The organism is Brevibacillus sp. JNUCC-41, assembly GCF_014844095.1.
In the GTDB taxonomy this organism is placed as follows: Bacteria; Bacillota; Bacilli; order Bacillales; family DSM-1321; genus Peribacillus; species Peribacillus aracenensis.
Genome location: NZ_CP062163.1, coordinates 2,312,672 through 2,370,342 on the forward strand (window position 1 = coordinate 2,312,672; position 57,671 = coordinate 2,370,342).

Below are 57,671 nucleotides of genomic sequence, written 5' to 3' on the forward strand. Positions count from 1 at the left end.
CGTTCAATTTGCGGCTGAGGGTAAAGTCAGAACGAATATAGAGACGAGGAAACTTGATGAAATAAATGATGTGTTTTCAATGATGGAAAAGGGGGAAATCAACGGACGCATCGTATTGACGCTAGAATAGGAACAGAGGAGGATGTCCCCGGAACGGGGCATCCTCCTTTTTATTATGTCTGGTTCTTCTCATTTAATATATAACGTAATTTCCGTATGGATATCTGCAAGCGTTTGGCTGCCTCATTCCGGTTGCCGTAAGTTTTTTGCAGTGCCTGCATGACGAGCTCCTTTCCAATTGTGGATTGAAGCTGTTTGATTTCCGTAAGTATTTCTTCAAGCATCAGTTCATCCTTTTCATTAAAGTCGGCCACTAGCCTTTTTCGCCATTCTTCAAGAAGGTTTTCAGTTGACTGAGTCCCATTAGTGGACACGTTTTTGTCAGGCGTGATCTGGCTGTTAGTGAGAGAGATATCATTGGCGGATATTACCGACTTATGGTCTGCGAGAGTTAATGTTCGCATGACGGCATTAGATAGTTCGCGTATGTTGCCTGGCCAGTTGTATTGCTGTAATTTTTCAATGGCCTCATTGGAAAAAGAGATATCTCCATGACCATTCCTCTCAATCAAGTGACGGACAAGCAAGGGAATATCCTCTTTTCGGTTCCTTAAAGGCGGGATATCGAGAGTCACGACGTTCAGCCGGTAAAATAGGTCTTCCCGGAATTTATTTTTGTCCACTGCCTGCTGTAAGTTTTCGTTGGAGGCTGCCACTAACCGGGCGTTCGTCCGTAATGTCCCGCTGCTGCCAACCCGCATGAATTCCCTCGTTTCCAAAACTCGAAGCAATTTGACCTGGATGGCGGGACTCGCATCCGCAATTTCATCAAGAAAAAGCGTCCCGTTCCCGGCAATTTCGAAAAAACCCTTTCGCAGCTGGGTCGCTCCGGTGAAAGCGCCCTTTTCATGACCAAATAATTCGCTCTCAAGCAGGGATTCAGAGATCGCTCCACAATTGATGCCGATAAAAGGTTCATGGTTTCGGGGGCTGGCAATGTGAATGAAGCGTGAAAGCACTTCTTTACCGCTTCCGGTTTCTCCTTCGATTAATACATTGACGGATTTTTGGGCGACCTTGAAAGCCGTTTCAATCAAATTCTTCATTAAAGGACTTTCGCCGACAATGAGTCCTGAATCCTCAGCCAGTTTATGGATGAAATGCTGATTCAAATCTTCATTTTCATTTAAAAGGTTGTCAATCTGCCTTTCCAGTACTTCAATATCCACAAAGGGTTTTTCCATATAATCACTCGCGCCAAGTTTCATTGCATCAACAGCGGTCTTGACGGTGCTGTATCCGGTCATGATCAGTACCTTGCAACGCGGCTGCAGCTGTTTTAGATGCTGCAGGAGGGAAAGTCCATCACAATCCGGAAGTTTCAGGTCTATCATTGCGACATCAAAACGCTGCTGATTCCAATCTATTTCATGAAAATCCTTTCCACTATTCACAACTTGTACGAGATAACCTTTCATCGTAAAAAGGCGGGAAAGAAAAGTCCCAACCTCTTTCTCATCGTCTACCACAAGTAAATGGACCACATTATCATCCCCTTTCCTGTTCTGCTTGTAAGGGAAGCCTCAGGAAAAAAGTGCTTCCTTGTCCTGGTGTGCTCAAAACGTCGATATAACCACCATGGTCTTTGGCGATGCCAAGGCTTACAGACAGCCCCAAACCGGTACCTTTTTCACGGTCTTTAGTCGTATGGAAGGGATGGAATATGAAGGGCAGGCGTTCTTTTTCAATCCCGGTTCCGTTATCAGTCACCCGAACCACCATGAACTTGTTATCTGTATAGGTAGTGATCGCAATCGATTTTTCCGTTTGGGTGGACTCATCCAATGCGTCCTTGGCATTCAATAGCAAGTTGATGATGATCTGTTCTATCTGCGGCTGGCTGCCCTTTATGTAAGGAAGGTCTTCCTGAAGGGTAAGATGGAGGGATATCTGCTTCTTCCCAAGTTGGAACTTCAAAAGGTTCAAAACCTGGTTAATGGCTTCGTTAATAGAGTAATAGTGGAATCTATACTCATCTTGCCTTGAAAAGGTAAGCAGGCTTTTCACTATTTGCCTGCATCGATCTCCGCAAACCTTAATATCGTTTAACAGCATATGATCCAGATTATCCTGTGGGGTTTTACGTAATAAAAGTTGCGAGTTACCAAGAATGGCCGTTAATGGGCTATTCAATTCATGGGCAATCCCAGCTGCCATTTCACCGATCGCCCCAAGTTTACCGGCGTGTAATAGCTGGACTTCCATCTGTCTTCTTTCGGTGACATTTTTATAATAAGCAATGACCCCATATACTTGATGTTCCTTATTCTGAATCGGGTAGGCATGCATTTCCAGGATGGTATCATGCTGAAGGAGAATTTCCTGAAACCCTGGCTTATTACATGAAAAGGTATCTTGAATCAGATTTTGGGATTTTTCAATTAAAGGAATCTGGTCAGAAAAGTCCCTGGCTGAATCATTGGATTGATAGACCGCTCCTTTTTGATCAAAGACGATGATCATGTCTTCGACTGCCTTGAATGTATCCTCCCACTCCTGTTTGGAATGAAGAACTTCCTTATAAAGCTGGGCATTCTCCAAAGTTAACGCAAGCTGATTGGATAGTTGTTCAAGAAATTCGAGTTCATCTTTATGCCATGTTTTCTTTTTCTTCCTGCCAAAAGTCCAAATTCCGATTTTTTTACTTTTTCCGTATAAAGGGACCAATAGAAGTGATTCGATCTCAAGGGATAATAGACGTTCCTTTTCTCGGAAGTCCGGTAACTGTTTAACTTCCACCACAATGGGCAGTTTTTCTTTCAAGGCAGACGAGAAATCCTGAAAAGGGTGTAACAAATTTTTGGCATCCATTTCAAGTTCACAGTGACCATTAGGGCAGATATGAAGAAGGGCAGGTTCTTCCTCATACAATATGACAAAATGACTGTCATCGAAGGTAATGAGCTGCTTAAGTTTTGTGATAACATTTCGGAGAATCTCTTGGATGTCGATGTCCATATTCATATTTTTAGTGATGTCATTCATGATTTCAAGCTGCAAATTCTTCTTCTTCAGTTGATCCACGGTTTTCTTAAGTTCCGTGTAATACGTTTTCTTTGAAGATTTAACACCTGTCATTAAGTCTATCAACTCAATTTTGTTCATGCTTTTCACCTCTTAAAGGGCTGTAAGAAGCAGCTGATTAATCTGTTCTAATGACATATCACGAGGATTGGTGATCATGCAGGCATCCTCAAGAGCGGTCATCCCTATGGGGTCTATCATTTCTTTCGTAATGCCGACATCACTTAAACTCTTGGGAGCCCCTATATCCTGGGATAATTCCCTTACGAAGTGTATGGCTGCCATTCCTGCTTGCTGCTCGGTCAATGTCCGTGTATCGATGCCCATGATTTCTGCAATTTCGCTGAATCGCCTTGGTGAGGCAATTCGATTGAAATCCATGACATGGGGAAGGAGTATCGCATTGATTTCACCATGCGGAAGGAGGTATTTGCCGCCTAAGGCATGTGAAATGGCATGGGCAGCTCCCAAAATGGCATTTGAAAAAGCCAGTCCAGCCTGAAGGCTTGCCATCGCCATCGCTTTTTTTGCTTCCTCATTATGCCTGGATGCAACAGAGGGGCGTAAGTGGCGGGAAACGATGGAAAGCGCGTTTTTGGCTTGTACATCTGTCAAAGGCGTCGCTGCGATTGATACATAGGATTCAATGGCGTGGGTTAAAACATCCATTCCTGTAGCTGCGGTCAAATCCGGTCCCAAGGTGGTTAAGGTACCAGGGTCGACTATTGCAATATCGGGGACGAGTGATTTTGAAATGATCGTCATTTTTTTCTCGCGGAATGAATCGACGATCACTGAAAACTGAGATACTTCCGAACCCGATCCTGCAGTGGTCATGATCATCACCATGGGCGGGAGGGGTGAGTGGACTTTATCAACACCTTCATAATCACTGATGATGCCGCCATTCGTTACTAAAAGTGCAACCCCTTTGGCGACATCCAAAGCACTGCCTCCTCCCAAACCAATGATGGCATCACATTCTTGTTCTTTAAATGCCAAACAGCCGGCTTCGATCTCCCTATCCTTCGGATTGGTCGTCATTTCTATGAAGGTAGCAAAAGCAAGGCCTGCATCTTGGCAGGATGTTATGACTATATCTAACCAGCCAGCATTGGCCACCCCTGAGTCGCTGACTATCAAGGCCTTTTTGGCACCCAAACGCAAGCAGGCCTCGCCAGCTTGTTCAATCGAACCTTTTCCAAAAATCACTTCCGGCATCACGAATTTAGTTATCGACATCTTTGCGCCTTCTCCCTGTGAAAATTCTATTCCTTCTGTATTATTTTCCCGAAAAAGAGCGAAAATCCTGTTTGGATTCCAGGTATTTTTATATAATCTGACAAAATATCGAATGATAAGGAACTTTTGGCACGAGTCAAACCTCCTGTTAATTTCTTAAATTTGTAAATTCATTACTTTAGACATGTATGAATAGGGATAAACCTACCTAGTTGGTATTTTCTATATATTGTAAAATGGAGGTGAAATCTATTAAACTGGGAGGCAATCTATGAAAAAACAATTCCTATCGGTAACCTTAATCGCAGCATTGACACTCGGGACAGCCGGGACAACTACCGCTTTAGCAACGCCACATCCATCGCCGGTGCTATCTGCTCCATCCACGGACAAGCAAGTCATTAAAAAAATCGATGCCGATCGAATCTACAAGAATATTGAATACCTCTCACAAACACCTCGGGTCGCCGGTACCGATTCTGAGTATAAAGCCGTCCAATTCATCAAAAAGCAATTCAAATCTTATGGCTATAATGCCGATATCGAAGAGTTCAATTTTTTATCTTATACAGACCCAAATCTGGTCGAACTGTCCGTTGCCGGATTTGATGGGGAAATCCAAGCGAACCATTTAACCTATTCTGTTAATGGGGACCTATCCGGTGAATTGGTATATGCCGGTTTAGGAACGAAAGAAGAGCTGGAGGAAACCGACGTTTCAGGGAAGATTGCCCTTATACAAAGAGGGAGCCTCACTTTTGCAGAGAAAGTATTGAATGCAGCAGAAAAAGGGGCAGCGGGAGTCATCCTATTTAATAATGCAGATGGGGAATTAAACGGGACACTCGGAGAGGATAATGACAAGTATATTCCATCTGTCACGATAACCAAAAAGGATGGAGAAGCCCTGCTGGAAAAATTGAATGCCGGGGTTAAATTGACAGCATCATTAAAAATCGAAGGAGCGTATTCCGGAGAAAAGACCTCTTATAATGTAGTGGCAACGAAAAAAGCAACAAAGAACAATAAAGCAAAAAAGAGCGATATCATTTATATTACTGGACATCATGATTCCGTAGCAGGGGCACCCGGAGCGAATGATGATGCATCAGGAACATCCGTCACCCTTGAACTTGCACGTGTTCTGAAGAATCTTCCTACAGATACGGAAATTCGCTTCGTCACCTTTGGGGCCGAGGAAAATGGATTGCTAGGTTCACGGCATTATGTGAACAATCTCTCTGATGATGATATCAAGCGAACCATTGCCAACTTCAATCTGGATATGGTGGGAAGCAGGGATGCCGGGGATTTGGTCATTTTGACTAATGATGGAGAAATGAACCTTGTAACCGATCTGGCCCAGGCATCAAGTACAAGACTGAATGGAGAGCCGACTCCATATGGACAAGGCGGGCGAAGTGACCATGTATCGTTTGCTGAAGCCGGGATTCCAGCTGCTTTATTCATCCACAGTCCATCAGAACCTTGGTATCATACTCCTGATGATACCATTGATAAAATCTCAAAAGAAAAGCTTCAAGATGTTGCCGAAATTGTCGGCACCGCTGTCTATGACCAAGCTAAAATCGAAGCTAAAAAACCTGATCCAAATCATAAAAAAGGAAAAAAGGTGAAAGTACCGCAATTATTTGACGAAAAGGAATTCAAATAATGCAGTAAATATTTAGAGGGTGCAGCCTGCACTCTCTTTTTATATTTAAAAATGGAAAACAGGGGTAAAAGGTCTAATCTGGAAATGGTGTCCATGGGGAAGATTCCCTAAACACCTAGCATAAATAGCTTATTTATCCCTATTTAACTCTAAGACTATAATCCTTATAATGAAAAATATGAAAAATATGACAGTCTACATAATGAGAATAGTATGTTTGAGGTGATTTTTTTAGTGTATGCAAATTCATTGAGTGAAATTCACTCTGCCCTCTCCAGTAAAATGTCCGATGTGAATGAAAAAATCAATCGTTTGGAGCAGGCAAAAAGACAAATCAAAGACGAACAGAATGCTTCTCTGGGGGAAATTGCTAAAATTAAAAATCCGGACTTGGGTAAAAGCTGGACGGGAAACCGTGCAGAAGACTTTCAAGATGCCCGCAGTGATGCATACAAGGCAATGACAACGATCATTCATGATGATTATGACGACTATCAAGAGAAAATCGACGGTAAAATCATGATGCTTAATATAGAAAAAAAGGCTCTGAGTGCTGCAGGCACCATAGCCCATGAAGCCGATGTACTTTTAGGTAAAGGGGAAGCCGTCATAGATAAATTGGAAAGTAAAATATCATATTTAAAAGGGTGGTTGTTTTAATGACGACAATCAAACTGAATCATCCTGCCGTAACGAAGCAAGTCGATCAGGTGAAGACGGCACTTGGTACAGTCACGCTTGGAAATTTGCCGGCCGGCGAGCTTGGCAGCAATAAATTGGAATTCACCTCGAAATGGATCGACCGGGAAACGAACCTGGAAAAGGTCTTCGAGCAATATATTAAAATCGTCCAGAAAAATGTGGAAGATACCCGTGCAAACATTGACTTATTAAAAGAACAGGATGAAGCCATCGCCCATGTGTCTTCACATGGGTATCCTACGCGATGAAAATATATGAAGCCAAGACATTGACGGCCGCAACCAAGTCGCGCGCCAAGCAATATGAAGAACTAAAGAAGGAAGTCGCAGCCCTGAAAAAGGAATTTCAGGGCATCGTCGGCTTGGACAACGAGTTTCAAGGGGCCGGTGCCACTGCCATCAAAAGCTTCTATGAAGCGCAAATCGAGGTGGCGGACGCCTGGATGGAACTATTCACGACACAGATCAGTTTTTTGGAAGGCATTCCGGCCAGCCTGGAAGAGGCGGACCTCTCCGGAAATACGGTGGTCGAGGTTCCCTTTTTAGATGGTGAAGTCTCGAACGGCATCAACCAAGCGAAGTCGCTTGTCGATGAACAAGCGAACGATCTCCAAAGGATCCTCGCCAGCATTGACGATATCCTGCCTCTTGATAGGTTCGACCAAAAGGACTTTAATGAAAAAATCACGCTGGCCGGACAAAGGCTGGAAGATACCGTGACAAAGGTCGAGAATGTCGACAGGCAATTGGTCGAGGAATACGAAGTGTCCGTCGGGCAGGAAAACGTGGCCGTTGGCCTCTTCCGCGCCTTGCTTGATGCCACCAAACAGGACGGCAACGTTTCGCCGATGACGTTCAACCAATCGGCATTCAAGAATAGTGACGTCTATCAAGTGAAGGATGAGGTCGCCGGTCAGATGAAAGACTATCAGACCTTCAAAAAGCAGCAAGCCGAAGCCCGGAAAATCGAACAAGAAATGGAAGAACTCGAAAACCGCCCATGGTACGAAAAAGCCTGGGATACGACAAAAACCTTTACAGGGGAATTCACGGGATATTATGATTCAATCAGGGCCTCAACCGGAGTCGATCCAGTAACGGGACGCAAGCTGTCCGATGCCGAACGAATCGCAGCCGGCGCCATGGCAGCCGCTGGATTCATCCCCGTCGTCGGCTGGGCCGGCCGGGCCATCAAGGGCGGCAGCGCCATCTACAAAACCGCCAAAGGACTCAACGCAGCGAACCACGCGCTCGATGCCTATAAAACGACAAAAGGCTTTAGCCTCCTCCAGAAAACCGAATACGGGATATACGGACTCCTCGCCGCCAACGGCCTCTTTGAGGCCGTCGCCGGCAAAGACATGTTCGGCAACCAGCTAACCGAGGAACAGCGCCAGAACGGGCTGTTGATGGCACTTGGAATCGGTGGCGTGGCAGGTGCGGCTAAAATCGCTGATAAAGTAGCGAGTGGTACAAAGCTCGTCCCTTACAGCAAGGAATTTGCGCAAAAGCAGGTTCAGAAGGTTCAAGCCATCATCAACGGTATCGGCAAAGCCACATATGAAAATGTGATAAAGGTGGGTAAAGCCACTGGGAATGTTGCGAAAACAACCGGCCGTTTTATTACCAATGAAACAAAAAACTTTAAGGAAATTGCTGTATCTCATGGGAAAGTGGCTGGACGGACAATTGGTGAAATCAAAATGCCTGTTCTCAGACCATCCCTTCAACCTGCTGGGCATAATATGGTTGGACTTGAAACTGATTCAGTAAAAGTGAAGGAGCTCGTACAGAAATTTAGTGTTAGAGGTGGGGCCAGTGAAGCAACCCCTACAATTAGTAATATAGCCGAAGCTCATGAATGGGGAGAAGCGTACTACGCTAAGTGGTTAGATTCTTTGACCGAAAGCGAAAAGGCAGCAATTAAACAATACACTGGAAATGATTATCAATATATTAATAAATATTTGAGAGGAATTGAAAATTCTTTATATGGAATAGATAAGCAGGTTATTGATGATATTAAAAGTGGCCTGAATAAAGCAGCAGTTCCACATGATATGCAGATCTTTAGAGGAACTGACCTCACGCCATTAGAAAGTATTTTAAAAATAGACGACCATGGTAATATAGATTTGGGTTCGTTAATAGGAAAGACTTTTAAGGATGAAGCATTTGTGAGTACTGCGATTGTAAAAGAGTCATCATTTGATTATAAACAGGTTTCTTGGACTATAAATGTTCCAAAAGGAGCGAACGCTGCTTACGTTGGGAAAATTAGTGAATTTCCTGATGAGGCCGAGTTACTTCTAAATGCTGGTCAAGAATTACTTATCAAAGATGCCAATGAGGATGCGTATGGTAAGCTGCATCTTGTATTAGACTTAAACAAAAAGTAGGTGTAAAGAATGGCAGGCAGAAGAATGGTAGACAGATGGGAAGAAGATAACAAGATTTTTATGAGTTTAGCTATTAAGAAAAGAGTATTACCGAGTATGTATGGCGGTATTATCGGAGACATGCTTGGTGTTCCAGTTGAATTTAAAAAAAGAGGGACATTCACTATTAATGATATAACGGGATATGGAACCTATAATCAGCCGCCAGGTACCTGGTCGGATGATACTTCGTTAACTTTATGTTTAATTGAAAACTTAATTGAAAAAAGCGATTCAGCGGAGCTAATGCAAAAATTCGTTCAGTATATGGAATCTGGTTATTGGACACCACATCATGAAATGTTCGATATTGGCAGAACGACCAGTGAAGCCATAACCAAGTTTAAAAATGGAACGCCAGCGCAAGAATGTGGCGGAAATGCAATGTTTGATAATGGGAATGGGGCGTTGATGAGGATTGCTCCAGTAGCATTTATCCTTATTAATAACTTTAATTTCATTGAAAAAATCCAAACCATTAAAAAGTATACGGAAGTAACCCATGCACATCCGCGTTCTGTGGTAGGTTCCATTATTTATGTCGAGTTTTTACTTAGACTTTATTATAATAATTCTCCTGAAGATGCAATAAGACAAACAAAAAAACTTTTTGATGAGAATTTTGATAAAGATCATATATACCAAAAAGAGCTGCAATCTTATTCAAGAATTTTTGAGGAAGATTTCTTTTCATTACCACAAGAAGAAATTCAGTCAGATGGTTATGTCGTTCATACGTTAGAAGCAGCCATTTGGTGTTTAGGAAATTCAGATTCATTTAGCGAAGCCGTTTTAAAAGCAGTGAATCTAGGGGATGATACGGATACAGTAGGTGCCATTACAGGTACAATGGCAGGTATGTACTATAAAATGAACGACATTCCTAAAGAATGGCTTGAGAAAATCAAAAGAAAAGAAGATATCGATGAATTAATTAATCAATTCCATAGTTTTTGTGCAGATAAAGCAATTAAAGAAGAGTATGGAGATTGATGTAAATCACCCATATAAAAGCCCCCTATAAAAGTCCTTTATAGGGGGTTTTTATGTCTAGAGTCCAGTTTATGCTATGTTAAACGGGTAGCGAAGCAGTTTGAATTTGGGTGATGGAGAATGGAGTGAGTGGAAAAAATGATAAGAAAAGGTGAGTATACGATCTATAATGGGAAAGAGTATAGATTCATAGAATCGAATACAGTGGGAGCTATTGAATTAATAACCAATGATAAAAAAGATATGGGCAATGGCTTTACTTATTATAAAAATAATATTTACACGAAAATAGTAGGTTTAAATGAAGTTAAAGAATTATATTCTAATAATCCCTATGCTGTATACAAGGGAAAGCTGTTTCCAGCATCAGAAGAAAGAACAACTGGTAAAGTATTGTTAGTTACAACAAACACTGAACTCGCTAAAAGGATGGGTTTTGAACGTACAGATAAATATATGTACTCCAAATCTGTTGAATGGGATAAAGTGGAGATAATCGAGGAGAGGAAGCCCTATTCAATAGATTAAATATTTTCGTTTCAAATGCGATTTATATTTATTGCACTATATAGGAGAATAAAATGGATAATAAGAAAAAGCAGTTAATCAATCAAATAAAAGTTGTAATAAATAATCTTGAAAATGATTATTATAATGAAATTACTAGCGGCGTTTTACAACTTATATATATAAGATATAAGAATGCATTGAAATCATTGGAGGATAATGAAGATATAAGAGAATTAAATATAAAAGGTGGCATAAGGGCGTATATGGATAGTTATAGTGACTATCAAAATCCATTATTAGAAGAATTACATAAAGCTGAAAAATTATATAATGAATTATTGAATACTTGATAAAGTTTGAAAGTGGAGGAACCTATGATAAGAAAAGGAAAGTATGCAATGCATATTGGTAGCGAGTATAGTTTTAATCTACTGGAAGATAAGTCTATAAGGTTAATAAGTCATAAACAAGCTGATTTATCTCAAGGTTTCAAACATTTAGATGAAAATATCTATATAAAAAATGTTTCTGTAGAAGAGGTAGAAAATTTATTTAAGATAAATTCAAAGGCAATATATAAGGGAAGGGTGTTTCCAGCATCTGAAGATAGAAAAACCGGAAAAGTATTGTTGGATACAACAAACACTGAACTTGCCAAAAAGATGGGGTTTGAACGTACAGATAAATATATGTACTCCAAATCTGTGGAATGGGATGAGGTGGAGATAATCGAGGAGAGGAAACCCTATTCATTAGATTAATTTCCTCATTTAAACGCCTTTAAGGTCCGTTAGTTCTTTACATAAAGTAAAAGTGATTATTCGTTCAAAAAGTGGGTATAAAGTATTGAGCGGTCTTTCATTTAATATCTAGCACTAAGTTTTCTTTATGTTGAATAAGGAGAATTTGGTGGGAGGTGATTAAATGAGGAAAGCCTATGGTATAAAAAGTTTAATAATTTACCTTGAGTCGGTAAATTATCCAATTACCGAAGAGGAAATCAATGATCTAATATTAAATAAAAAGATACCCCATCTCAGACCCATCAATAATTTGCTGATTTTTAATTTAGATCATATTGATGGCTGGCTTAGTGATCAGCAATTCAAGCCTTAGTTAATTGAAGCCCTGCTTTAAGTGGGGCTTTGATGAATATGTTGTACAAAAGGAAAAGCTAGCCAAGGGGTTTCTTGAAAACCTTGGCTAGCTTTTTGTTTATCTCTTCATTTTCGAAAAAAAGAGGATCCTGCATATTGGTTGCTAATTGTATAAGGAATTTAAAGTCAACGAATCAGCCCCAGTTGAGTTAGTAATGACAGTATTCTCCCGTTACAATATCGGCCGAAGGTGCCAGGATTTATAACAGCTTAAGTAGCGCCTGTGCACCTGTTAGGATAACTCCTATTATAAAACCACAGACCGCTCCGTTCACACGAATCCATTGTAAGTCTTTTCCTACACCATTTTCCATCATATCAATAAGTGTTTCATTGTCTAGCTTATCTAAATTTTCCTGTACAAGATTACCGATCTGCGTATGATTTTTTTCAATGAGGACAGTAATTTGTTTCTGTATCCATTGATCGATGTGCGTACTATTCTCTTTTATGTTGTCCAGTACGTGCTGAATCATTGGAGTCAGGTAAGTATCCATGAAATGTTCACCTTCTACAAAGTCTAACGCATCTTGTTGAATTTGCTGTAGACTTCCCGTTATTGTCGCTTCAGGTTCCCATTTTGTCAGAAGTTGTTTTTTCCATTTTTCAACTCCTTCTAACAGTTCCCGGTTATGGTTAATGCCTTGTATCTCATTTCGGATATATAAGATTAAAGCCTCTCTATTTGGTTCTTTCTCGTTTTGTAAATTATTTACGACACTTAACAAAAGGTTTTGTATGATATTCCCAAGTTTCTCTTCGTTAAGCAGACTTTGAATGGATTTGACGGCAAACTGAAGCATGCCATCCAGTTCAATCTTGCTTAGTACATCCATGGAAACAGTGCCAAGTCGACGGCTGGTTTGTTTTTTCCTTAACCAATCTTCCGCTTTTTTCAAAACATGATCCAGAGCCTTCTTATCGAATTGTTCATTAAGTAACTCTGAACTTACTAGATGAAGAATCTTGCCCATGTCTATGTTAGAAAGTGATGCTTCAATTTTTTTTGCAACGAAAGGTGTAATCTTTTCTATATCTATATAACAAATCAATTGCTTGATAAGTTTAATTAGTACTTTTCTAAAAGTATCACTTTGTACCTCTTTTACTAAAATGGGAATCAATTTTTCTGTAAAAGGAACATGTTTTACTTTGTCTTGAATACTTTCCTTAGAAAGCCAGTTATTTTTTAGCATCGAAACAAGTGCATTTGTCATTCTTTTACGATTGTTGGGCAAAAGCGCTGTATGGGGGATCGGTAATCCAAGTGGATGGCGGAATAATGCAGTGACTGCAAACCAATCTGCCAATCCGCCGACTAAACCAGCCTCAAACCCTCCATGTAATAAATCTAACGGCAATGAACCTTGAAATGGAGTGGTTGCAATATAACCCGCTCCCATGATCATTAGTGAATATCTAGCTATTTTTCTTGAAGATTTTATTTTTGGTGACATTATATTCCCTCATCCTTAAAATGATAGTCAATTACTATAACCCGAATCATTAGCAAATTTTATAACTTACTTTTATCTAGTAGTATAGCAGGTAGTTCAAAAAAATACTCCCAACAAGGGCAGTCAGTTCATCTATCGGGGAATGGGGAATCGCCCTTTAAGTATGAAAGCTTAAAATATGCCACATGAATCGAACTCACAATCATTGATATTTTCCTTTGAATTTCAAAGGTGGGGATGGTTGATTCACATAAAAAAAAGCCGATTATTCAATCGGCTTTTTTTATTCATCCAACAATATTATGATACGTCTGTTTTTATCGTATAATTTGTCCCTGCATTTTTTTTATCTTTCATGCGACTGAAAATAAAGGCTAGAACGGAACGTGATATATTATGCCAAATACTGAAAATGGCACTAGGTACAGCGGCCAAAGGCGAGAAATGGGCCGTTGCTATAGCTACACCTAAACCTGAACCTAAACCGGAATTCTGCATACCAACCTCCAACAGCTTTCTGTTTAGCTAAATCCATCCTGCATAATCGAGCAAAGAAAAAGCCGAGAAGAAAACCAAGAACATTATGAAGAACGACAACTGCAAAAATAAGCAAACCTGTTTTAGCCAGCTGAGTTTGGCTGCCAGCCACTACGGCAGATACGATCAGAACGATAGAAATGACAGATACTAGAGGAAGAGCCTATGCCCTAGCTTCTGCCTGTTTACTGAAAAACTTTTTAACGATGAATCCAAGCAACGATGGGATGATTACCACTTGAATGATGGAAATGAATAATGATCCAATACTGATATCGACCCATTTACTTGCTAAGAGCAAAATAAGCAGGGGCGTTACGATAGGCGCTAGAATAGTGGAAACAGAAGCAATGGCAACTGCAAGCGGAACATTTCCTCTCGCAAGAAACACCATGACATTTGATGCTGTGCCACTAGGGGCAGCATCCAACCAAAATAACCCCAACAGCCACTTCTTTCGGTAAGTCGAACCCTATTGCTAATGCAAATGCCAGTAATGGCATAATGATAAAATGTCCTGCTACCCCTAGTGCCACTTCTTTTGGACGCCGGAAAACTTCTTTAAAATCCGATGCTGATAGTGTAAGTCCCATGCCAAACATGACAATTCCTAATAATGGAACAATATAGGCTCCAATCCATATATAATGATCAGGCAAGATATAAGCGATAATGGGGAATTCAGGATATTTTAAACCCCTTTAAAAAAATCCCATATGGTTATTTTCATTATGGACAGTCATATTTAAAGCGATGATTTTTGGAACTATAATTCTCTTCCGCTAAAAATAGTGTGAATATGACATTTACTATAGAAATAGGGACGGGGTTTTTAGAGAATCTGTTCGATTTTTCACTTTATCTTTTAATAAAAAATAAGAGGGTGCTGTATATTGGTGGCAAACTAGTTAATAAGGAACTGGAGATTGAATTAGTATTTGTTGTTTTACAGGATCAATTATTGCTATTGTAAGTTTAGCTAGGGCTATAAAAGAAGTGGAGATGTGGTTTCTTTGATACATATATTAATTGCGGATGATGATCGGCATATTCGGGAGTTGCTTAAATTTCACTTGGAAAAGGAAGGATACATGGTATCGGAAGCAAAGGACGGGAATGAAGCTTCCTTGATATTGGAGAGGGAACGGATCCATCTGGCGGTTGTCGATATTATGATGCCATTTAAAAACGGACTGGATCTTTGTAAGGAAATCCGGGATCAATATGATCTGCCGGTCATTTTATTGACAGCTAAAGATCAACTTATCGATAAGGAAAAGGGGTATTTTGCGGGTACGGATGATTACCTCGTGAAGCCATTCGAGCCACGGGAACTTCTATTCCGGATAAAAGCGCTATTGCGAAGGTACCGTATGGTGAATTCTGAATCCATCTCATTGAATCAAACGGTCATTGACCGTAAAAGTTATGAAGTTCGAATAATGGGGAATTCGCTGCTCCTGCCACTTAAGGAATTCGAGCTGCTGGCACAGCTTGGGAGTTTTCCAGATCAGGTCTTTACGCGTGAACAGCTTATTGAATTGGTATGGGGTGCTGATTTTGAAGGGGATGATCGGACGGTCGATGTCCATATTAAACGGTTAAGGGAACGTTTTGCCGGGCGGACCGATGATTTTGTTATAACGACTGTCCGTGGCTTAGGTTATAAACTGGAGGTCAACAAGAAGTGAAAACACTTTATTTCAGAATAGTTATTCAAACCATTTTAATCATGGTGCTTGCCAGTGTCATCGCTTTTTTAATTTCCAATGTTTATTATCATCAGGTTCAAAAACCCAACAATGGTGAGAAGATAAAGAAAGTCGCAAATGATATCGTCTCCTTATATGAGGAAAATCCTGATCAGGATATTGATGCGTATTTAACTCATATTGCAGGATTGCACTATCAAATGTATCTATTTAATGAGCAGGGTGAAGGAACTTTATACGGTGAGCCTTTTCGGGAAACGGCATTGGACACAGATACGATTTCTGCAGTTTTGAACGGGATGACCTATCAAGGGATCGCCCATTATAATAATGGTTTATTTATTACCGGATTTTTTGAAGATGTATTGATTAATAGCATTGGGGTACCGATGGACGTCAATGGTGAAAAACATGCATTGTTTGTAAGGCCGAATATAGAGCTGCAGTTTGGTGAATTCCGCTTTTTCCTTGCAGTTTTGCTTGTACTCACGCTCTTTCTCAGCTTTTTATTTGTAATCATCAACACGCGTTTCATCGTTAAGCCGATTACGAAATTAACGGAAGCTACAAAAAGAATCGCCGATGGGGATTATAGTAATGAATTGAATGTCACCCGGAGCGATGAGATAGGGGATTTGGCACAGCATTTCTCGAAAATGACTCATAGTATCCAACGGTTGGATGATATGAGGCAGGAGTTCGTATCGAATGTATCCCATGAAATTCAATCTCCACTTGCATCCATTCAAGGTTTTTCCCAAACACTTCAATCGGAGGAATTAACAAAAGAACAAAGAAATCAGTACTTGTCCATTATTGAAAAAGAAAGCAGGCGCATGTCGTTGTTAAGCAAACAGCTGCTCATGCTTGCTTCGTTGGATAAAGCGGATGATCCGCTGCAACGGTCCCAATTCGATTTAGCGCAACAAATACGGCAAGTGTTGTTCATGCTGGAATGGAATTGGCGGGAAAAAGAGATGGTGATCGAAATGGATTTGCCTTCAACCTCCATTTCTGCAGATGAGAAACTTTTAAATCAAGTATGGACGAATTTGATAACCAATAGCATTAAATACTCGGAAAACGGCAGTTCGATCAATATTCGGATAAAAAAAGTAGGCAGTGCTGTTGAAGTGATGATTGCGGATACGGGTATGGGAATTCCGGAAGAAGACCTCCCTTATATCTTTGATCGGTTTTATAAAGTCGACAAAGTGAGGAACAGGAGTGAAACAGGAAGCGGATTAGGACTTTCGATTACGAAGAAGACGGTTGAACTTCATGGGGGAACGATTGAAGTTCAAAGCGAACTCGGTAAAAGGACCACTTTTTATATACGGTTGCCCCTTATGTAATCAGTTGTTCATCTTCCATTCATATTGATTGTTTACAATCAGGTCATACCGAATCAATTAGGACTTGATCGGTAAACAGAAGGAATGGGAGATGAAATAATGTTTTTGGCAATACGTGAACTAAAGCATTCAAAGTTACGTTATCTGCTGATTGGACTGATCATGGTATTGGTCGCTTTGCTTGTCTTTATCATTTCAGGATTAGCTAATGGACTTTCTTCGGATAATGCTTCATCCATACAAAACATGAAGGCCGACTATTTCGTAATGGAGCATGACTCCAAAAATAAATTGAACCGATCGATCATATCCATGGAGAAGCTGGATGAAATCCGGGCTTCGGCGGATGTTAAAGCAGCCGAAGGTCTGGGGCAAATGATGGTCACATTGAATAAAATCGGCTCATCGGAGAAAACGGATGTCACCATTTTTGCGACCGAAGCCAGTGGTATTTTAGCACCGAAGGTCATTGAAGGAACGAACTATGACAATGAGAAACAAGGTGAAGTGTTAGCAGATCGTTCTTTAAAAGAAGTGGGGTATAAATTGGGTGATTCACTTAAAGATGACCTATCAGGTAAGGTTTTCACCATTGTTGGATTTACTGAAAAGCAGTCTTACAGCCACTCACCGGTAGTTTACATGAATGTTAAGGGGTGGCAGGAGATTAATCCTGCATTGAAAAATCAAGAGAAAGATTCAATCAGCACAATAGCCGTGCAAATGGATTCGAAGGCAGAAGAAATTGTACGTGAATCATTGCCTGAAGGACTAACGCTCATTTCAAAAGAAGAATCACTTCAGAGTATACCAGGCTACAAAGAGGAACAGGGCACGTTGACGATGATGATTGCCTTCTTGTTTGTCATCGCAGCTTTTGTTTTGGCTGTATTCTTTTATGTGATTACCTTGCAGAAGACGAATCAATTTGGAGTCCTTAAAGCACTTGGGGCCAATACGGGCTACCTGGCAAAAAGTATCGTTGGTCAAGTAATGCTGCTTGCCGTGACATGCATAGCCATCAGTGTTGCCCTGACATATGGCGTAACGTTAATCATGCCAGAAGGAATGCCATTTGAATTGAGTACCGATTTGGTCGTTAAATATTCCGTGTTACTTTTGGTTGTATCCGTATTGGGTTCACTGCTATCCCTATACCGAGTAGCGAAGATAGATGCGATTGAAGCGATAGGGAGGGTATCATGATGGGGGATAAACTATTATTCGAAAACGTCAGTAAGATTTATGGGGAAGGCGACAATAAGGTGACAGCCCTTGATAATATTTCCCTGAATGTGAGGGCGGGGGAGTTCGTCGCCATCGTGGGTCCTTCAGGTTCAGGAAAAAGTACTTTTCTTTCGATAGCAGGTGCCTTACTATCTCCGAGCAAAGGCCGCTTACAGCTGAATGATGAGGATATTACAACTCTATCCCCAAAGGAATTGACTAGAGTGCGCCTTGAAAAGATCGGGTTTGTATTCCAATCATCGAATCTTGTGCCATATCTCACCGTACGGGATCAGCTTCTGCTACTTTCTGAACTGATTGGCAAGCGGGATAAAAAAACCATGAAAAAAGCGGACGAATTGCTTGGCCACCTTGGACTTGGACATCGGGCAGATCACCTGCCGGAAGCACTGTCGGGCGGTGAGCGGCAGCGTGTAGCCATCGCCCGTTCGCTGATGAATGATCCAGAAATCATTTTAGCGGATGAACCAACCGCAAGTCTTGATTCCAAAAGAGGCAGGGATGTTGTTGAAATGCTTGCACATGAGGTGAAGTCAAGAAATAAAGCGGCCATCATGGTAACGCATGATGAAAGAATGTTGGATTTATGTGATCGAGTGGTCAATATTACGGATGGCAAGGTTTTTGGATGAAGTTAAAAAACACACTCTCATGAGCTGATCATTAAATAATCGCCGCCTCTCCAAAGGAGAGGCGGCAGAAATCGCTTGGATTGGAACCTGGTCAATCGGGCCTGCAATCATGTATAATATTTTGCTTGTATCCTATAGTTATCTTCGGATTGATCATATTTTTTTATCTTAAAGAACAAACAGTGATAGGTTGCTTTCACACCTGATTCATTTCGATATTCTTTATCATATATGCTGATTAACTCTCGGAAAAAGGAAGGGCGCTGGCAGTAATTTTCTTTGTTGCTGTTAGCTGCACCAATCTTTTTAATTGAAGTGAAAAATTCACGTACTGTCTGAAAGTACTCCAGTTCAAACTCTTCCATTTTTGTTATCTCGATTGGAACTGCTGTTGAAAAAGGGATTGCTTCTTCACAAACTTGGGATAATTCTTCTAGAGAATAAAACATTTGACCTGGTGAACTATCAATGGCAAGCTCAAGCTTGTCCTTCGCCTGTTCATATGACATATGAAGCTCTTGAAAGGTATCAATTCCGAACGTTGAAAATATGAGGCTTCCATCAGCGGTTAATCGTGTAAACAGTTTTTCAAGTGTTGCAGGAAGTTCATTCAGCCATTGAAACGTTGCATTGGAAATAATCAAGTCGTAATGTTCATTAAGCGCCATTTCTTCGATATCCGTACATAAAAATGTAACACGTTCTTCATCTGTCATTCCTTTCGCCACTTCGACCATTCCTTGTGCCAAATCAACAGCCGTAATAGCGGCATTAGGGAATGTTTTGACGAGTAACCTGGTTAAGTAACCAGTGCCGCAGCCAATTTCAAGAATATTGGTTACCTGGTTGGTGTTTATTTCAGGAAGCAAATCCACTAATTGTATTGCCATGTTTTTTTGAACATTGGCATACGCGTCATATGTTTTCGCATGTTCACTGAACCGCTTACTTAACAATCGCTTATCAATCATGAGTGTACTCCTTTTGAATAAATGTTTTTATCTGCTGCATACATTCCTGTGGTCTTGTGAAAAACGGAGTATGGCCAGCGCCTTCGATAATATGAAACTCGGCTTTCCCACCGAGGTTTTCTTTAATGAAAGATGAGGCTTCGAGTGGACAAATGTTGTCTTCCCTCCCATGAAGCAATAAAAAGGGGGCTTCAATCCTGTTGAGGCTTGCTCTAGCATCTTTCTGAAGTAAATAATTCAAGCCAATAAGAAGTGAAGACACATCATCTCCATGAAACTCGCTTTGAATGGTCTTGATGAATTGATGATATAAACCTTCTTCTTTTTCAGCTTCGGAAAACATCGCTTCATAGAAAGAAGCCAAAGTCTTCTCTTTATTGCGTTGTAGCTGTTTCTTCATGCGCTCGACCATTCGTGGATCCCAGCCAAATGAATAATTCTCTCCTGTTATAAACCGACTTGTTGCACCAAAAAGGATAAAACCTTTTATTTTTTCTTTATACGAACTTGCAAGTTCAAGTGATACTAGTGATCCTAATGACCAGCTCAGTATATAAACTGGACCGTCGATGGAAGCGATTGTGTCTATGACTCTTTCTTCAAAGTCATTTAGTGTTTTCATATCTCTCCATTCTATAAATGAAAGGTGGAATACATCTGACAGCGGTTTGATTAACGGTTCAAACGCGCCTTTTTCCATTCCCCACCCAGGAAGCATGACTAAATTCGGCTGTTTCATTCAATAACACCCATTTCCTTTCCAATGACTGAAATCTTTTCAACTGCCCAATCAAGCTCTTTTTTATCGTGGAGAGCTGTTACGGTAAACCGGATCCTCGCCTCATTTTCAGGAACGGTCGGCGGCCTGACAGCAATAGCTGCAATTGCTTCTTTCTGTAAACGTGCGGCAAATTCCATCGCTTTTTCGTTTTCCCCGATGACGATAGGGACAATTTGCGATCGACTTCCGCAAATATTAAACCCGTTATATGTGAGTTCTTCTCTAAAGTGTCCTGAATGTGTTTGGAGCAGTGAGCGGCGTTCTGGTTCTTGCTGTACAAGTTCAATCGCTGTTTTTATGGCACCGAGAATGGCCGGGGGAAGTGCAGTTGAATAAATGAATCCGCGCATGCGATTTTTTAAATAGTCGATTAGCCATTTTTTTCCGACGACATAGGCACCGAATGAACCGAGCGCTTTACTGAATGTTCCCATTTGGATATCTATTTTATTTTGAAGTTGGAGATGACCGGCATAACCTTCACCGTTTTTACCGTAGATGCCGCTTCCGTGCGCTTCATCTGTCATTAACATTGCGTTATAACGTTCCTTTAACCGAACGAGGTCTTCGAGATAAGCAAAGTCACCGTCCATGCTGAAGACAGTATCCGTCACGATTAATTTACGTGCTTCAATTGGTGCTTTTTTCAAAAATGCTTCTAAATGATCTAAATCATTATGACGATAGCGTATATGCTTTGCACGGCTTAAAAGAGCTCCATCGACAATGCTTGCATGATTCAATTTATCGCTATAAATAATATCGTTTCGGGACAGCAGGGTGGATATTATTCCAAGGTTCGCGTTATATCCACTGTTGATAATGAGTCCCGCCTCGGCTTTCTTCCAATCGGCAAGAGCTTGTTCGGCTTGCTCATAAAGGGGATGATTGCCAATAATTAAACGTGAAGCCGTTGCTCCTGCACCATATGTATGTACTGCATCCACCATCGCCTTTTTCAGCCGCTCATCCCCTGCATATCCTAAATAGTTATTAGAAGCTAGATTCAGCATCCTGCACCCATTGATCGTAAGCCATGTCTGCTCGGCAAATGCCGTCGATACGAGTTCACGCTTTTGAGATATCTCTTCTAAATAAGCCAGTTCCTTCTTGATTTTTTCTTCCCAACAAGGTAATTGTTTTTCACTGTGCATGCCCATTCTCCTTTTTATATGTTAACTAAAATAAATATAGGTTAACATATAAAATATTCTAATCATGACCCAAGGAAACTGTCAAGCCTTGAAAAAGGACTGATAATAAATTGAAAATCCAATCTGGGAGTAATCAAAGTTCAAAAAAAGACACATATCAAAAGCGTGCGGTTGGTTATTTGAACCAATTCGAGAAACATGAAACTAACATAAAAATAAGTTTAGGGAGAAGGAGGCTAATGATATTTGAATGGGCAGCGGCTTTGTTAAGCTAATGTATAAAAGAGCTTAGTGAAAATTAGTCCCATTTGTATGTATTAAGCCCGTACATTGAAGATAATCTAACTTCCAAGGTAGTCTTTTTGTTAAACCTTCAAATCTTTGAAGGATTAAATGGAATTCCATGTTACTATAGAGCAGTGAAATTACCGAATTCACATTAACCATTACATAAAGGAAGGGTAATAAATATGAAAAAGATTTCTTTAGATGTTTTCTTTATATTAATAGGAGCTTTTATTTTCGCTTTGGCAATAAATCTTTTCGTCATTCCCAATGAACTTGGTGAGGGGGGAGTAACGGGGATAACCATCATTTTATTTTATCTTTTTGAATGGTCACCAGGGCTGTTAAGTTTGATCATTAACGCTTTCCTGCTCATCGTCGGTTATAAATATTTATCGAAAATGACAACGGTATATACAATCATAGCCGTTGCATTTAATTCACTTTTCCTTCATTTAACCGAAAGTTGGACGATTTCTTCAGATGAATTGGTTATTAATGCGATATTTGGCGGAGTTTTTGCCGGTGCAGGAATTGGCATGATCATTCGTGTCGGAGGCACTACTGCCGGTACGACGATCCTGGCCCGAATTACAAATAAGTATTTGGGATGGAGCTTAAGCTATGGACTTCTGTTTTTCGATTTGATCGTTGCGTTCTCATCTTATTTCATCATTGGTGCAGAAGGCCTGATGCTCACTATCCTTATGCTTTATATTGGAACAAAAACGATGGAGTTCATCATTGAGGGATTGAACCCGAAAAAAGCGATTACAATCATTTCAAATGAAGCGGACCAGATTGCAAAACAAGTAACCGAATTGATGGACCGGGGGGTCACTGTTTTTAGCGGTCATGGATACTATACAAAGGCATCCAAGGATATTTTATATATCGTTATAAGTAAGCAAGAGGTTCTAAAGTTAAAGAGAATAGTGCAGTCGACAGATAGCAATGCTTTTATAGCCATACATGATGTTAGGGACGTATTTGGTGAAGGATTCCTGGATATCTCGAAGTCCTGATGCGATTTGTGAGGCGGAAATGGTATATGCGAATGAAAAGGCCTAATAGGCTTTTTTATTTTGCAATGCGAAAAATCTGTAAATTCCAAATATTTTGTTATATTATGTAAGTAAGAAACCACACACCCTGAGGAGTGCAGCCATTAAATGTGGAGGTGTCCAAGATGATCCTTTTAAAAGTGGATGACAGAAAGTTCGGGAAAAGCAAGATCAAGTACAGTGTCGTTGATAAGGAAACGAATGAATTGATCATTAGCGGTGTGTTTAAAGAGTTTGGACAAGCAAGCGATAAATATTATGAATTGAAGGATGAATACGGTTCATCCAATGTGAAGATGATATTGAAGTGAAAAGAGGGGGACCGACGGGTTTCCCTTTTTTCGTAGGCAATGCCATGAATGAAAATGCCCGTACAATAAATAACCGGATAAAGGAATAATCATAGATCTCTGAATCATATAATTAGGTTAAGAGAGTTCTTGATATCCTTTTTTTACAATATACTACAATTTTATTGTAAAGTATGGAATTTGGTGGTAATATAAAGCGCATAAATGTAAACGTTTGCAAAGATTTTTGTGAGGAGGTGATGTAAAAGAAGTACGATAGACCATGATTTTTATAGAATGAAAGGCTTTTATTTTACTATTTTATGCAAACGTTTTCTTAAAATTGCATGAATCTTATGAAAAAGGGAGAGTCGGTAGGCATGAAGCGTAAAAAATGGTACGGGGGAATTCTTACTGTTTTATTAGTTTTTAGTGTGATTTTGGCTGGATGCTCCTCTTCAACTGGTGGAAATAGCGACTCAAAGGATGTCGTGACGCTGGATATATTTCAATTCAAGGTAGAATTCAAGTCGCAATTCGAGGCATTGGCAAAACAATATGAAAAAGAGAATCCAGATGTAAAGATCAAGGTATCGACGGTTGGCGGCGGAAATGATTATAAATCAGCCATTACGGCAAAGTTCGCTTCAGGTGAGGAGCCGGCGGTCTTTAACATTGGCGGACCGGTGGATGTCGAACAATATAAAGATAGATTAACGGATTTAAAGGATACGAAGGCTGCTGCCGCAGCACTTGATGGCACTTTGGATGGCGTGGAAGAGGACGGGCAAGTCCTTGGACTTCCATTTAACCAGGAAGGATACGGCTTGATTTATAACAAGCGGATATTTAAAGAAGCCGGAATTAATCCTGATGAAATTACAAGTTATGAAGCCTTAGAGGCGGCAGTCAAGAAAATGGATTCACAAAAAGACAAATTGAAAATCGATGCAGTTTTCGCTTATCCGGTCAAAGAGAAGTGGGTGACAGGAAACCATTTATCCAATGTTTTCTTAGCACCGGAGTTTGATGGGAATGTGTTAGAGGCAAGTAAGGCTCCAACGGTTAAATTCACGGATGGTGACAAGTTTAAACAACTGGTCGATATCCAAAATAAATATTCCGTCCAGCCGACAGCAAGCCTCGATTACTCGCAACAAGTGGAAGAGCTGTTCTCACTTGAAAAGGTTGCGATCATTCAGCAAGGCAACTGGGTGTATAACACAGTATATGATATGGACCCTGAGTTAGCTGAAAAGGGAATTGGCATCATCCCGATTCCAAATGGAGACTCTGCAGGCATGCCGGTCGGAGTACCGAACTATTGGGCGGTGAACAAGAAATCGGATGAAAAGGTACAAGAAGCAGCGAAGAAGTTCCTCGACTGGATGTATACATCCGAGGAAGGGAAAAAGGCCGTTTTGGAAGACTTTAAATTCATTCCTGCATATGAAGGATATGATGTCGAAAAAATTGCCGATCCAATTTCAAAAGAAATTTATAAATACTCCCAAGAAGGAAACACGATTGGCTGGGTGTTTAATGGATATCCGGTTGGTTGGAACGATGATCTTGGGGCAAGTGTCCAAAAATACGTAACCGGTAAATTGACTTGGGAGGAACTTGTCCAACAGAACATTGAAAATTGGGAGAAGATTCATAGCAAATAAGTATTGGGAAATGCAAGTGACCGATCGGCATGAAATCTGTGCCGATTGGTTGTTCCTTGTTATAGAAAAGTCACTTAGGGGAATTGCCTCGACAAGGGATTCATCAAATAACCCAGTCATGATCTAAAACCATTAACTATTAAATCATTTCAAGGAGGTCGGTTTCGTTGAGAAATCGGGATGCCGCATATTGGCTGTTTTTGACACCTGTTCTTGCTGCACTCATTTTGGTTGTGATCGTGCCACTCATCTACGGATTTTATTATTCCTTTACGAATTGGAACGGTTTAGGGGCGCCGGATTTCATCGGTCTTAAGAATTATATGGACTTGTTTACGGATAAAGGGTTCCTTGATACATTTTGGTTCACCATTAAATTTTCCGTAGCGGCAATTGTGGTAATCAATATCATCGGATTAAGTTTGGCTCTCATCGTGACTTCGAAAATTAAATCAAGCAACATACTGCGGACTGTTTTCTTTATGCCCAATTTAATAGGCGGTTTGATTCTCGGCTTTATTTGGCAGTTCATTTTTATTAAGGTCTTCGGTGCGATTGGTGATTTGACTGGGATCGAAGCATTTAATGGATGGTTATCAACGACTGATACAGGTTTTTGGGGATTGATCATTTTAACATCATGGCAAATGGCCGGATATATCATGATCATTTATATTGCCTATTTGCAGGCTGTTCCTGAAGACTTGATCGAAGCGGCAAAAATTGATGGAGCTAACAGCTTCCAGCGTTTTCGCCATATAACTTTTCCACTAGTGGCACCCGCTTTTACCGTCAGTTTGTTTTTGACGCTTTCCCACTCGTTCAAGATCTATGATCAAAATCTTTCTTTGACGAATGGAGCTCCCTATAATTCAACTGAAATGGTTGCGATGAACATTGTAAAATCAGCCTTCACCGAAAACGATATGGCATATGCACAGGCAAAAGCGGTTATCTTTTTCGTGATCGTGGCGGTCGTTTCGCTGACACAGGTCTATTTCAATAAAAAACGGGAGGTTGAGCTGTGATGAGGGGAAAATGGAAATTGTGGCTGATTGGATTCATCGGATTCATTTTGGCCGTATTATGGCTCACTCCGTTTTATTTAATGCTTGTAAATGCCTTCAAAATGAAACGGGATATATTTGCCGATACACTGGGACTGCCTGAAACCTGGACATTCGAAAACTTCATTCAAGCTTTCGAGCAATTGGATTTCCTCCGGACTTTATTCAATTCTTTATTGATATCGGGTGTCAGTGTCGTCATCATCATCATTTTTTCTGCGATGGCAGCATACGCCCTTTCCCGAAACAAAAGTAAAATAAGTTCCCTGCTTTTCTTCGTGTTTGTAGCAGCCATGCTAATTCCGTTTCAGTCTGTGATGATACCGCTCGTTGCCCAATTCGGACAGCTAGGGATGTTGAACAAGGCCGGATTGATTTTCATGTATTTAGGTTTTGGCTGCAGTCTTTCCATATTCTTATATCATGGTACCTTAAAAGGGATTCCCATCTCACTTGATGAGGCAGCAAAGATTGATGGTGCTAACCGGTTTCAGGTATTTTGGTATATCATCTTTCCATTATTAAAGCCGATGTCGATTACAGTTGGCATCTTAAATGTCATTTGGATATGGAATGACTATTTGCTGCCATCCCTTGTTATTGGCGGAGCGGGATCGGAGACCATTCCGCTTAAATTATTCTTCTTTTTCGGTCAATATACGAAGCAATGGCATCTTGCCTTGGCTGGACTTACTTTATCCATCATTCCAGTCATCATTGCGTACTTTTTTGCTCAGAGGCAAATTATCAAAGGAATTGCAGATGGAGCCGTTAAATAACTATTTAAATATAGGGAATATTAAACCATGTGCGGTGAACGGGGAGTGTTGATGAATTTGTCTGTTACTATAAAAGACGTTGCCAAAAAAGCGAATGTCGCTCCATCAACGGTATCGCGTGTAATCCATAACAGCCCGACAATCAGTGAAAAGACAAAGCGTAAAGTACGCAAGGTATTAAAGGAAATGGGCTATCATATGAATGAAAATGCCCGGAACTTAGTCACGAAGTCAACTAAGGCCATTGGGATCGTCATGAAAAGTTCGGCAAGGGAATCACTTTATAATCCCTTTTTTCCAGAAGTGATCAGAGGCATCGGGGATTTTTGTAATAAAGAAGGGTACAGTCTTTCTCTGACAACCGGGGAGACGGAGGATGCCATCTTTGAGGATGTCGTGAAGATGGTTCAGGGCAGAAGAGTGGATGGCATGATTGTTTTGTATTCTAAAAAGGACGATAAAGTGGTGCCATACTTATTAAAGCAGGGCTTCCCGTTCGTTTTGATAGGGAAGCCAAGCACGAACATGAGCGGTATCACATTCATTGATAACGATAATGTTCAAGCGGCCAGGGAAGTATCGGAGTTTGTAATCAATCTTGGACATGAGCGAATTGCCTTTTTAGGAGGCAGTCCCGAGTTTGAGGTGATCCAGGACCGCTTGACAGGCTTTCAACAAGCGATGGAACAGGCCGGGGTGGATGTACGACAGGAATATATCAAATTGATTCCTTTAAATCGAACGGATGGAATAAAGGCGATTGACGAATTGCTGGAATTGAAAGAGGCGCCAACCGCTTTTTTGGTTATGGATCTTTTATTGGGTGTTCTCTTGCTTGGAGTGTTGGCTGAAAAGAACCTGAAAGTGCCACAGCAAATAAGCGTCGTCTGTTTTAACCACTCGGAATTCATAGAATTTCTAAGTACGCCGCTGACAACGGTTGATATCCATACGTATCAGTTAGGGTATGAGGCGGCAAAATGCGTGTTCGATCTAATTGCAAATCCGGAAATGATGGAAAAGAGTATCAGCATTCCTACCAAAATCATAAAGCGGGAGTCGCATTTTGTTGCCGAAAAGGAAATTAAAAGAAAAATGTAGAAATGTTTTACCAATTAAAGCTTGATTTTTGCTAACATAAATTTACAATATAGATTATCACTATTATTTTTGAAAATTCATACTTTAAAGGGATAAATTATGTTCTTATATTTTGATCTACTCTAACGCAAACGTTTGCGTTATGAATAAAGAGGTAATAGTTAAACATGCAAAGCAAGTTGCCATGAAATGAATCTTGAATGGAGGAGGTTGTTCATGAGAGTCCTGGTATGGAATGAGTTTCGCCACGAGAAAACAAAGCCTGAAGTAGCAAAAGTATATCCGGATGGTATCCATGGTGCAATTGCCGGCTTTTTACAAAGCGGGCAGGTCGAGGTGAGAACCGCCACTCTTGATGAAGAAGAGCATGGATTAACCGAAGAAGCACTGAAACAAACCGATGTACTTCTTTGGTGGGGGCATGTTGCACATGATGAAGTTCAGGATGAAATCATTGCAAGGGTTCACAAGCGAGTACTCGAAGGAATGGGTCTCATCGTCCTCCATTCCGGTCATTTTTCAAAGATCTTCAAACGATTAATGGGCACGACTTGCGATTTGAAATGGCGGGTTGCGGATGAACGGGAACGGCTCTGGGTTGTCGATCCAAGTCATCCTATCGTTGATGGAATCGGAGAATATATAGAGCTTGAGAAGGAAGAGATGTACGGGGAACATTTTGATATTCCTGCACCAGATCAATTGATATTCGTCAGTTGGTATGAAGGCGGGGAGGTATTTAGAAGCGGTTGCACGTATCAGCGGGGGAAAGGGAGGATTTTCTATTTCCGTCCAGGTCATGAAACATATCCTACTTACCATAATCCCGAGATTCAACGAGTGATTAAGAATGCCGTTAATTGGGTCAAGCCGGAATTTGGAATCGTAACGAACTACGGGAAAGCCGAACCGTTGGAATCCATCTCAGGCAAAGAGCTGAAGTGAAGGAGCGAACAAAATGGGCAAAGTGAAGGTAGGAGTCATTGGATGCGGGAGTATTGCAAAAAACAGGCATTTTCCGGAGTATGATGCACATCAGGAAACGGAGATCATTGCCGTTTGTGATATTGTGCCTGACCGGGCGAATGCAGCAGCACAAAGGTATGGCGCGCAAGCATATACTGATTATATAGAACTTTTGAAGAATGAGGAGATTGAAGCGATCAGTGTATGTACCCCGAATTACCTGCATGCACGCATCACAGTTGCGGCCTTGGAAGCTGGTAAGCATGTCCTTTGTGAGAAACCAATGGCTACTTCTTTAGTAGACGCTGAAAAAATGAATGCAGCAGCAGCGAAAAGCGGTAAAATACTAATGATTGGTCATAATCAGCGTTTTGTTCCCTCTCATCAAAAAGCGAAGCAGCTTATAGAGAGCGGGGAGGTAGGGAAGGTCTATAGCTTCCGGACGGCTTTTGGACATTCCGGGCCGGAAACTTGGAGCGTGGATGGACTGGAAAGCTGGTTTTTTAAAAAGGATCAGGCAGTCATTGGTGCAATGGGCGATTTAGGTGTTCATAAAGCTGATTTATTACGGTATATCCTTGGAGAAGAATTTGTTGAAGTGGGAGCCTTTGTGGAAACGACTGCCAAGAAAAATACAGACGTTGATGACAGTGCGGCCTGTATCCTCCGGACGGAGAGCGGTATCATCGGAACGCTTACCGCCAGCTGGTCTTATGCAAAAGAAGACAATGCTACGGTCATTTATGCAGAAAAAGCGGTATTGCGCCTTGAAGACGATCCGAAATACTCACTGATCATCCATCATGATAATGGAAAGACAGAAACCATCCAATTAGGAAGCATCCAGACTAATGACTCAGAAGGACAGCATGATTCCGAAGTGATCAGCCACTTTGTAAAATGTGTGGTGGACAATGAGGAGCCACTTGTCTCAGGAGTTGAAGGATTAAAATCACTAAAAGTCATTCTTGGCGCGATGGAATCAAATGCATCCCGAAAAATCATCCGCTTATAAAGGGGTTAAAAGTCATCATGTACAAATTAAAAATGGGTATTATCGGTGCTGGCGGAATTGCCCAAAAAAGGCATATCCCAGCTTTTCAAAAATTTCAAGATAAAGTGGTTTTATACGCCATTCAGGATATAGATGAAATGAAGGCGCGAGAAGTGGCGCGTGAATTTCATATCGAGAAGGTTTTCACTAATTATGAAGAAATGTTTGCCGAAGTGGATGCTGTTACGATTGCAACGCCAAACAAGTTCCATGCGGAGATTTCCATTGCTGCTCTGCAAGCAGGTGTACATGTGTTATGCGAAAAGCCAATGGCCATTACAACTGAGGAATGTTTAGCAATAACCGAGGCTGCTAATATATCGGGTAAAGTTTTATCGACCGCTTATCATTACCGCTTCATGAAGGAAGCCCAGGCTGCAAAGAAAATGATTCAGGCGGGTGAAATCGGTGAGCCGTATGTAGCGCGTGTACAGGCAATCAGGCGACGAAAAGTCCCTGGCTGGGGAGTGTTTACAAGCAAGGAATTGCAAGGCGGGGGAAGTGTGATCGATTACGGCTGCCATTTGCTTGATTTGGCTTTATGGCTGATGGATGACCCAGAACCGATTGAAATCGTAGGTTCGACATATAATTATGTCAGTAAGGGTGTCGATCAAGTCAATTTGTGGGGGAATTTCGATGCCTCTGTATTTGAAGTGGATGACCATGCCACGGCATATATCAAATTTGCCAACGGAGCATCTTTATTATTCGAAACATCTTGGGCCGCTAATATACGTGAAGAAGCAACTGTTTTAAGTTTATCCGGAACGCAAGGCGGTCTTGATGTGTTCCCGCTGGTCTTGAACCAGGCTAAGCACGGCATGCTTTTAAATAGTGAGGCCGTATGGATGCCAGGGGAGGATACACCAGACCTGCAGCAGGCAGAGAACTTTATTAATAGCTGTCTGGGGCTGGCAGAACCATTGGTAAAACCATCAGAAGCCATGAAAGTTTCGAAAATAATCGAAGCCATTTATCAAAGCTCGGCAAGTGGGAAGGTCATGAGCATAAATTAATGAAAAGGTGAGGTGGGGCTTGTGAAATTAGGGATTTTTACAGTGCTATTTGCTCAAAAATCATTCGAGGAGATGCTTGATTATGTCGCAGATTCCGGATTAAAAACAGTTGAAATCGGTACAGGCGGGTATCCAGGCAATATCCACTGTCCGCTCGATGAACTGCTGGAAAGTGAAGAAAAACGCCAAAAATACCTCGAAGCCGTTCAAACAAGAGGATTAACGATCAGTGCATTCAGCTGCCACGGCAATCCAATCTCTCCAGATGAAGCATTCGCTAAAGAAAGTGATGAAACACTTATTAAAACAATCAAGCTTGCATCCTTACTGAACGTCCCGGTAGTCAATACCTTTTCTGGTACAGCCGGTGATCACGAAGGAGCCAAATATCCAAACTGGCCTGTCGCCCCATGGCCGAATGAGTATACAGATGTGCTGAAATGGCAATGGGAAGAAAAATTGATCCCCTATTGGAAAAAAGCAGCTGCCATTGCCGATGAGCACAATATAAAAATCGGACTTGAACTGCATGGAGGCTTTCTCGTCCACACACCCTACACCTTGTTAAAACTGCGGGAAGCTACATCTGATGCAATAGGCGCCAACCTGGATCCAAGCCACCTTTGGTGGCAGGGCATCGAACCAGTCGGGGCCATCAAAATCCTAGGGAAAGCGGGAGCCATCTACCACTTCCACGCAAAAGACACATACTTGGATCAGGATAACATCAATATGTATGGATTAACTGACATGCAGCCATATGGAAATATCCAGAGCCGTGCCTGGAACTTTCGCTCTGTAGGATGCGGCCATAGCCTGCAAGAATGGTCCGACATCATGAGCGCCCTTCGCACATACGGTTACGATTACGTCGTCAGCATCGAACATGAAGATCCGCTGATGTCAGTTGAAGAAGGATTCCAACGGGCTGTTACCAATCTGAAAACTGTACTCATCAACGAAAGCCCAACTGATTTATGGTGGGTATAATTTGTAGCCATAACGAGCAGCCTATTGCAGGTTGCTTTTTATTTTGGACCTTACTCGAAAAAGTGAAACTCACGAGTAAAAGTGCGGAATTCACGAGTAAAAGTGCGAAACTCACGAGTAAAAGCGTGAAACTCACGAGTAAAAGCGTGAAATTCACGAGTAAAAGTGCGAAACTCACGAGTAAAGCGGAATTCACGAGTAAAAGTGCGATATTCACGAGTAAAAGTGCAAAATTCACGAGTAAAAGCGTGAAACTCACGAGTAAAAGTGCGAAATTCACGAGTAAAAGCGTGAAATTCACGAGTGAAAAGTGCGGAATTCACGAGTAAAAGTGCTAAATTCACGAGTAAAAGTGCGATATTCACGATGGCTGTATCCAAGGAGATAACTGGTTTTAAAAAAAAATCAATTTGACAGTCACTATACTAAGTGTTACAGCATACCATGTAGTAAGTAACACTGGATACCAACAGCACTGAATAGTGAAGTGGCAAAAATATTTTTAAGAAAAAGTTGACACCTCCACTACTCGGTGTTACTGTTTAGGTGTAATAAGTAGTACTAAATAGCGTGGTTTCCCAAAAGCTATTCCGTAAAAATTCCCCTCAGAACTAAGTTTTACTTAATATAAGTCGCAAAATAGAGGAGGCTCTGAACATGGAAAATTTAACTGAAATGCTGAAGGGTTCGCTGGAAGGCTGCGTGCTGGAAATCATCAGCCGCCATGAAACCTATGGCTACGAGATTACCCGCCGCCTGAACGAGCTTGGGTTTACTGAAGTCGTGGAAGGGACGGTCTACACCATCCTCGTGCGATTAGAAAAGAAAAAGCTGGTGAACATAGAGAAGAAACCGTCAGATATGGGGCCGCCCCGCAAGTTTTACTCACTTAATGAAGCTGGCAGCCAGGAACTTGAACTGTTTTGGAAAAAATGGGATTTTGTATCATCGAAAATCAACGTCTTAAAGTCAATCTAGCTTCATAAGATATTCCGTACGATATTTTTGGAGTGTCTTGTTCAGCTTTAGAAAAGAGGAGGAAAAATAACATGATGGAATTGTTCAAAAAAATGATTGGTGATAAAAAAGAGTATAAAATGATGATGGCACGGGTTGAAGCCCTGCCAGAGGACTACCAGTTCGTATTTAAGAAAATTCAAAACTACATGTGGAATTTCTCGGCGGGCAACGGGATGGATATGCTGCACATGCAGTATGAATTAATCGATTTATTCGAAGCCGGTGCGGCGGAAGGCAGACAAGTGCTGGAAATCACCGGGGACGACGTGGCGTCCTTTGCCGACGAACTAGTGGCAAATGCTAAAACCTATTTCGCCAAGTATCGTGAAGATTTGAATGAAAGTATCATGAAGCGATTGGGAAAAAATAAATTCAATAAATAATTCCGACTGAATAGCTGGTTACAAATGTGAAATGCCACCTACGCTATTCAGTTATATTTTAACCCAGTAATAAGTCATACTGATTATCAGTCAGACTAAATAGAGGGGTATAGGCAATATAGTTCCGCAGGGCGCTCGGAAGGATAATTAGGGTTCTTACAAGCGGTTTTGCTGCACTATTAAAAGGAGGAAAAAAGTATGAGCAATGCAGCGATTTCTGTAAAAGGGTTAATAAAAAACTTTAAAGACAATGAAGTCTTAAAGGGGGTGGATTTTGAGGTACGGCGTGGCGAAATTTTCGCACTGCTGGGCTCAAATGGAGCGGGCAAGACGACGACGGTCAACATCCTCTCGACTTTGATGAAGGCCGATGGCGGCGAAGTCGGTATTTGCGGCTTTGACGTCCAGTGTCAACCGGAACATGTTCGCCAGAGCATCAGCCTGACAGGGCAGTTTGCAGCTTTAGACGGCATGCTTACCGGGCGCGAAAACCTGCTGATGATCGCCAAGTTGCGGGGAGTTTCCAATCCCGCTCAAGTCGCCGACAATCTGCTTGCGAGATTCAGCCTAACCGATGCGGCCAACCGCCGTGCGGATAAATATTCCGGCGGGATGAAGCGCCGGCTTGACATTGCCATGAGCCTGATTGGGACGCCAGCGGTCATTTTTCTCGACGAACCGACGACAGGGCTTGACCCCGAAGCACGGATTGAAGTCTGGGATACCGTCAAGGAACTTGCCGGCGGCGGCACGACAATCTTGCTGACGACCCAGTACCTGGAGGAAGCCGAACAACTGGCGGATCGTATCGCCATCCTGCATGGCGGAAAAATCATCTCGACCGGCACCCTTACCGAACTCAAGGAGATGTTCCCGCCAGCGAAAGTGGAGTACATTGAGAAGCAGCCGACATTGGAGGAAATTTTCCTCGCGATCATCGGCAAAAAGGAGGAGATGTAAATGAATAGCAAAACAGGGGTATTACTAGGGCGTTTAATGCGCAATATCATGCGCAGCCCTGATACAATTATCACGGTTGCGATAACGCCGATTATGATGCTGCTGCTGTTTGTCTACGTGTTTGGTGGCGCCATAGAGGCAGGCACGGACAGCTACGTCAATTATTTATTGCCGGGAATATTGCTGATGGCTATCGCATCCGGAGTCGCTTACACCTCCGTGCGGCTGTTTACGGATGTAAAGAGCGGGCTGATGGCGCGTTTCATTACCATGCCCATCAAGCGCTCGTCGGTATTGTGGGCTCATGTGTTGACCTCGCTTGTATCCAATGCGCTTACTGTCGTCGTGGTGATCCTCGTCGCGTTCTTGATGGGCTTCCGTTCCAGCGCTGATATCCTGGATTGGCTCGCGGTGGCTGGGATACTCGGGCTGTTTACGTTGGCGCTGACATGGCTGGCAGTCATTCCGGGATTGACAGCGGGGTCCATGGAAGGGGCTACAGCCTACTCGTACCCGCTGATTTTCCTTCCGTTTATCAGTTCGGCCTTTGTCCCCACCGAAACCATGCCTAAAATTGTCCGTGCGTTCGCTGAGAACCAGCCAGTGACTTCAATCGTGAATGCGATTCGTGCCTTCTTGTATGAAGGGTCAGTTGGCAACGATATCTGGATCGCGCTTGCCTGGTGCGTAGGCATCATGGTAATCGCTTACTTCTTCGCCAGTAAAGTATTTAAGCGCCAGTTAGGGTAAGTACACCATTATCGGATTAGCCATTACAATAGTCAGCCATTGCGATGAATGCATTTGCTATCACATGGAAGAAATGGCTTAAATGCCGGGGCAACCATCGATGAAATCATGGAAACCTTTAAAATTGGTGTGATTGGTGGCGGCAGCTTATCCCAACATGAGATTTGCCATTAGAAGAATTTACAGCGAACGAGTAGTGGTCTTTCGCAGAAGGAGAAATTAAAAGAATAAAGCCCATAGATGTAATTGACAGGAAAAGAGTAGATTCAGAAGCAAAACCGCTTTGGTTATCAATGTCTTTAAGGAAAATAGATTCCTTTCATTATCATTAAAAGCGCAAAGCTCACGAGTATATCCGCATAACTTAAAGCAAATGATTGCTGAAAATTCTTCTGAAATTAAAAAAGCGATGCCCCCGAAAATCTGGAGGCATCTTCATTATTTATCTTTGCCTTGGAGTATAGTCCAATTCCTTAAATAGTTCCGTCAATTCATCCTCTGTCAAGTCGCGCCATTGTCCAATCGCCAGTCCGTCCAGATGGATGTTCATGATCCGGATTCGATGTAAATCACGGACTTCATATCCTAGTGCGGAGCACATTCGGCGGATTTGTCTGTTCAGTCCTTGCATCAAAGTGATGTTAAATGTATATTTGGTCAACTGTTCAACCTTACATGGAAGTGTTTTTGTATCCAAAATCTCCACTCCGGATGACATGTCTTTGATGAAGGAAGAGGTAAGTGGTTTATCCACAGTTACGATGTATTCTTTTTCATGTTTGTTTTCTGCACGAAGGATTTCATTTACGATGTCTCCATCATTTGTAAGAAGGATCAGACCGCTTGAGTCTTTGTCCAGCCGTCCGATATGAAAAATGCGAAGCGGATGATTTACAAAATCAACGATATTCCCTTTTATGTGTTTTTCCGTCGTACTTGTAATCCCTATCGGTTTATTCAATGCAATATAGACATTTTGCTGTTCCACTTTTATCGGCTTGCCATCGACACGAACATCATCACCGGGTTCAGCTTGACTGCCGAGCTCAGCTACAGTGCCATTTATCGTCACACGGCCCTCGGCTATCCATTTGTCTGCGCCTCGTCTCGAGGTAATTCCGGATTCACTGATAAATTTATTGATCCTCAACTAAAGCACACCTTTACATTCAGATTTTCTTCTTTAAAGGATAACGTAAATCATGGTGCATAGACAAGGGGAAAAGACAAGAAAGCATAGTTGGTGTGAATTACTGGATGTTCTTTACATGTTCTTCGTGACAGCTGCCGGATACTCCTTTTTCTTTTTGCTTGTCAGGTAGACGCCAATGAAGACAAAAAGACCTCCCATGATTTGGACGATGGTAATGGTATGACCCAAAATCAGGCTAAGAATGGCGGTAAATACAGCAATCAGATTTAGATAAATTCCAGCCTGGCTAGCGTTGATATGACGAAGGGAAATATTCCAGAAAATAAAGGAACCGACAGACGGGAAGATTCCAATATGTTTTTCAGTTTTTTACCGATTATTGAATAGAAGGTCCAAACGAGAATCGCCAGGATCATCAATAAGTCGCCTTTATTGTAAGTGAGCTGGAAAATATCCAGAAGGTGCCCTTTTGTCAAGACCAATAAAACGCCGAATAAAGATATGATAAGTCCGAGTGCGTGGAGGGCTGAAATTTTCTCCTTTAACAGCAAAGCGGAAAAAAGCACAATTAAGGCAGGGTTCATGGAATTGACAAGAGCGGCATTCATGGAAGTTGTATAGGTCAAAGCCCAATAAAGGAAAAAATTATAACTGACGATTCCGAGCACCCCCATGACTAACAGCAATCTCCATTCTTTCCATACACTCTTCCAATTTGGCTTTTCGATCCATTGGGCTAAAGGAAACAATAAGAAAACGGCTATTAGCCATCGCGTAAATGTTAGTTGGATCGGGGAAAGTTCGGTCACAACGTATTTTCCGAAAATGTAATTACCGGCCCAAAACAAATTTGCCAAGATAAGAAATAAAAGAACAATGGATTTTTTCATCAGACTGCCTCTTCCTTAATTAATGGAATATTCACTAAATATATCAAAACAGGAGTACCTAAGCAATATAGCGAGCCTAGTAGTCAATTTTTTTTCAAGGATGAACCAAAGAGCAGGATAAATAGAAAAAGGCCGTTCAACATGAGCTGAACAGCCTTTTTTCACATCTATGTTAAGCGAAAATGGCACTGATTTCGGCGATTTCATCCATGGTTAAATCGACATCCAATGCTTGTAAGTTGCGTGTGACCTGATCTGGCTTTTTCGCCCCAGGAATCAGTACATCTATCGAGTGCCGAGTTAAATACCAAGCTAGTACGACATCGGCGACATCGGTATGCTTCCTGTTGGCAATCGCCCGGACTTCTTCCACTTTTTGCAGGTTGCTTACAAAGGCTTGTCCTTGGAAAAGCGGACTTTTGGCCCGGCCGTCCTCGAATGTTGATTCCTGATTATATTTGCCGCCGAGCAGACCGGAAGCAAGGGGGAAATAAGGTATGAAGGAAATATTATTTTCGGCTGTATATGGCAGCAGGTCTTGTTCTGCCTCCCGTTTGAATAGATTGTACTCGGATTGCAACACATCGACATAGCCGTCTTTATTCGCTTCCTTCAATTGTTCGAACGAAAAATTCGAGACGCCGATCGACTTGATCTTGCCTGCATCCTTCAATTCCTTTAAGGCACCTACCGCTTCATCTTTAGGGGTATCCTCATCAGGGAAATGGATATAGAATAAGTCGATGTAGTCCGTTTGGAGCCTTTTTAGACTCGATTCCACAGCATTTTTCAGAAAAGCCGGAGAGTTATCAAAGACGATGTTGCCATCGGCAAATTTATGTGCCCCTTTAGTGGCAAGGACTATCTCCTCGCGTTTGTGACTCTCTTTAAGGATTTCACCGATAAGTTCTTCTGAACGCTCAGGACCGTAAATGTAAGCTGTATCCCAAAAGTTGATCCCCTCTTCCAATGCCGTTCTCAAAACATCCCTTCCTGTATCCTCACTTAGATTAGGGAAAAGGTTATGTCCGCCAATTGCATTCGTGCCAAGGCCAATCGGATTTACATACAGATCTGTTTTACCAATACGGGTTTGCTTAGACATATTACTTATCATCTCCTTTGACCCCATCATAACAAAAAATGTGTGTCGATTTCCAAAATAAAGCAGTGCAGACGTGTACAAAAATAAGCAGATGACCCGTAAAATCACCTGCTTACTTCATTATTATAGTGTTTCGATTTCCAACTCTTCAGCTCGATCCGTTTGTCCAAATTGACTGAGAAGCAGGCCGAAGGCTGTACCTACGAGAGCAGGGATGATCCACTCCATGCCGTAGGCGGAAAGGGGAAGGACATCACTCAATGTTTGCACGGGTCCTAATTGTAAGCCGAAGGCATTCAGTCCGTCCATCAAGGCGAAGACTCCTGTGAAAATCATTGCACTGCGATAAACCTTCTTCGGGTTTTTGAAATGGCGGCTGAAGAATGTCAGGACAATCAGGACGATCGTTAACGGATAAGCCATCACAAGGAATGGTACAGATACTTTCAAAATTTGATTCAGACCCATATTTGAAAGAATGAAACCAATGATTGTTACAATGAGAATGACGGTTTTATAGTACAGCTTGGGGAAAAGTTTCGAGAAATACTGTCCGCAAGCAGTAGTCAACCCGACGACGGTGGTGAAGCATGCTAAAGTGAAAATGATTCCTAGAAGGACCTTCCCGCCAGTTCCAAGTAAAAGGGTGGATGCGACAGTTAGGATATCCGTTCCGTTTTCGAATGACCCATCGGCTGCCATGCGTGCTCCCATTACACCTAAGGAGATATAAACTAAAGAAAGCAAAACACCAGCGATGAGACCCGCTTTTACTGTATATCTCGTCAATTGTTTTCGTTCGGAAATCCCCCTTTGCTGGATTGAGGTCAGGATGACGATTCCAAAAGCCAAGGCAGCTAGTGCATCCATCGTGTTGTAACCTTCAATGAATCCTTTCGAAAATGCCCCGGCAGCATATGCTTCGGTTGGAGCTTGGAATGGAGCATCAAGCTTTACGAACCCAACGACACAGAGAATGACCATGGAAAGAAGTAGAACTGGTGTAATCCAGCGTCCCATGAAGGTTTCCATTTTTTCCGGATTCAATGAAATGGCATAAACGATGATGAAAAATATGGTTGTGAAAATGAATAGGAATAGTGATTGATTCATTGAGTTGCCAAAATACGGCTTGAAGCCCATTTCATAGGCAACATTCGCATTTCTTGGAATGGCCAGAAAAGGCCCGATGCTTAAATAGATGACTACCATGAACAACGTACTGAATAGTGGATGTACACGGGCCCCGATGGTTTGTGCCCCGCCTTTAACAAGTGAGACTGCAAGAAGCACCAAAATTGGCAGGCCGACTCCGGTTACAACAAAACCGGCAATGGCTGGCCAGAAGGAGGTTCCAGAGGATGCACCCAAAAATGGAGGGAATATGAGATTCCCCGCTCCGAAGAACATTGAGAAAAGCATAAGGCCGATAAATAATGTGTCTGTTTTTTTCATGGTGAATTCTCCTTTTTTTTAAAATGATAACTCTCGCCGACTGGCCTGAAAAAGGCTGATTGAAGTGTTTTGTGCAAATAAAAAACTCGCCCCTGAAAATCAGGGACGAGCTTGTGCTCGCGTTACCACCCATATTCCGCGCTTCAAAAAAAGCTGCGGCACTCAGTCAACGTACGTTTTCATACGTGATCCATTGTAACGGCGGAAACCCGTCAAAGCCTACTGGATTTTCAGCTTTGCATCTCAGAGATGATTTTCGGATAGGCCTTGGACATCGACTTCCACCACATGTCGACTCTCTGTGGAACAGGGTTCTCATCTTACTCTTTCTCTTCATAGATTTTTTTAATATATAGATAATTTAGCAAATTCTGATTATGAAGTCAATATAATTTATCATTAATCCTTTTAAAGGAGCAGGAAATTAGTCCCTCGTTGGCGAAGCTTCCTATATCCAGAGGATATTTTCAAGAAGAATAGGATATTACTCCCTATTATCTTTCTAATCGCAACTATATTATAATAGAAGGCAGAACACTAAAGGAGACAACAGTATGTCTGAAAATAAAAAATTAAGCCTGGCCGATGCAGTCAAACAAAAACTGGCTCAAAAGCAAGCAGGATCAAGTAAAGATAAACTGGAAACAGGCGTTGTGAAGAAAACGAAACAGCTTAAAAGCCAGTTGACCAAAAAGCCGAATAACCAACGTAAGCGTACAGGGGTATAATCCTAATTTGTCAAAGGACAACGACTGTTCAGAGCTTATCAGAGAGCAGTTACCTTTTATGAATGAGGGTACTGCTTTTTTATATGAATGGAAAAATGGGGATTTAGTAATGGACGGGGCAGGGGGATTTTGCTTTAGTGCCAGGCTTCTGGTAATTTGGAGGTATAAAGAATGATTCGCCCACCTCTATCTGGTATGTGGTAAAACGAGAAAAAACATTTTTTCTCGAATATGGAAATGACATTTCTATATCGTTTTATTAAAAACATTACAGTTCCATTTGTTTCTGTTTTAAAATTGTAAGAGTGGTGACATGTTGTTACCATATTGTTTTGCTAAAATAATATTTTAAGGTTTTGTAAATGATTTTTTAACTAAAGGAACCTATAGATTGAAGTTAGGTCTACTAGAAGGCTTATGGAATCAGTGATTTTCCTTTAATTGAAAATATGAAATATATCGGGGGAATAAAGATGGACGAACGGCTGATCGGAAAAAAATACTATGAAACGATGGTTGAGGATACAAGGAAGCACCCGATTCAAACTTTGGGTGAAATGTTTCTCGTGGAACAAAAAAAGGAAATAGCGGATTTAACCGCCATTCGATTTGCTCAAGGAGAAGTATATTTTCAGCATCATGACTATGAAGCAGCCATTTTTAAATGGGAGAACATAGAAGGTGAACTTGGTCCATGGGCGAAGAAAAACATCGCTGATGCTTATTTTGAATTGGAAATGTACTCAACCGCAGAGGATATCTATAAATCCGTCGATACGGATGAAGCGGTCTTGAAAACAGAGGTTCTTTTGCAACTTTTTTCCCTGTACATAGTGGAATCGAGAAATGACCTAGCTTCCAAAGTCGTGAAAGAAGCAGTCGAGTTTCAACCGGATTACCCGAATGTCACGGAAATCGCACGTGCCTTTTTTGAAGAACAAAAGGATTGGAACAGTGCGGTGGTATTAGCGGCTAATGAAAGTATCCGTACAGAATCAATGGGCTGGTTCGATGTGCTGAAGACGTATATCCAGCAGGGGGTTGCCCAATCGATGGATCCGGATTATTTTTCAACTGTCCTTGGTTCGCTATACACACTTGACCAGGAACGTTTCGAAAAAGTGACGGTTGCCCTTTGGAAAAATTATAAATATACGGATTCTTATTTCGAATGGCTAAGAGTGATTAATAATTTGATAGATACCATCGAATTGAACCATGCTGATGTATGGGATGAGCTTTCCGTCTATTACAGGGATGCATATGCAGGTCTTTTAGAAGGAACGCACCTAATCAAAGATTTAAGTCCTGTCGTGCCAAGGTTACTGGAAAACTGGCTTAAAATCGCAGATGGGGAGCTCTCGTTGTTTGCGGCGGCATCCGCGTTGTCCTGGAATGAAATCTTCCCGGATACGATCAATGCGCTGGTCATTCAGGATGCAGAAAGCCTGTTGGTGAAATCGCCTAAATTAGGAGGCGGACTTGAAGCGGGAGAGAAACTGTTCAATTCCATTATCCAGTGGGCTGAAGATAATGATCTAAAGGTTGGCAATAAGCTTAAATGGATGGTCGAGGGGCTTAAGAATACCGAAAATTTCAATCTTCTTCTTGTAGGAAGTACAGGAAATGGCAAGACATCCTTCATTCAGTCAATTGTTGGCGAGAGCATTGCTGCTGAAGATCATTCATCCTTAGTCAGTGTCAAAGACGGGGATGATTTGGAAATCCTTGAAATTACCGATACAGATAGAAAGGTTGTCATGGAGCTAGCTGAATTGGATGAAACACGCCGCCAGCGCGGGACTATTGTTGATGTGACAATCATAAGTGACTACCTAAGAAATAATGGTCTGCGATTATTGGATACACCGGGGTTCAATGGGGAAAAAAGCGTGGAATCCGATTTCCAAGGGTATTTACATGGCAGTGATGGACTGATGTTCGTCCTGGACGCCCGGGCGCCTTTCACCGGCAGCGAACGGGATCTGTTATTGGAAATTCAAATGATGGCTCCGAAACTGCCGATTCATTTCTTATTAAATAAAATGGATACGATATACAGTGATCAGGTCGCAGTCCGGATGGAAGACGAAACATGGGATAAAGTGAATGCATATTTCCCGAATGCGAAAGTATTCGCTTTCTCCAAACTTTATGATAGCAAGCAACAATTGAAGGACCTTTCAGCCTTCCTTCAATCGAATTACCAAGATGAGAATTGGAAGGAAAGAAGATCTGAGAAAATCCTTGCATTCATTCGTAAAACTTTATCTTATCTGTTAGAAAAACGGGCAGCCAATGAGCGGAAATGCGAGCATTCCATCTCTTGGAATGAACAGATGGAAGTCAAACTGAATGGGGCGGTCAATCAACTGGCTGATTTGGAAAAAGAAAAAAGTGAAAATATCATAAGGTCGTATCGTCTGCTTAAGGATGAAGTGAAAAATCAGCTTTCTACTAAAATTCCTGAATTACTGAAGGATTGTTCTAAATCATTAACGGAAAGCAGTGATTTCAGCCAAGTCCATGTACAGTTAAACGAAGAAATGAATGAGCGGATTCAAAACTTCATTTCTGATAAGATCATGCCTCAATATTATCGTTCTCTACAAGACTGGATTGCCAGTTCCCAAATGGAGTTCTCACAAAGCCAGCAGTTTATGGATGAGATGAGTGCCGGATTCAATGAATTATACAAAGAAGAACGGATTACGCTTGCAGGTGACTTCAGAGTATTGGATGACTGGCGCCGTGATGCCGATCGGATGACAAGCAGTATCCGCATCGAAAACGTTAATATCCTTTTGCGCAGGACTCCATCACAATTGCTGCTTAAAGGAGCAGGGAAGCTGTTTGGGGCGATACCGCAAAATAAAGCCAATATGTACAATCGTTATAAGAAATATCTGGAAAGTGAAGACTACCTGGATGTTGCAGAAATGATCACGGAACGTTTCCTTACCCAATTTGGATTGTTTGAAAAATCTTTGGATCGGGACATCTCACTTTTCTATCGCAGTTCATTTGCCTTACTTCAAAAAACGATTGAACAAACGCAGACCGAGATAAAAGACTACCAGGCTGCATTGGAACATATGAAAGAAAATCCGGAAGTTTACCGTGACCCAATCACTTTGTTCGAAGTGAAATTAAGGCAGTTGGAGAGGCTTGAAAAAATCGAGAAAAAGCGTCTAGCCCAACTTCAAAGAAAATAAAAAATATCAGGGAACATTTCAAATATTCAAAAATCTATTGACTTTATGACTATATCCCTATAAAGTGATAATTACGAAAACGTAACACAATATATCTCTTATCAAGAGTGGCGGAGGGACTGGCCCTAAGATGCCCAGCAACCGTTCCATTAGGAATTGGTGCTAAATCCTGCAAAACAGAAATGTTTTGACAGATAAGAGAGGGACAAGTCTGCAAAACAGCTGATTAAACCTCTCTATATTAGAGAGGTTTTTATTTTGGGATTTACACCAACTAAACTGATAAGACTAAATTGAAAATATGGAGGGAAAACAAGATGAGAAGGTCTATTAAAGGAATATTCATTTCAGCCATCGCTTCGGCTTTGCTTTTAACGGGGTGCTCCACTGGGCAGAGTTCCACAGAATCGAAGAAAGAAGAAAAAGTATCATTTGAAAATGTACCGGAAAGATTTGCAGATGGGGATGGAGCCAAGATCAAAGTGATCCGTAAAATTGGCGGTGATGATCATACGGCCCAATACCTGGCGGGGGCGAAGGAAGAAGGAGAAGCACTGGGATTTCAAGTGGATACATATACAGCCAATGGTGATACGGCTAAATTTCATGATGCGATAGCGCAGGCTTTGGAGGAAGATTACGATGGGTATATCATTTCCCATGGTGATGATGCAGCAACTGTGAATGACGTTCAAAAGTTGGTTGATTCAGGTAAAAGCGTTGTCACGTTCGATTCAATAGGCGAACTATCTAAAATTGATGGCGTGACATTAACTTCACAGGATGATGAAGCGTTGGCAACATTGGCTTTTGATAAACTGTTAAAAGAGCAGAAAGGTGAAGCGGCAATTGCCTATCTTTGGGTGGATGGTTTCCCACCAATGGTAAGAAGAAATGCAGTCTATCAGGAAAAACTAAAAGAAAATCCTGGGATTAAAGAAGTCGAAAGATTCGGGGTGGCATCTGCTGATACTTCGGTTCAGACACAAAATGCTGTAGCCGCAATGCTGAATAAATACCCTAAAGGTAAATTGGATGCCATTTTCGCAACATGGGATGCCTTTGCCATCGGTGCAGCCCGGGCGATTAAAGAAGCGGGCCGCGATGAAGTGAAGATATATGGTATTGATGTATCTAACGCAGATCTCCAGGAAATCCAATCGGCTGATAGCTCATGGTCCTACACGGCAGCGGTCGATCCCAAGCTGATCGGTGCAGTGAATATGAGGATATTGGCTAAAAAATTAGCGGGCGAAGATACTCCGCAAACCTATGACTTAGAGGCTTCACTTATTTCACAAAAGCAAGTCCAAGCTTCAAAAGAAGCGGTAAACATGGCAAATCTGTCTGGTATTGTCGATGGCTGGGGTGAATCTACGGAATTTGAAGAAGATTGGATGAAAGTTTTGAAAGATCATTATAAAAAGTAAAAAGAGACACTCTCTTTCAAGTAGAAGGGAGTGTCTGTTCAATAAGGGGGAATGGACATGGGCACGAAACTAGAAATGAAGAGGATTTCGATTGAATTTCCAGGGGTGAAGGCGCTGAGTGAAGTTGGTTTTTCCGTACAATCAGGGACAGCCCACGCATTGGTCGGTGCAAACGGAGCAGGAAAATCGACGTTAATGAAAGTTTTATCGGGAGCCCATGTTCATTATTCAGGTGACATTTTCATTGATGGGATGAGGCAGGATATCCGCTCGCCAAAAGCGGCTCAGGAACAAGGCATTCAAATTGTTTATCAGGAAGTGGATACAGCCCTCATCCCTTACTTAACGGTTGGCGAAAATGTAATGTTGAACGATATGGTCCAAAACATGGAAAAAAAACAGAGGATCCAATGGAAAGAGCTGCACAAACGAGCCTCTTATATTCTTGAAGATATGAAAATTCGTGTCCCTTCGAAAAAGCTGGTAAGAGATCTTACCTTGGCTGAAAAACAGATGGTCCTGATAGCAAGGGCCGTTTCGACAGATTGCAAATTCCTGATTCTCGATGAGCCAACTGCTCCGTTAAGTCATACGGAGACGACAGAACTTTTTCGAATTGTAAATGAATTAAAGCAAAAAGGCGTTGGAATCATTTTCATTTCACATCGTCTGCCTGAGATTTTTGAAATCTGTGAGGAAATTACAATCATGAGAAATGGGGAGCGTGTCACTTGTCGAAAGAAGGAGGACATGACCCGTAACGAAGTGGTAGAGAATATGCTCGGTAAAACCATGGATGACCAATTTCCAGAAGTGAATGCTTCGATCGGAGACGTCATTCTGGAAGTGAGCGGATTGTCAGATGCCGAGAAAGTCAAGAATGTCAATCTGAATGTTAAAGCAGGCGAGATAATCGGCTTGGCAGGGTTAGTCGGAGCGGGAAAAACGGAGCTCTGTAAAACCCTTTTCGGTCATACTTCGATTACAGCGGGGGAAGTGGTCCTGAATGGTCGTAAGCTTTCTTTGAAATCACCGCACGAAGCAGTAAAAAGCGGTCTGGCACTTGTACCTGAGGAACGCAGGAAAGAAGGGGTCCTCGTTCAGGAATCAGTCTCGGCGAACTTGACTGCAGCCAGCCTCGGCAAATTCTGCAAGACGTTCAGTTTCGTGGATCGTAAGGCGGAAAAGGAAAAGGCGAAGGAAATGATCTCAAGTCTCGGCATTAAAACTCCTTCAGGGGAAGTAAATGTCGAAAACCTTTCAGGTGGTAACCAGCAAAAAGTTGCCATCGGAAAATGGCTTATGGCCGATGCGGATGTATACATATTCGATGAACCAACGAAAGGGGTCGATGTTGGAGCCAAGAAGGATATATTCGAATTGATTGCAAAGCTTGCAAGGAATGGGAAAGCGGTCATTTATGCATCATCCGAGCTTTCCGAAATCATGGGCATTACCAACCGGACATATGTGTTATATGACGGGAGCACTGTCATCGAATTAGAAACTAGCAAAACGAATGAAGAAGAACTACTATTCTATTCAACAGGAGGAAAATAGGATGAGCATACCCATTCCTGTTACACAGACAGCGAAAGCGAAAAAAAGGCCGGAACTTTTCGACTTTTTCTATAAATACGGCACAATATTGACGATTATCATTCTGATTGGAATTTTTGCCGTGTCCAATCCAGCTTTCATTCAAACGAATAATTTGATCAACATCCTGCGTTCCATTTCAATCGTGACCATCATTGCGATCGGCATTACGATATCGCTGACCGTGGATGGCTTCGACCTTTCCGTAGGATCCGTTGCATCATTGGCCAATGCCATCGTCATATCAATGTTCGTCTGGTTTTCGCAGGATACATTAATCGCCATATTAGCTGCGATCGGCGCCTCACTTGTCGTAGGGGCCTTGAATTCCTTCATGATCGTTAAATTGAGAATTCCCGACATGCTGATGACATTGGCTACCATGTTCATTATCCAGGGAATTGCCCTTACTTATACAAAAGGGGCAACGGTTTCACAAAATATGGTCATGCCCGACGGGACATTCGCAACAGGTCTGATCAGCCCATTTTTCGCCAAAATTGGCCAGGTACCATGGATAATCTTGATCATGGCAGTCATTGTGATTGCGACCCATATCTTTTTGACTTATACGAAGCATGGTCGTTATATGTACATTATTGGGGGGAATAAGGAGGCGGCGAGACTTTCCGGGATATCGGTCAATAAATACAAAATCCTTGCCTATCTGCTTTCAGCCCTATTAGCTGCAGTCGGGGGGATTGTTCTAGCTTCAAGAGTCATGACCTCGGAAATCAATTCAGGTTCTCCCTATTTAATGGATGCCGTTGCGGCAGCCTTCATTGGTTCCTCCGTTTTAGGAGCGGGAAAACCGAATGCATTTGGAACCTTTGTCGGTGCAGTCTTGATTGGAATCCTTCAAAACGGTTTGATCATGATGTCCGTTCCGTATTATGCGATGGATATCGTCAAAGGAACAGTGCTGGCCCTTGCGCTCGCGGTAACCTATTACAAACAAAAACACTAAAATGGTTTCGTCCCGTTAATCTACAGAAATCCTATAATTGTGAATTTTGAAGATTGATAAAAATCCTGTTGGAATGCAACAGGATTTTTTCCTTTTTAAGAAGGGGCGGTTCATGGAATTTTCGCATCTTCATCATTATACTTAAAAATAATGTACTTTTTTTTACGCTAAAATGGGGACAGGAGGACTTTTTGATCCCTCATTGTTGGGGTATAAACATTGAACACAGTTGTAAATTTTTACAGGGCCCTTATTTACCTTTTAATAACATTATAAATGATTACATATTGGGTGGATTCTGGCATTTACTTTATTTAATTTATTGGGATATTTGGTATATTATTTATTCGGAAAAGGATACGAATATTAATAAACTTCAATTGTTACCGTTACGGTTAGGAAATTAAAAGTGGTAATACCGGATTTCTCTTTAGATAACTGAGTTTGTAGACAAAAGGGGTTCACCCGTCACTTCCGCGTAACAGGATGTTCTGGCTACGATATACCTTACTATTTTGGAGCAGAATCTTCTTAATTATCAGTAGCGATCGTTCTTTGTCGTTCAGCTCTTTTTCTCTTATGGATTTAAAAGTGACCGGTAGTTGCATAAGATTTTTTTTACTTTATAATTAGTACCAGGTATTAATATCAGTTATAAAATTGATGCAATTCATAACACGAGGTGGCTATTTTATGTTCAAATCCAAAGCACGTATTACTGCGATAGGTTCTTATGTTCCAGAAAAAAGGTTAACAAATAAGGACTTAGAAAGAATGGTTGAAACCAATGATGAATGGATTGTTAAACGTACTGGTATTAAAGAGCGAAGAATTGCACATGAAGAAGAGTTTACTAGTGATATAAGTTATAAAGCTGTAAAGGATTTAATGGAACGGTATGATAAATCTGTCGAAGATGTCGATATGATTATTGTCTGTACATTTACACCTGATTTCAACACACCTAGTGTAGCTTCTTTAGTCCAAGCTAAGCTAGGTATTAAGAATACTGGAGCTATTGATTTAAACGCTGCTTGTGCAGGATTTACTTATGGGCTGCATGTAGCTAATGGATTAGTAACATCTGGTTTAAACAAGAAAGTTCTCGTTATTGGAGCTGATACTTTATCTAAAATTATGGACTATGAAGATCGAGCCACTTGTATTTTATTTGGAGATGGTGGAGGAGCAGTTCTTGTAGAATATGATGAAAAACAGCCAAGTTTTATTTCGTCACATTTATATTCGGAAGGAGAAGGCGGAAAATATTTATATAGTACAAACCTATCGACACGTATAAATGGTGAAGACTTGAATAATAGTGGTAACCTTGTCCAAAATGGACGTGAGGTTTATAAATGGGCTGTTACTACTGTTCCAAAAGGAATGCAAACTGTGATGAAAAATACAGATTTTCATTTGAATGATGTTGATTGGTTTGTTCCGCATAGTGCAAATTTAAGAATGATTGAGTCAATATGTAATAGAAGCAGTTTTCCAATTGAGCGTACATTATATAGCTTAGTGGAGTATGGAAATACTTCCTCAGCAACAATACCATTAGCTTTAGATCAAGGAGTAAGCGAAGGAAAGCTCAATCATGGTGAGAAAATCTTATTATATGGTTTCGGTGGTGGGTTAGCACAAGCAGGATTGCTTATCAATTGGACCCTATAACATTTTTCTCTGCTACTGGTCAGCTGCTTTGTCCTTATTGATATAAAGGTTCAGTTTAAGTTAACAAGGATACTAAAATAACAAAAGACACCGTACTAATAGGTATGGTGTCTTTGAATTATCTTAAGGGATTCCAAATCTCCAAATGGGCGGAAGTAGCAGTGATAAGTGAACAGTGCCAAAATATCATGGTTACTCCAATATTTAGTGGGAATGCTATTTACAGTAAATACCCCTGGAATTTGAGGAGGGAATTTTAACATGCTTGATGCTAAGACCATAGAAATCGTTCAGTCAACAGCACATGTTCTCAAGGAACATAGTAAACCAATAGGAAAGAGATTTTATGAATTACTATTTTCAAAAGTTCCTGATTTTTATAATCTTTTTAACCAAACGAACCAAAAAAGAGGAATTCAACAAGAGGCCTTGGGATATGCTGTCTATGCTGCAGGAGAACATATTACGAACCTTGAAGCGATAAAACCGGTAATTAAAAGAGTCACTGAGAAACATCGTGCCATAGGAGTCAAGCCTGAACAGTATCCGGTTGTAGGTGAAACGTTGCTTCAAGCTGTTAAAGATGTGTTGGGTGACGCAGCCACAGCTGAAATCATAGAGGCATGGGGAAAGGCCTATGGCTATATTGCAGATGCCTTTATTGATATTGAGAAAAACCTTTATGAGGAGACAGAACATCAGCCTGGTGGTTGGGAAGGATATCGAAGCTTCAATATCGATAAAAAGATAAAAGAAAGTGATGTGGTAACCTCCTTTTATCTAAAGCCTACAGACGGAAAACCCATTGCCTCCTATCATGCTGGGCAATATTTTTAACACTAAAGGCTGAAATTCCTGGCGAGAAATATACGCACATACGCCATTACAGTCTTTCGGATTCACCTGGTAAGGATTACTACCGAATTAGTGTTAAACGTGAAGATGCCCATGGGGTTGCTCCATCAGGAATTGTATCTAACTATTTACATAAACAGATGCAAGTTGGAGATACGCTGCAATTTTCTGCTCCTGCAGGTGACTTCGAACTGGATAACACCGATTTACCCGTTGTTCTGATTAGTGGGGGGATTGGAATTACACCTTTGCTTAGCATGTTAAATACCATTATAGAAAAGCAACCACACCGTCAGGTTACGTTTATCCATGCAACAAGCAATAGCCAAACACATGCTTTTAAAGATCATCTGCAACGAATAGTGAATGAACACCAACATATAAAATCATATGTAGTCTATGGTGAACCAACAGAAGCCGATCGAACCTCAGGACATTTTGATAAAGAAGGATACGTGGGTTAGACTTCCTGCAATCTATCGTTCCATCAAAGGAAGCTAATTTTTATTTCTGCGGACCTATTCCTTTTATGGAAGCAATCAACGACGCCCTGAATAATTGGAGTGTATCGAAAGACCATGTTCATTATGAAGTATTTAGTCCACTCGCTATTTTAGGAGAAAAATAAGTAAACTAAATAAAAAGGTTCTTTCATTGAAGTGAACAAAAAGTTAGGCACTTTATTTAATTATGCCTTTTAAATTTATCTTGAATCAATGATGTTGTAGTAATGGAAATATTATTCTAGTTCTTGTTGAGATGCTTCATGTCTTTTTTGTGCAATAGATTTTAGGTTTTTTTCCTTAATCGTATAAAGTAAAAAACTGCACCTCAAATTGTTAGTTGGTGACTAACGTTGGGTGCAGTTCATTTTAGGGTTCTCTGTTATCCGACACTTGAAATTAAGTTACTTAACATTTTTCTCGGAAGTGTCTGTATTCTCTATCGAACTATTCTCTTGTTTATTTATTGCATTTCCAGCGAGATTCAACTTTTTTCTCATAGGGAAGTAATACAAGACAGCTGGTACAACTAAGCCAATAATCCAAGCGATATCTGCACCTTCAAAGGCCTTGGCTATAGGTCCTACATAGAATGATGTATTTATAAAAGGGATTTCCGCCAAGATTGATACAAGAAATGCCATACAGGTAATCCAATTTATTTTTCCATATTGACCGTTCACATCAAAAATATCTTTTACATTGTAACGGCCATGTCGCAGCAAATAATAATCAACAAGATTAATGGATGTCCAGGGAATTAAAAAATAACTAATGAAAAAGATGAAATTCAAGAAAAAGGATAGAAAATTACTCTGACCGAGTAAGCACAATACGGTTCCTGCAACTGTTACACAGAAAATCATTCCAATTCTAACTTTCGCTGTGACCTTTAATTTAAAAAACGGTTCAATTGTCGTTATCGTTGCCATGAAGGCCCCATATAGGTTAAAGACATTTATAGCAAGCTGTCCAAAGATGATTATAAAGAACATGATTAAAGCAAAATTTCCGAACAGGCTGGCCAAATTACCGCCAGAATGATCAAGGAAGTTAGGAATCGCTATGGTTAAGGTTGCGCCTAATGTCATCATCCAAATAGTCCCGATGACTGTGCCAGCGTAACTATACCAAAATGTATGGGCAGTGGGTGTGGTTATCGGTAGATAGCGAGAATAGTCCGCAACGTAGGGGGCATATGCCAATTGCCATGTAGCAACCATACTGACCGCCAACAAAAACACTGGTAAATCCAAATTTCCCATTGCCCAACTGCCTGCCGGAACTTGCAATTGGAAGACTATATATGTAGCTACAATATAAATACAGAGAGACGCCCAGGACAATAATTTTTGCATTTTATGAATTAGGTTATAGCCATAAATGGTGGCCACGAAACAAAGAACATTTAAAAGTATTATGCTCCAAGTTTGGTCGATCTTTGTTAAGCTGCTTAAGGTTTGCGCTGCAAGCAAACCGCTGCTGGCAAAGAAACCTAAATAGACAAACATAACGAGAAACAAGGGGAAAATGGCTCCGATTACACCAAATTGAGCCCGACTTTGGATCATTTGCGGAATTCCGAGCTGAGGTCCTTGAGCTGAATGGGAGGCCATGAAAATGGCGCCTAATAAGGTACCGACAATTATTGCACCCAGACTCCAAAATAAATTAAGACCTAATGTAATTGGCAATGCACCAGTCACAAGGGTGGTAATATGCATGTTTGCCCCAAACCAAATTGGAAATAAATCACGGGCCTTGCCGTAGCGTTCATCTGCCGGAATATATTCTATACTGCGAGTTTCAACTTTCATCAATTTACCCCCTATCAAAATCGTTATACTACCATGTACCATGCAAGCATATTTTATAGAATCACTATAATTGTAAGCGTATACAGATGTCAATATTTTCTGAAAAAATAATTTTTTAAGGGATTATCCTAAATGATCAGTTCATTCATCTAGTGAATTTCAATAAATCAGATTAATTTTCAGATTAATTATTAGATTGAATGTTTGAGATTATGAAACTCTTGTTTGAAAACTATGGAACAGTGTATCTACGAATAAAAAATATAATTTTGTATTTTTTTGAATTGACAGTCTATTTAACATGACCTATAATTGCACTTATCAAGAGCTTGCATGGTACATGGTACAAACTTTTAGAAGGAGGGGCTTTTCATTACAGCTATCTTAACGTTGGGGATTACGGCTCAGGTTACGAACGCCATACGCGAATCAATAGTAACTGGAGAATATGAACCAGGACAAAAATTATCGGAAACTGTTTTATCTGAATATTATAAAGTTAGCAGAACCCCTATTAGGGAAGCATTTAAACAGCTAGAAAGAGAAGGGTTAGTCGAGATCATTCCAAGAGTTGGAACGTGTGTGACCAAACCAACTGAAAAGGAACTAAATGAGTTATTTACTTTAAAGGAAGTAATGGAAGGGCTTGCAGCGGGTTTGCTTGCAGAAAGCGGGAGTGCTGAAGACATTAATAAACTTAAGCAAGCGGTGTCCGACATGGAGATTGCTATACAAACTTCGGATAAAAAGCTATATGTCGAGGCTAATGATGTTTTTCATTCAGTCATTCAAGAAGGCGCCAATAACTCTAAATTAAGTTACATGCTAAATTTGCTGCTCAATCAAATACCTTATAGACAATATGTCTTTTTAACCATTGAAGATCCGATTCGCCGTGAGAGATCACTAAAGGAACATCAGGCGGTCTTGATAGCCATAGAAAAAGGCAATCGGGAAGAAGCGGAGAAGGCAATGAGACAGCATGTAAAAGCAAGTGGAATGCAGCTTAAGATGGAAATAGCAAAAAAACTTGGTCAAAAAAAGTGATATGAGGGGGAATGAGTTTTATGAAATTTGGAATCTTTGCAAATCTTGCAGGACAGGGAAGACATGATGAGTATTATAAAGTGTTGGATGAAGCCCGTGAGCAAGCCATTTACTGTGATGAAAATGGTTATGATTCGATTTGGTATACCGAACACCACTTTGGTCATGAAGGAAATGAACTGATTTCTAACCCGATCTTAATGGGTGCCGATATTGCTGCACGTACAAAGAACATTCGAATTGGCCAAGCTGCCAATGTCGCCACTTTCTGGCATCCACTTCGTTTGGCGGAAGACATAGCAATGCTTGATCAGTTAAGCAAAGGTCGTGTGGAAGTAGGCCTGGCTCGTGGATTATACGGAAGGGAAGCGGCTAATCTAAACACTTTGGCGGATCCAGCAAATCAAGAACAAAACCGGGCACTGTTTGAAGAAACATTGGAAATTTTAAAAAAGGCTTGGTCAAACCGTTTCTTCTCACATCAAGGTGACATCTATCAATTTCCTCCTAAAGGGTTAAAGTGGAGTCACCCTATGAGTCCATCAACTTCGGAATTCATGGATATGGAAAAAGGCGAAATTGATAAAATTTCCCTTATGCCTAGACCTTATCAGCAATCACTTCCTCTGTGGCAAGTAATTGATTCACCGCGTTCTATTGAATTAGCTGCGGAGAACGATATACAAGGAATGTTTTGGATGCCTACCGTCAAAGAACTAAAAGGCCGTTTTGAACTGTATCGTGAAAGGGCTTCCAAATCCAAAGGCTATGAAGTTCCACTTGGTAAGGGTATTGCTTTAGTACGTGATGTATATGTAGCGGAAACCATGGAACAGGCTCGTCAAGATGCTGCCGAAGCAGTATTGAACAATTATCGCTGGATTTGTCACTGGAGGGGGCTAAGCAACCTTATGGATCCGGGCGAAACAGTAAAGGAAGGACAGGAATTGAACTATGAATTCTTACATCCAAGAAATTTATTGTTTGGTACACCTGACTATGTAGCAGAGAAAATTCAAGAATTGAAGGAAGAGCTGAATTTAGAAACATTACTGCTTTGGGTCAATCATAATGGTTTGCCACATGAAAAAATGATGAAAAGTTTAAAATTGTTCACGGAAGAAGTTATGCCAAAATTCACAGAAGCTAAAATGGGGGTAATGTAAATGTTAGATATTCGTAAAGTGTATACAGCTATTGAAGAAACACGTATTGAGGGCGGTAAAAAAGTAGAGAATCCCATCAAGATGATAATAACTATGGCGGTTATCAAAAATCCATGGGCTGGCAGAGGGTATGTTGATAATTTAAAACCGGAAATTGACGAATATGCACCGCAAATTGGCGAACTATTAGTTGCTGAACTATTTAAGCACATTGATTCGGCTGATGATGTCGAAGCATTCGGCAAGGCAGCTGTAGTGGGAGTGGATGGGGAAGTTGAACATGCATCAGCTTTTATCCATACTTTGAAATTCGGTAACAAATTCCGGGACGCTGTGAAAGGAACGAGTATCTTGAGCTTTACTAATAAGCGTGGTGGCGCTGGAACTGCGGTGCTCATACCGATGGTACATAAGACGGATGATTCTGAACGTTCTCATTTCATTACATTCGAAGCTTCTATACCTGATGCACCAAGGGCCGATGAGATTGTTGTTGCTATTGGGGTTTCTACAGGAGGACGTCCTCATCCAAGAACAGGAAACAGGCATCAAGATATGGTTGAAATGGGGCTGGTTTAATGCCAACTACATTGCATGGAAAAGATTCGCTTCATTATGAAGAGAAAGGGATTGGTCAATCGCTTATCTTTATTCATGGTGTTGGTCTTGATCTTACGATGTGGGAAGAACAAGTTGAAGATTTGTCGAAACATTTCCGTGTTATCACATATGACATGGTTGGGCACGGAGGATCTGAGCATCCTCCGGGTCCTTATTCCCTTTCACAGTTTGTTGAGCAGTTAGCAGAACTGATGAATCACCTACGAATTGAGAGAAGTCATATTATTGGTTTCTCCATGGGTGGGATGGTCGCTCAGGCATTTGCGTTAAAATATCCGGATAAAGTGAAAACGCTAACAATCATGAACGCAGTGGCCAATCGGACGAAAGAACAGAGGAAAGCCGTTTTAAAAAGAGTGGAAGAAGTGAAAATAACGGGACCTTTGGCAACAATTGAACCAGCCATTAAACGTTGGTTTAATCCAGAATTCTTAAACTTGCAGGAAGAAACCGTCAGTAAGATTCGGAAAAGACTTCAGACAAACGACGCTGCTTCATATTTAGCTGCCTATACACTATTTGCAACAGCGGATGAAGATTTGTGGCCGCAGATTCACCAGATAAATATACCGACCCAAATTATAACGGGGGAGCATGATGTAGGTTCAAATCCCGAAATGGCGAGAAAAATGCAAGAAAAGATTGTGCATTCAGAACTAATGATAGTACCTAATATGAGGCATATGCTACCGATGGAAGGATCCAAAATAGTGAACGAAGCTATTAGGTCGTTTATTGAAAGGCAAAAGCAAAGGGGTGACTCGATGTGAAAGAGCTGAAGAAATATCAGATGTATATTAACGGAGAATGGGTAGAATCGTCAAGTGGTGAATATTTCGATAGTTATAACCCTGCAACTGAAGAAGCTTGGTGTCAAGTCGCAAAAGGGAATGCTGAAGATGTAAATCATGCCGTTCAATCTGCGCATAATGCATTCTTGCATTCAGGGTGGACTGATATGACATTCACAGAGCGGGGGCGCCTGGTTAGAAAGCTTGGAGAGCTGATTGCCATTCACTCTGAAGAGCTTGCGAAAGTCGAATCACTGGATAATGGGAAATTAATACGTGAAATGCGTGGTCAGGTAAAATATTTACCTGAGTTTTTCTATTACTATGCAGGGCTAGCAGATAAAATCCATGGTCAAACCTTACCTATTGATAAAAAAGATATGTTCGCTTTTACGTCCAAAGAGCCGCTGGGGGTAGTAGCCGCCATTACTCCTTGGAATTCCCCTCTTTATTTAACAACCTTGAAGCTTGCACCTGCACTTATAGCAGGAAATACTATAGTCATTAAACCTTCAGAAATGACTTCGGCATCTCTATTGGAGCTGGTGAAACTGGTTGAAGAAGCTGGTTTTCCACCTGGTGTAGTCAATGTCGTTACCGGCTTTGGAATGCCTGTAGGCGATACACTCACCTCACATCCTCTTGTAAGGCGTGTGGCCTTTACGGGAGGCTCGGAATCAGCACGGCATATAGTTCGTAATTCGGCTCAAAATTTTGCTCAAGTATCACTTGAACTTGGAGGGAAATCACCGAATATCGTGTTTGATGATGCTAATCCGGATAATGCCGCGATGGGAATCATAGCTGGTATATTTGGTGCTTCTGGACAAAGTTGTGTGGCTGGTTCACGTGCATTTTTACATGTCGACATTTACGATGAAGTGATGCAAAAACTCGTAGACCGTGTATCGAAAATTAAGATTGGTGATCCATTTCAAGATGATACAGAAATGGGACCGCTGGCAACGCAAGCCCAATTGGAGCGTGTCCAAAAATACGTAGCCATCGGGTTAGATGAAGGTGGAAAACTTGTTTGCGGAGGTAAAAAGCCTGAATACTTAGATAAAGGATGGTATTTTGAGCCCACTATTTTCGAGCATCACGATAACGATTCCCGCATTACTAAAGAAGAAATATTTGGACCTGTGTTAAGTGTTATCCCTTTTAAAGATGAAAAAGAGGTTATTCAATTAGCAAACAGTACTGATTACGGATTAGCGGCCGGAATTTGGGTAAGTGATATTGCAAAAGCCCATCGAGTCGCGAAAGCTATACGTGCTGGAATCGTTTGGGTTAATACCTATCGAAGTATTTCACCAATTGCTGCAATCGGCGGCTCTGGCCTAAGCGGTTATGGAAGAGAAGGCGGTTATGAAGCGATTCATGAATATATGCAAGATAAAGTGGTTTGGATCAATACATCATCTGAACCGATTCCTGACCCGTTCATAATGAGGTAGTGAAATTTGAAGGGTAGACGCCTTTTATCGATGTGTATTAATAAGGAGGAAAGTGAAATGAAATTACTGGGAATTTCAGGAACGATC

At 41.2% G+C, this 57,671-nt stretch carries 53 protein-coding genes, 3 pseudogenes, 1 riboswitch and 1 other annotated feature (2 of these 58 running past the window's edge); of the genes and pseudogenes, 41 read left to right on the plus strand and 15 right to left on the minus strand.

Translation table 11 applies throughout. From position 1 onward, the window contains the following. Window positions 1-130 carry the 3' portion of an alcohol dehydrogenase AdhP gene (gene adhP / locus JNUCC41_RS11375; RefSeq protein ID WP_192208130.1) on the plus strand. Its footprint begins 884 nt before the window's first position, so only the last 130 of its 1,014 coding nucleotides appear in the window; its start codon lies off the left edge, out of view; the stop codon is at window positions 128-130. A 43-nt stretch (window positions 131-173) separates the two neighbouring features. Here adhP and JNUCC41_RS11380 read toward each other — a convergent pair whose 3' ends face one another. Genes JNUCC41_RS11380 through JNUCC41_RS11390 form a run of 3 tightly spaced genes read right to left on the minus strand, consistent with a single transcriptional unit; the run spans window position 174 to window position 4,386 of the window. Next, window positions 174-1,604, minus strand: coding sequence for a sigma-54-dependent transcriptional regulator (locus JNUCC41_RS11380; RefSeq protein ID WP_192207666.1), 1,431 nt, complete (start codon window positions 1,602-1,604; stop codon window positions 174-176). Between the two features lie 4 nt (window positions 1,605-1,608). Next, the gene (locus JNUCC41_RS11385) at window positions 1,609-3,225 is read right to left on the minus strand and encodes a GAF domain-containing sensor histidine kinase (protein ID WP_192207667.1); all 1,617 of its coding nucleotides are present in this window, start codon (window positions 3,223-3,225) and stop codon (window positions 1,609-1,611) included. A 12-nt stretch (window positions 3,226-3,237) separates the two neighbouring features. Continuing rightward, window positions 3,238-4,386: an iron-containing alcohol dehydrogenase gene (locus tag JNUCC41_RS11390; protein WP_192207668.1), complete on the minus strand. Its 1,149-nt coding sequence runs from the start codon at window positions 4,384-4,386 to the stop codon at window positions 3,238-3,240. A gap of 271 nt (window positions 4,387-4,657) precedes the next feature. Between JNUCC41_RS11390 and JNUCC41_RS11395 the strand changes: the two genes are divergently transcribed. The 9 genes from JNUCC41_RS11395 (at window position 4,658) to JNUCC41_RS11435 (ending at window position 11,819) form a co-directional block, all read left to right on the plus strand. Beyond that, the gene (locus JNUCC41_RS11395; RefSeq protein WP_192207669.1) at window positions 4,658-6,061 is read left to right on the plus strand and encodes a M28 family peptidase; all 1,404 of its coding nucleotides are present in this window, start codon (window positions 4,658-4,660) and stop codon (window positions 6,059-6,061) included. 234 nt (window positions 6,062-6,295) lie between these two features. Then, window positions 6,296-6,721 (plus strand): YwqH-like family protein, encoded by a 426-nt coding sequence (locus JNUCC41_RS11400; protein WP_228467600.1) that lies wholly within the window; start codon window positions 6,296-6,298, stop codon window positions 6,719-6,721. After that, window positions 6,721-7,011, plus strand: coding sequence for a YwqI/YxiC family protein (locus JNUCC41_RS11405; RefSeq protein WP_192207671.1), 291 nt, complete (start codon window positions 6,721-6,723; stop codon window positions 7,009-7,011). Before JNUCC41_RS11400 ends, JNUCC41_RS11405 begins: the two co-directional genes overlap by 1 nt. After that, the gene (locus tag JNUCC41_RS11410) at window positions 7,008-9,161 is read left to right on the plus strand and encodes an ADP-ribosyltransferase (protein WP_192207672.1); all 2,154 of its coding nucleotides are present in this window, start codon (window positions 7,008-7,010) and stop codon (window positions 9,159-9,161) included. Before JNUCC41_RS11405 ends, JNUCC41_RS11410 begins: the two co-directional genes overlap by 4 nt. Before the next feature lie 9 nt (window positions 9,162-9,170). Next, window positions 9,171-10,193, plus strand: a complete 1,023-nt coding sequence (locus JNUCC41_RS11415; RefSeq protein ID WP_192207673.1) for an ADP-ribosylglycohydrolase family protein — start codon at window positions 9,171-9,173, stop codon at window positions 10,191-10,193. 129 nt (window positions 10,194-10,322) lie between these two features. Next, window positions 10,323-10,721 carry a hypothetical protein gene (locus tag JNUCC41_RS11420; protein WP_192207674.1) on the plus strand — a complete coding sequence of 133 codons (399 nt, stop codon included), beginning with the start codon at window positions 10,323-10,325 and terminating at the stop codon, window positions 10,719-10,721. Window positions 10,722-10,774: 53 nt separating this feature from the next. After that, complete coding sequence (locus tag JNUCC41_RS11425; protein ID WP_192207675.1) at window positions 10,775-11,053, plus strand: hypothetical protein; 279 nt, start codon at window positions 10,775-10,777, stop codon at window positions 11,051-11,053. A 24-nt stretch (window positions 11,054-11,077) separates the two neighbouring features. Continuing rightward, window positions 11,078-11,464 (plus strand): hypothetical protein, encoded by a 387-nt coding sequence (locus JNUCC41_RS11430; RefSeq protein ID WP_192207676.1) that lies wholly within the window; start codon window positions 11,078-11,080, stop codon window positions 11,462-11,464. 163 nt (window positions 11,465-11,627) lie between these two features. Further along, window positions 11,628-11,819, plus strand: a complete 192-nt coding sequence (locus tag JNUCC41_RS11435) for a hypothetical protein (RefSeq protein WP_192207677.1) — start codon at window positions 11,628-11,630, stop codon at window positions 11,817-11,819. A 241-nt stretch (window positions 11,820-12,060) separates the two neighbouring features. Here the strand turns inward: JNUCC41_RS11435 and JNUCC41_RS11440 are convergent, their stop codons facing one another. Beyond that, the gene (locus tag JNUCC41_RS11440; RefSeq protein WP_192207678.1) at window positions 12,061-13,317 is read right to left on the minus strand and encodes a DUF445 domain-containing protein; all 1,257 of its coding nucleotides are present in this window, start codon (window positions 13,315-13,317) and stop codon (window positions 12,061-12,063) included. Window positions 13,318-13,617: 300 nt separating this feature from the next. Continuing rightward, window positions 13,618-14,534, minus strand: a pseudogene (locus JNUCC41_RS11445) (bile acid:sodium symporter family protein); the annotation flags it as partial. Window positions 14,535-14,867: 333 nt separating this feature from the next. On the opposite strand from JNUCC41_RS11445, the gene JNUCC41_RS11450 reads away from it, so the two are divergent. The 4 genes from JNUCC41_RS11450 to JNUCC41_RS11465 all read left to right on the plus strand — a co-directional run bounded on the left by JNUCC41_RS11450 (window position 14,868) and on the right by JNUCC41_RS11465 (window position 18,801). After that, window positions 14,868-15,545 carry a response regulator transcription factor gene (locus tag JNUCC41_RS11450; RefSeq protein ID WP_192207679.1) on the plus strand — a complete coding sequence of 226 codons (678 nt, stop codon included), beginning with the start codon at window positions 14,868-14,870 and terminating at the stop codon, window positions 15,543-15,545. Next, on the plus strand, window positions 15,542-16,921 hold the full coding sequence (locus JNUCC41_RS11455; RefSeq protein WP_192207680.1) for a sensor histidine kinase: 1,380 nt from the start codon (window positions 15,542-15,544) through the stop codon (window positions 16,919-16,921). Before JNUCC41_RS11450 ends, JNUCC41_RS11455 begins: the two co-directional genes overlap by 4 nt. A gap of 99 nt (window positions 16,922-17,020) precedes the next feature. Further along, window positions 17,021-18,127, plus strand: a complete 1,107-nt coding sequence (locus JNUCC41_RS11460) for an ABC transporter permease (RefSeq protein ID WP_192207681.1) — start codon at window positions 17,021-17,023, stop codon at window positions 18,125-18,127. Then, the gene (locus JNUCC41_RS11465) at window positions 18,124-18,801 is read left to right on the plus strand and encodes an ABC transporter ATP-binding protein (RefSeq protein ID WP_192207682.1); all 678 of its coding nucleotides are present in this window, start codon (window positions 18,124-18,126) and stop codon (window positions 18,799-18,801) included. Before JNUCC41_RS11460 ends, JNUCC41_RS11465 begins: the two co-directional genes overlap by 4 nt. Before the next feature lie 107 nt (window positions 18,802-18,908). Here JNUCC41_RS11465 and bioC read toward each other — a convergent pair whose 3' ends face one another. From bioC to bioF, 3 genes are read right to left on the minus strand one after another with little or no spacing between them, the layout of a single operon-like run. Beyond that, window positions 18,909-19,772: a malonyl-ACP O-methyltransferase BioC gene (gene bioC, locus JNUCC41_RS11470; RefSeq protein WP_192207683.1), complete on the minus strand. Its 864-nt coding sequence runs from the start codon at window positions 19,770-19,772 to the stop codon at window positions 18,909-18,911. Continuing rightward, complete coding sequence (locus tag JNUCC41_RS11475) at window positions 19,765-20,511, minus strand: alpha/beta fold hydrolase (protein WP_192207684.1); 747 nt, start codon at window positions 20,509-20,511, stop codon at window positions 19,765-19,767. Before JNUCC41_RS11475 ends, bioC begins: the two co-directional genes overlap by 8 nt. Further along, window positions 20,508-21,707 carry an 8-amino-7-oxononanoate synthase gene (gene bioF, locus JNUCC41_RS11480; RefSeq protein WP_192207685.1) on the minus strand — a complete coding sequence of 400 codons (1,200 nt, stop codon included), beginning with the start codon at window positions 21,705-21,707 and terminating at the stop codon, window positions 20,508-20,510. The genes JNUCC41_RS11475 and bioF overlap by 4 nt, the downstream gene beginning before the upstream one ends. A 470-nt stretch (window positions 21,708-22,177) precedes the next feature. Here bioF and JNUCC41_RS11485 point away from each other — a divergent pair, with 470 nt between their 5' ends. The 10 genes from JNUCC41_RS11485 to JNUCC41_RS11530 all read left to right on the plus strand — a co-directional run bounded on the left by JNUCC41_RS11485 (window position 22,178) and on the right by JNUCC41_RS11530 (window position 31,992). Beyond that, window positions 22,178-23,017, plus strand: coding sequence for a YitT family protein (locus JNUCC41_RS11485; protein WP_192207686.1), 840 nt, complete (start codon window positions 22,178-22,180; stop codon window positions 23,015-23,017). Window positions 23,018-23,181: 164 nt separating this feature from the next. Then, a complete protein-coding gene (locus JNUCC41_RS11490) occupies window positions 23,182-23,367 on the plus strand; it encodes a hypothetical protein (RefSeq protein ID WP_192207687.1) in 186 nt (61 codons plus the stop codon). Between the two features lie 359 nt (window positions 23,368-23,726). Next, window positions 23,727-25,016, plus strand: coding sequence for an ABC transporter substrate-binding protein (locus JNUCC41_RS11495; RefSeq protein ID WP_192207688.1), 1,290 nt, complete (start codon window positions 23,727-23,729; stop codon window positions 25,014-25,016). 167 nt (window positions 25,017-25,183) lie between these two features. Continuing rightward, window positions 25,184-26,044: a carbohydrate ABC transporter permease gene (locus tag JNUCC41_RS11500; RefSeq protein WP_192207689.1), complete on the plus strand. Its 861-nt coding sequence runs from the start codon at window positions 25,184-25,186 to the stop codon at window positions 26,042-26,044. Then, window positions 26,044-26,862, plus strand: coding sequence for a carbohydrate ABC transporter permease (locus JNUCC41_RS11505; protein WP_192207690.1), 819 nt, complete (start codon window positions 26,044-26,046; stop codon window positions 26,860-26,862). The genes JNUCC41_RS11500 and JNUCC41_RS11505 overlap by 1 nt, the downstream gene beginning before the upstream one ends. 57 nt (window positions 26,863-26,919) lie before the next feature. Then, window positions 26,920-27,963, plus strand: coding sequence for a LacI family DNA-binding transcriptional regulator (locus tag JNUCC41_RS11510; protein ID WP_192207691.1), 1,044 nt, complete (start codon window positions 26,920-26,922; stop codon window positions 27,961-27,963). A gap of 216 nt (window positions 27,964-28,179) precedes the next feature. Further along, the gene (locus JNUCC41_RS11515; RefSeq protein ID WP_192207692.1) at window positions 28,180-28,908 is read left to right on the plus strand and encodes a ThuA domain-containing protein; all 729 of its coding nucleotides are present in this window, start codon (window positions 28,180-28,182) and stop codon (window positions 28,906-28,908) included. Window positions 28,909-28,921: 13 nt separating this feature from the next. Beyond that, window positions 28,922-29,944, plus strand: a complete 1,023-nt coding sequence (locus JNUCC41_RS11520; RefSeq protein WP_076370715.1) for a Gfo/Idh/MocA family protein — start codon at window positions 28,922-28,924, stop codon at window positions 29,942-29,944. 17 nt (window positions 29,945-29,961) lie between these two features. Beyond that, window positions 29,962-31,002, plus strand: a complete 1,041-nt coding sequence (locus JNUCC41_RS11525) for a Gfo/Idh/MocA family protein (protein ID WP_034305944.1) — start codon at window positions 29,962-29,964, stop codon at window positions 31,000-31,002. 21 nt (window positions 31,003-31,023) lie between these two features. After that, the gene (locus JNUCC41_RS11530; RefSeq protein ID WP_192207693.1) at window positions 31,024-31,992 is read left to right on the plus strand and encodes a sugar phosphate isomerase/epimerase family protein; all 969 of its coding nucleotides are present in this window, start codon (window positions 31,024-31,026) and stop codon (window positions 31,990-31,992) included. Between the two features lie 50 nt (window positions 31,993-32,042). On the opposite strand, the gene JNUCC41_RS11535 is transcribed toward JNUCC41_RS11530, so the two are convergent. Then, a complete protein-coding gene (locus JNUCC41_RS11535; RefSeq protein ID WP_192207694.1) occupies window positions 32,043-32,357 on the minus strand; it encodes a hypothetical protein in 315 nt (104 codons plus the stop codon). 292 nt (window positions 32,358-32,649) lie between these two features. Between JNUCC41_RS11535 and JNUCC41_RS11540 the strand changes: the two genes are divergently transcribed. The 4 genes from JNUCC41_RS11540 to JNUCC41_RS11555 all read left to right on the plus strand — a co-directional run bounded on the left by JNUCC41_RS11540 (window position 32,650) and on the right by JNUCC41_RS11555 (window position 35,105). Next, the gene (locus JNUCC41_RS11540; protein WP_192207695.1) at window positions 32,650-32,970 is read left to right on the plus strand and encodes a PadR family transcriptional regulator; all 321 of its coding nucleotides are present in this window, start codon (window positions 32,650-32,652) and stop codon (window positions 32,968-32,970) included. 71 nt (window positions 32,971-33,041) lie between these two features. After that, the gene (locus JNUCC41_RS11545; protein ID WP_192207696.1) at window positions 33,042-33,395 is read left to right on the plus strand and encodes a DUF1048 domain-containing protein; all 354 of its coding nucleotides are present in this window, start codon (window positions 33,042-33,044) and stop codon (window positions 33,393-33,395) included. A 198-nt stretch (window positions 33,396-33,593) separates the two neighbouring features. Then, window positions 33,594-34,355 carry an ABC transporter ATP-binding protein gene (locus JNUCC41_RS11550; RefSeq protein WP_192207697.1) on the plus strand — a complete coding sequence of 254 codons (762 nt, stop codon included), beginning with the start codon at window positions 33,594-33,596 and terminating at the stop codon, window positions 34,353-34,355. Continuing rightward, window positions 34,356-35,105, plus strand: a complete 750-nt coding sequence (locus JNUCC41_RS11555; RefSeq protein ID WP_192207698.1) for an ABC transporter permease — start codon at window positions 34,356-34,358, stop codon at window positions 35,103-35,105. 442 nt (window positions 35,106-35,547) lie between these two features. On the opposite strand, the gene rluF is transcribed toward JNUCC41_RS11555, so the two are convergent. The 5 genes and pseudogenes from rluF to brnQ all read right to left on the minus strand — a co-directional run bounded on the left by rluF (window position 35,548) and on the right by brnQ (window position 39,708). Further along, window positions 35,548-36,255, minus strand: coding sequence for a 23S rRNA pseudouridine(2604) synthase RluF (gene rluF / locus JNUCC41_RS11560; protein WP_192207699.1), 708 nt, complete (start codon window positions 36,253-36,255; stop codon window positions 35,548-35,550). 219 nt (window positions 36,256-36,474) lie between these two features. Beyond that, a pseudogene (locus JNUCC41_RS27260) lies at window positions 36,475-36,570 on the minus strand (DMT family transporter); the annotation flags it as partial. After that, a complete protein-coding gene (locus tag JNUCC41_RS11565; RefSeq protein WP_353618327.1) occupies window positions 36,525-37,148 on the minus strand; it encodes a DMT family transporter in 624 nt (207 codons plus the stop codon). The gene JNUCC41_RS11565 and the pseudogene JNUCC41_RS27260, both read right to left, overlap by 46 nt. 172 nt (window positions 37,149-37,320) lie before the next feature. Further along, a complete protein-coding gene (locus JNUCC41_RS11570) occupies window positions 37,321-38,253 on the minus strand; it encodes an aldo/keto reductase (protein ID WP_192207700.1) in 933 nt (310 codons plus the stop codon). A 123-nt stretch (window positions 38,254-38,376) separates the two neighbouring features. After that, window positions 38,377-39,708, minus strand: coding sequence for a branched-chain amino acid transport system II carrier protein (brnQ, locus tag JNUCC41_RS11575; protein WP_192207701.1), 1,332 nt, complete (start codon window positions 39,706-39,708; stop codon window positions 38,377-38,379). Window positions 39,709-39,806: 98 nt separating this feature from the next. Beyond that, window positions 39,807-40,054: a binding site (T-box leader), on the minus strand. A gap of 208 nt (window positions 40,055-40,262) precedes the next feature. Between brnQ and JNUCC41_RS11580 the strand changes: the two genes are divergently transcribed. From JNUCC41_RS11580 to hmpA, 7 genes and pseudogenes are all read left to right on the plus strand, one after another. Beyond that, window positions 40,263-40,436, plus strand: coding sequence for a hypothetical protein (locus tag JNUCC41_RS11580; protein ID WP_164468807.1), 174 nt, complete (start codon window positions 40,263-40,265; stop codon window positions 40,434-40,436). 473 nt (window positions 40,437-40,909) lie between these two features. Beyond that, on the plus strand, window positions 40,910-43,651 hold the full coding sequence (locus tag JNUCC41_RS11585) for a GTPase domain-containing protein (RefSeq protein WP_228467601.1): 2,742 nt from the start codon (window positions 40,910-40,912) through the stop codon (window positions 43,649-43,651). A gap of 95 nt (window positions 43,652-43,746) precedes the next feature. Then, window positions 43,747-43,852, plus strand: a riboswitch (SAM riboswitch). A gap of 116 nt (window positions 43,853-43,968) precedes the next feature. Beyond that, entirely contained in the window at window positions 43,969-45,081 is a 1,113-nt protein-coding gene (locus JNUCC41_RS11590) for a sugar ABC transporter substrate-binding protein (RefSeq protein ID WP_192207702.1), read from the plus strand. A gap of 57 nt (window positions 45,082-45,138) precedes the next feature. After that, entirely contained in the window at window positions 45,139-46,641 is a 1,503-nt protein-coding gene (locus JNUCC41_RS11595; protein WP_192207703.1) for a sugar ABC transporter ATP-binding protein, read from the plus strand. Between the two features lies 1 nt (window position 46,642). Beyond that, complete coding sequence (locus JNUCC41_RS11600; protein WP_192207704.1) at window positions 46,643-47,647, plus strand: ABC transporter permease; 1,005 nt, start codon at window positions 46,643-46,645, stop codon at window positions 47,645-47,647. A 693-nt stretch (window positions 47,648-48,340) separates the two neighbouring features. Beyond that, window positions 48,341-49,324: a ketoacyl-ACP synthase III gene (locus tag JNUCC41_RS11610; RefSeq protein WP_192207705.1), complete on the plus strand. Its 984-nt coding sequence runs from the start codon at window positions 48,341-48,343 to the stop codon at window positions 49,322-49,324. 261 nt (window positions 49,325-49,585) lie between these two features. After that, window positions 49,586-50,807, plus strand: a pseudogene (hmpA, locus tag JNUCC41_RS11615) (NO-inducible flavohemoprotein). A 279-nt stretch (window positions 50,808-51,086) separates the two neighbouring features. Here the strand turns inward: hmpA and JNUCC41_RS11620 are convergent. Further along, entirely contained in the window at window positions 51,087-52,499 is a 1,413-nt protein-coding gene (locus JNUCC41_RS11620) for a purine-cytosine permease family protein (RefSeq protein WP_192207706.1), read from the minus strand. A 390-nt stretch (window positions 52,500-52,889) separates the two neighbouring features. On the opposite strand from JNUCC41_RS11620, the gene JNUCC41_RS11625 reads away from it, so the two are divergent. The 6 genes in view from JNUCC41_RS11625 to JNUCC41_RS11650 are tightly spaced (at most 57 nt apart) and all read left to right on the plus strand, a layout consistent with a single transcriptional unit that may run on beyond the window. After that, on the plus strand, window positions 52,890-53,546 hold the full coding sequence (locus JNUCC41_RS11625; RefSeq protein ID WP_228467602.1) for a GntR family transcriptional regulator: 657 nt from the start codon (window positions 52,890-52,892) through the stop codon (window positions 53,544-53,546). A gap of 20 nt (window positions 53,547-53,566) precedes the next feature. Further along, window positions 53,567-54,712, plus strand: a complete 1,146-nt coding sequence (locus tag JNUCC41_RS11630; protein ID WP_192207707.1) for an LLM class flavin-dependent oxidoreductase — start codon at window positions 53,567-53,569, stop codon at window positions 54,710-54,712. Continuing rightward, on the plus strand, window positions 54,713-55,291 hold the full coding sequence (locus JNUCC41_RS11635) for an amino acid synthesis family protein (RefSeq protein ID WP_192207708.1): 579 nt from the start codon (window positions 54,713-54,715) through the stop codon (window positions 55,289-55,291). It abuts the gene before it with no gap. Further along, window positions 55,291-56,103: an alpha/beta fold hydrolase gene (locus JNUCC41_RS11640; RefSeq protein ID WP_192207709.1), complete on the plus strand. Its 813-nt coding sequence runs from the start codon at window positions 55,291-55,293 to the stop codon at window positions 56,101-56,103. The genes JNUCC41_RS11635 and JNUCC41_RS11640 overlap by 1 nt, the downstream gene beginning before the upstream one ends. Further along, a complete protein-coding gene (locus tag JNUCC41_RS11645) occupies window positions 56,100-57,584 on the plus strand; it encodes an aldehyde dehydrogenase (protein WP_228467603.1) in 1,485 nt (494 codons plus the stop codon). The genes JNUCC41_RS11640 and JNUCC41_RS11645 overlap by 4 nt, the downstream gene beginning before the upstream one ends. A gap of 57 nt (window positions 57,585-57,641) precedes the next feature. Next, on the plus strand, window positions 57,642-57,671 hold the 5' end (the start) of the coding sequence (locus tag JNUCC41_RS11650) for an NADPH-dependent FMN reductase (protein WP_192207710.1). Its footprint extends 534 nt past the window's final position; the window shows 30 of its 564 coding nt (coding positions 1-30); the start codon lies at window positions 57,642-57,644; the stop codon falls past the right edge of the window.

Coding starts and splice junctions, on each gene's coding strand:
- JNUCC41_RS11505 (WP_192207690.1), top strand. CDS start 26,044: ATGAGGGGAAAATGGAAATTGTGGCTGATTGGATTCATCGGATTCATT.
- JNUCC41_RS11415 (WP_192207673.1), top strand. CDS start 9,171: ATGGCAGGCAGAAGAATGGTAGACAGATGGGAAGAAGATAACAAGATT.
- JNUCC41_RS11425 (WP_192207675.1), top strand. CDS start 10,775: ATGGATAATAAGAAAAAGCAGTTAATCAATCAAATAAAAGTTGTAATA.
- JNUCC41_RS11640 (WP_192207709.1), top strand. CDS start 55,291: ATGCCAACTACATTGCATGGAAAAGATTCGCTTCATTATGAAGAGAAA.
- JNUCC41_RS11495 (WP_192207688.1), top strand. CDS start 23,727: ATGAAGCGTAAAAAATGGTACGGGGGAATTCTTACTGTTTTATTAGTT.
- bioC (WP_192207683.1), bottom strand. CDS start 19,772: ATGATTGATAAGCGATTGTTAAGTAAGCGGTTCAGTGAACATGCGAAA.
- JNUCC41_RS11595 (WP_192207703.1), top strand. CDS start 45,139: ATGGGCACGAAACTAGAAATGAAGAGGATTTCGATTGAATTTCCAGGG.
- JNUCC41_RS11600 (WP_192207704.1), top strand. CDS start 46,643: ATGAGCATACCCATTCCTGTTACACAGACAGCGAAAGCGAAAAAAAGG.
- JNUCC41_RS11475 (WP_192207684.1), bottom strand. CDS start 20,511: ATGAAACAGCCGAATTTAGTCATGCTTCCTGGGTGGGGAATGGAAAAA.
- JNUCC41_RS11460 (WP_192207681.1), top strand. CDS start 17,021: ATGTTTTTGGCAATACGTGAACTAAAGCATTCAAAGTTACGTTATCTG.
- JNUCC41_RS11435 (WP_192207677.1), top strand. CDS start 11,628: ATGAGGAAAGCCTATGGTATAAAAAGTTTAATAATTTACCTTGAGTCG.
- JNUCC41_RS11515 (WP_192207692.1), top strand. CDS start 28,180: ATGAGAGTCCTGGTATGGAATGAGTTTCGCCACGAGAAAACAAAGCCT.
- JNUCC41_RS11390 (WP_192207668.1), bottom strand. CDS start 4,386: ATGTCGATAACTAAATTCGTGATGCCGGAAGTGATTTTTGGAAAAGGT.
- JNUCC41_RS11440 (WP_192207678.1), bottom strand. CDS start 13,317: ATGTCACCAAAAATAAAATCTTCAAGAAAAATAGCTAGATATTCACTA.
- JNUCC41_RS11620 (WP_192207706.1), bottom strand. CDS start 52,499: ATGAAAGTTGAAACTCGCAGTATAGAATATATTCCGGCAGATGAACGC.
- JNUCC41_RS11555 (WP_192207698.1), top strand. CDS start 34,356: ATGAATAGCAAAACAGGGGTATTACTAGGGCGTTTAATGCGCAATATC.
- JNUCC41_RS11580 (WP_164468807.1), top strand. CDS start 40,263: ATGTCTGAAAATAAAAAATTAAGCCTGGCCGATGCAGTCAAACAAAAA.
- JNUCC41_RS11430 (WP_192207676.1), top strand. CDS start 11,078: ATGATAAGAAAAGGAAAGTATGCAATGCATATTGGTAGCGAGTATAGT.
- JNUCC41_RS11410 (WP_192207672.1), top strand. CDS start 7,008: ATGAAAATATATGAAGCCAAGACATTGACGGCCGCAACCAAGTCGCGC.
- JNUCC41_RS11465 (WP_192207682.1), top strand. CDS start 18,124: ATGATGGGGGATAAACTATTATTCGAAAACGTCAGTAAGATTTATGGG.
- JNUCC41_RS11635 (WP_192207708.1), top strand. CDS start 54,713: ATGTTAGATATTCGTAAAGTGTATACAGCTATTGAAGAAACACGTATT.
- JNUCC41_RS11630 (WP_192207707.1), top strand. CDS start 53,567: ATGAAATTTGGAATCTTTGCAAATCTTGCAGGACAGGGAAGACATGAT.
- JNUCC41_RS11570 (WP_192207700.1), bottom strand. CDS start 38,253: ATGTCTAAGCAAACCCGTATTGGTAAAACAGATCTGTATGTAAATCCG.
- JNUCC41_RS11545 (WP_192207696.1), top strand. CDS start 33,042: ATGATGGAATTGTTCAAAAAAATGATTGGTGATAAAAAAGAGTATAAA.
- brnQ (WP_192207701.1), bottom strand. CDS start 39,708: ATGAAAAAAACAGACACATTATTTATCGGCCTTATGCTTTTCTCAATG.
- JNUCC41_RS11520 (WP_076370715.1), top strand. CDS start 28,922: ATGGGCAAAGTGAAGGTAGGAGTCATTGGATGCGGGAGTATTGCAAAA.
- JNUCC41_RS11565 (WP_353618327.1), bottom strand. CDS start 37,148: ATGAAAAAATCCATTGTTCTTTTATTTCTTATCTTGGCAAATTTGTTT.
- JNUCC41_RS11490 (WP_192207687.1), top strand. CDS start 23,182: ATGATCCTTTTAAAAGTGGATGACAGAAAGTTCGGGAAAAGCAAGATC.
- JNUCC41_RS11590 (WP_192207702.1), top strand. CDS start 43,969: ATGAGAAGGTCTATTAAAGGAATATTCATTTCAGCCATCGCTTCGGCT.
- JNUCC41_RS11485 (WP_192207686.1), top strand. CDS start 22,178: ATGAAAAAGATTTCTTTAGATGTTTTCTTTATATTAATAGGAGCTTTT.
- JNUCC41_RS11610 (WP_192207705.1), top strand. CDS start 48,341: ATGTTCAAATCCAAAGCACGTATTACTGCGATAGGTTCTTATGTTCCA.
- JNUCC41_RS11525 (WP_034305944.1), top strand. CDS start 29,962: ATGTACAAATTAAAAATGGGTATTATCGGTGCTGGCGGAATTGCCCAA.
- JNUCC41_RS11540 (WP_192207695.1), top strand. CDS start 32,650: ATGGAAAATTTAACTGAAATGCTGAAGGGTTCGCTGGAAGGCTGCGTG.
- JNUCC41_RS11405 (WP_192207671.1), top strand. CDS start 6,721: ATGACGACAATCAAACTGAATCATCCTGCCGTAACGAAGCAAGTCGAT.
- JNUCC41_RS11585 (WP_228467601.1), top strand. CDS start 40,910: ATGGACGAACGGCTGATCGGAAAAAAATACTATGAAACGATGGTTGAG.
- JNUCC41_RS11550 (WP_192207697.1), top strand. CDS start 33,594: ATGAGCAATGCAGCGATTTCTGTAAAAGGGTTAATAAAAAACTTTAAA.
- JNUCC41_RS11395 (WP_192207669.1), top strand. CDS start 4,658: ATGAAAAAACAATTCCTATCGGTAACCTTAATCGCAGCATTGACACTC.
- bioF (WP_192207685.1), bottom strand. CDS start 21,707: ATGCACAGTGAAAAACAATTACCTTGTTGGGAAGAAAAAATCAAGAAG.
- JNUCC41_RS11385 (WP_192207667.1), bottom strand. CDS start 3,225: ATGAACAAAATTGAGTTGATAGACTTAATGACAGGTGTTAAATCTTCA.